This window comes from Paraburkholderia bryophila, assembly GCF_013409255.1.
GTDB lineage: Bacteria > Pseudomonadota > Gammaproteobacteria > Burkholderiales > Burkholderiaceae > Paraburkholderia.
In genome coordinates, this window is the sequence record NZ_JACCAS010000001.1 from 3,624,806 (window position 1) to 3,680,881 (window position 56,076).

Annotated in this window: 54 protein-coding genes and 1 pseudogene (1 of these 55 running past the window's edge); 27 read left to right on the forward strand and 28 right to left on the reverse strand. The window is 61.1% G+C overall.

What is annotated here, in order from left to right:
* From GGD40_RS16230 to GGD40_RS16260, 7 genes and pseudogenes are all read left to right on the forward strand, one after another.
* Positions 1-247, forward strand: the 3' end of a protein-coding gene (locus tag GGD40_RS16230) for an ABC transporter permease (protein WP_179744234.1). It extends 761 nt beyond the left edge of the window; only the last 247 of its 1,008 coding nucleotides appear in the window; the start codon falls outside the window, past its left edge; its stop codon occupies positions 245-247.
* Between the two features lie 38 nt (positions 248-285).
* The gene (locus GGD40_RS16235) at positions 286-1,374 is read left to right on the forward strand and encodes an alcohol dehydrogenase catalytic domain-containing protein (RefSeq protein ID WP_179703200.1); all 1,089 of its coding nucleotides are present in this window, start codon (positions 286-288) and stop codon (positions 1,372-1,374) included.
* Positions 1,375-1,416: 42 nt separating this feature from the next.
* Positions 1,417-2,961: an FGGY-family carbohydrate kinase gene (locus GGD40_RS16240; RefSeq protein WP_179744235.1), complete on the forward strand. Its 1,545-nt coding sequence runs from the start codon at positions 1,417-1,419 to the stop codon at positions 2,959-2,961.
* Positions 2,958-3,695, forward strand: a complete 738-nt coding sequence (locus GGD40_RS16245; protein WP_179703202.1) for an SDR family oxidoreductase — start codon at positions 2,958-2,960, stop codon at positions 3,693-3,695. The genes GGD40_RS16240 and GGD40_RS16245 overlap by 4 nt, the downstream gene beginning before the upstream one ends.
* 812 nt (positions 3,696-4,507) lie before the next feature.
* Positions 4,508-5,107, forward strand: a complete 600-nt coding sequence (locus tag GGD40_RS16250; protein ID WP_257030417.1) for a lytic polysaccharide monooxygenase — start codon at positions 4,508-4,510, stop codon at positions 5,105-5,107.
* Complete coding sequence (locus tag GGD40_RS16255) at positions 5,043-6,317, forward strand: IS256 family transposase (protein WP_373565319.1); 1,275 nt, start codon at positions 5,043-5,045, stop codon at positions 6,315-6,317. Before GGD40_RS16250 ends, GGD40_RS16255 begins: the two co-directional genes overlap by 65 nt.
* A gap of 51 nt (positions 6,318-6,368) precedes the next feature.
* Positions 6,369-6,593: pseudogene (locus tag GGD40_RS16260) on the forward strand (lytic polysaccharide monooxygenase); the annotation flags it as partial.
* Between the two features lie 366 nt (positions 6,594-6,959).
* On the opposite strand, the gene kynA reads toward GGD40_RS16260, so the two are convergent.
* From kynA to kynB, 3 genes are all read right to left on the reverse strand, one after another.
* Entirely contained in the window at positions 6,960-7,892 is a 933-nt protein-coding gene (gene kynA / locus GGD40_RS16265) for a tryptophan 2,3-dioxygenase (protein WP_179744236.1), read from the reverse strand.
* Positions 7,893-7,902: 10 nt separating this feature from the next.
* Positions 7,903-9,153, reverse strand: a complete 1,251-nt coding sequence (gene kynU, locus GGD40_RS16270) for a kynureninase (protein WP_179744237.1) — start codon at positions 9,151-9,153, stop codon at positions 7,903-7,905.
* A gap of 96 nt (positions 9,154-9,249) precedes the next feature.
* A complete protein-coding gene (gene kynB / locus GGD40_RS16275) occupies positions 9,250-9,903 on the reverse strand; it encodes an arylformamidase (protein WP_179744238.1) in 654 nt (217 codons plus the stop codon).
* Between the two features lie 130 nt (positions 9,904-10,033).
* Here kynB and GGD40_RS16280 point away from each other — a divergent pair, with 130 nt between their 5' ends.
* Complete coding sequence (locus GGD40_RS16280) at positions 10,034-10,549, forward strand: Lrp/AsnC family transcriptional regulator (RefSeq protein ID WP_179703206.1); 516 nt, start codon at positions 10,034-10,036, stop codon at positions 10,547-10,549.
* Between the two features lie 58 nt (positions 10,550-10,607).
* Here the strand turns inward: GGD40_RS16280 and GGD40_RS16285 are convergent, their stop codons facing one another.
* Positions 10,608-11,117 (reverse strand): flavin reductase family protein, encoded by a 510-nt coding sequence (locus tag GGD40_RS16285; protein WP_179744239.1) that lies wholly within the window; start codon positions 11,115-11,117, stop codon positions 10,608-10,610.
* 257 nt (positions 11,118-11,374) lie between these two features.
* On the opposite strand from GGD40_RS16285, the gene msrA reads away from it, so the two are divergent.
* Complete coding sequence (msrA, locus tag GGD40_RS16290) at positions 11,375-11,923, forward strand: peptide-methionine (S)-S-oxide reductase MsrA (protein ID WP_179703208.1); 549 nt, start codon at positions 11,375-11,377, stop codon at positions 11,921-11,923.
* Positions 11,924-12,005: 82 nt separating this feature from the next.
* Here the strand turns inward: msrA and GGD40_RS16295 are convergent, their stop codons facing one another.
* The 3 genes from GGD40_RS16295 to pdxH all read right to left on the reverse strand — a co-directional run bounded on the left by GGD40_RS16295 (position 12,006) and on the right by pdxH (position 15,342).
* Complete coding sequence (locus GGD40_RS16295; protein ID WP_179744240.1) at positions 12,006-13,271, reverse strand: DUF72 domain-containing protein; 1,266 nt, start codon at positions 13,269-13,271, stop codon at positions 12,006-12,008.
* Between the two features lie 72 nt (positions 13,272-13,343).
* Positions 13,344-14,558, reverse strand: a complete 1,215-nt coding sequence (locus GGD40_RS16300; protein WP_179703210.1) for an SAM-dependent methyltransferase — start codon at positions 14,556-14,558, stop codon at positions 13,344-13,346.
* 142 nt (positions 14,559-14,700) lie between these two features.
* Positions 14,701-15,342 (reverse strand): pyridoxamine 5'-phosphate oxidase, encoded by a 642-nt coding sequence (pdxH, locus tag GGD40_RS16305; RefSeq protein WP_179703211.1) that lies wholly within the window; start codon positions 15,340-15,342, stop codon positions 14,701-14,703.
* 260 nt (positions 15,343-15,602) lie between these two features.
* Between pdxH and tcdA the strand changes: the two genes are divergently transcribed.
* Positions 15,603-16,454: a tRNA cyclic N6-threonylcarbamoyladenosine(37) synthase TcdA gene (tcdA, locus tag GGD40_RS16310; RefSeq protein WP_179744241.1), complete on the forward strand. Its 852-nt coding sequence runs from the start codon at positions 15,603-15,605 to the stop codon at positions 16,452-16,454.
* A gap of 56 nt (positions 16,455-16,510) precedes the next feature.
* On the opposite strand, the gene trxA is transcribed toward tcdA, so the two are convergent.
* The gene (gene trxA / locus GGD40_RS16315; RefSeq protein ID WP_179744242.1) at positions 16,511-17,359 is read right to left on the reverse strand and encodes a thioredoxin; all 849 of its coding nucleotides are present in this window, start codon (positions 17,357-17,359) and stop codon (positions 16,511-16,513) included.
* A gap of 90 nt (positions 17,360-17,449) precedes the next feature.
* Entirely contained in the window at positions 17,450-18,331 is an 882-nt protein-coding gene (locus GGD40_RS16320) for a pirin family protein (protein WP_179744243.1), read from the reverse strand.
* A gap of 219 nt (positions 18,332-18,550) precedes the next feature.
* On the opposite strand from GGD40_RS16320, the gene GGD40_RS16325 reads away from it, so the two are divergent.
* Positions 18,551-19,432 carry an EamA family transporter gene (locus GGD40_RS16325; RefSeq protein ID WP_179703215.1) on the forward strand — a complete coding sequence of 294 codons (882 nt, stop codon included), beginning with the start codon at positions 18,551-18,553 and terminating at the stop codon, positions 19,430-19,432.
* Positions 19,433-19,603: 171 nt separating this feature from the next.
* On the opposite strand, the gene GGD40_RS16330 is transcribed toward GGD40_RS16325, so the two are convergent.
* Both GGD40_RS16330 and tsaE read right to left on the reverse strand, forming a co-directional pair.
* Entirely contained in the window at positions 19,604-21,181 is a 1,578-nt protein-coding gene (locus tag GGD40_RS16330; protein WP_179703216.1) for an N-acetylmuramoyl-L-alanine amidase, read from the reverse strand.
* Positions 21,163-21,747, reverse strand: coding sequence for a tRNA (adenosine(37)-N6)-threonylcarbamoyltransferase complex ATPase subunit type 1 TsaE (gene tsaE / locus GGD40_RS16335; RefSeq protein ID WP_179744244.1), 585 nt, complete (start codon positions 21,745-21,747; stop codon positions 21,163-21,165). The genes GGD40_RS16330 and tsaE overlap by 19 nt, the downstream gene beginning before the upstream one ends.
* Positions 21,748-21,764: 17 nt before the next feature.
* On the opposite strand from tsaE, the gene queG reads away from it, so the two are divergent.
* The 3 genes from queG to xerD are packed head-to-tail and all read left to right on the forward strand — an operon-like array spanning position 21,765 to position 24,492.
* Positions 21,765-23,030 carry a tRNA epoxyqueuosine(34) reductase QueG gene (gene queG, locus GGD40_RS16340; RefSeq protein WP_179744245.1) on the forward strand — a complete coding sequence of 422 codons (1,266 nt, stop codon included), beginning with the start codon at positions 21,765-21,767 and terminating at the stop codon, positions 23,028-23,030.
* Positions 23,031-23,089: 59 nt separating this feature from the next.
* Positions 23,090-23,560 carry a methylated-DNA--[protein]-cysteine S-methyltransferase gene (locus tag GGD40_RS16345; protein WP_179703219.1) on the forward strand — a complete coding sequence of 157 codons (471 nt, stop codon included), beginning with the start codon at positions 23,090-23,092 and terminating at the stop codon, positions 23,558-23,560.
* Positions 23,557-24,492: a site-specific tyrosine recombinase XerD gene (gene xerD, locus GGD40_RS16350; protein WP_179744246.1), complete on the forward strand. Its 936-nt coding sequence runs from the start codon at positions 23,557-23,559 to the stop codon at positions 24,490-24,492. Before GGD40_RS16345 ends, xerD begins: the two co-directional genes overlap by 4 nt.
* Positions 24,493-24,539: 47 nt before the next feature.
* Here the strand turns inward: xerD and GGD40_RS16355 are convergent, their stop codons facing one another.
* Positions 24,540-26,102 (reverse strand): class I adenylate-forming enzyme family protein, encoded by a 1,563-nt coding sequence (locus tag GGD40_RS16355; protein WP_179744247.1) that lies wholly within the window; start codon positions 26,100-26,102, stop codon positions 24,540-24,542.
* Positions 26,103-26,257: 155 nt separating this feature from the next.
* Between GGD40_RS16355 and ybaK the strand changes: the two genes are divergently transcribed.
* Together ybaK and plsY are read left to right on the forward strand one after the other, a co-directional pair.
* The gene (ybaK, locus tag GGD40_RS16360; protein WP_179703222.1) at positions 26,258-26,749 is read left to right on the forward strand and encodes a Cys-tRNA(Pro) deacylase; all 492 of its coding nucleotides are present in this window, start codon (positions 26,258-26,260) and stop codon (positions 26,747-26,749) included.
* Between the two features lie 171 nt (positions 26,750-26,920).
* Positions 26,921-27,565, forward strand: coding sequence for a glycerol-3-phosphate 1-O-acyltransferase PlsY (gene plsY, locus GGD40_RS16365; protein ID WP_179744248.1), 645 nt, complete (start codon positions 26,921-26,923; stop codon positions 27,563-27,565).
* A gap of 194 nt (positions 27,566-27,759) precedes the next feature.
* Here plsY and GGD40_RS16370 read toward each other — a convergent pair whose 3' ends face one another.
* On the reverse strand, positions 27,760-28,245 hold the full coding sequence (locus GGD40_RS16370; RefSeq protein WP_035548209.1) for a YajQ family cyclic di-GMP-binding protein: 486 nt from the start codon (positions 28,243-28,245) through the stop codon (positions 27,760-27,762).
* A 229-nt stretch (positions 28,246-28,474) separates the two neighbouring features.
* On the opposite strand from GGD40_RS16370, the gene murB reads away from it, so the two are divergent.
* Complete coding sequence (gene murB / locus GGD40_RS16375; protein ID WP_179744249.1) at positions 28,475-29,515, forward strand: UDP-N-acetylmuramate dehydrogenase; 1,041 nt, start codon at positions 28,475-28,477, stop codon at positions 29,513-29,515.
* A 152-nt stretch (positions 29,516-29,667) separates the two neighbouring features.
* Here the strand turns inward: murB and GGD40_RS16380 are convergent, their stop codons facing one another.
* Together GGD40_RS16380 and argF are read right to left on the reverse strand one after the other, a co-directional pair.
* The gene (locus tag GGD40_RS16380) at positions 29,668-30,894 is read right to left on the reverse strand and encodes an argininosuccinate synthase (RefSeq protein ID WP_035548206.1); all 1,227 of its coding nucleotides are present in this window, start codon (positions 30,892-30,894) and stop codon (positions 29,668-29,670) included.
* Between the two features lie 250 nt (positions 30,895-31,144).
* On the reverse strand, positions 31,145-32,074 hold the full coding sequence (gene argF, locus GGD40_RS16385; protein WP_179703224.1) for an ornithine carbamoyltransferase: 930 nt from the start codon (positions 32,072-32,074) through the stop codon (positions 31,145-31,147).
* Between the two features lie 427 nt (positions 32,075-32,501).
* Here argF and GGD40_RS16390 point away from each other — a divergent pair, with 427 nt between their 5' ends.
* On the forward strand, positions 32,502-32,843 hold the full coding sequence (locus GGD40_RS16390; protein ID WP_179703225.1) for a DUF3579 domain-containing protein: 342 nt from the start codon (positions 32,502-32,504) through the stop codon (positions 32,841-32,843).
* 96 nt (positions 32,844-32,939) lie between these two features.
* Here GGD40_RS16390 and GGD40_RS16395 read toward each other — a convergent pair whose 3' ends face one another.
* Positions 32,940-34,442: an IS1182 family transposase gene (locus tag GGD40_RS16395; RefSeq protein WP_179707906.1), complete on the reverse strand. Its 1,503-nt coding sequence runs from the start codon at positions 34,440-34,442 to the stop codon at positions 32,940-32,942.
* A gap of 227 nt (positions 34,443-34,669) precedes the next feature.
* The gene (gene rpsT / locus GGD40_RS16400; protein ID WP_035548198.1) at positions 34,670-34,948 is read right to left on the reverse strand and encodes a 30S ribosomal protein S20; all 279 of its coding nucleotides are present in this window, start codon (positions 34,946-34,948) and stop codon (positions 34,670-34,672) included.
* A 442-nt stretch (positions 34,949-35,390) separates the two neighbouring features.
* Here rpsT and murJ point away from each other — a divergent pair, with 442 nt between their 5' ends.
* Both murJ and GGD40_RS16410 read left to right on the forward strand, forming a co-directional pair.
* On the forward strand, positions 35,391-36,941 hold the full coding sequence (murJ, locus tag GGD40_RS16405; RefSeq protein WP_179744250.1) for a murein biosynthesis integral membrane protein MurJ: 1,551 nt from the start codon (positions 35,391-35,393) through the stop codon (positions 36,939-36,941).
* A gap of 5 nt (positions 36,942-36,946) precedes the next feature.
* Positions 36,947-37,789, forward strand: a complete 843-nt coding sequence (locus GGD40_RS16410; RefSeq protein ID WP_179744251.1) for a SirB1 family protein — start codon at positions 36,947-36,949, stop codon at positions 37,787-37,789.
* A 119-nt stretch (positions 37,790-37,908) separates the two neighbouring features.
* On the opposite strand, the gene GGD40_RS16415 is transcribed toward GGD40_RS16410, so the two are convergent.
* From GGD40_RS16415 to lpxK, 5 genes are all read right to left on the reverse strand, one after another.
* Complete coding sequence (locus GGD40_RS16415) at positions 37,909-38,667, reverse strand: 3-hydroxyacyl-CoA dehydrogenase (RefSeq protein WP_105512054.1); 759 nt, start codon at positions 38,665-38,667, stop codon at positions 37,909-37,911.
* A gap of 264 nt (positions 38,668-38,931) precedes the next feature.
* The gene (gene adk / locus GGD40_RS16420) at positions 38,932-39,597 is read right to left on the reverse strand and encodes an adenylate kinase (protein ID WP_105512055.1); all 666 of its coding nucleotides are present in this window, start codon (positions 39,595-39,597) and stop codon (positions 38,932-38,934) included.
* A gap of 213 nt (positions 39,598-39,810) precedes the next feature.
* Complete coding sequence (gene kdsB, locus GGD40_RS16425) at positions 39,811-40,611, reverse strand: 3-deoxy-manno-octulosonate cytidylyltransferase (RefSeq protein ID WP_179703228.1); 801 nt, start codon at positions 40,609-40,611, stop codon at positions 39,811-39,813.
* A 15-nt stretch (positions 40,612-40,626) separates the two neighbouring features.
* Positions 40,627-40,830, reverse strand: coding sequence for a Trm112 family protein (locus GGD40_RS16430; RefSeq protein ID WP_007180583.1), 204 nt, complete (start codon positions 40,828-40,830; stop codon positions 40,627-40,629).
* Positions 40,811-41,827, reverse strand: a complete 1,017-nt coding sequence (gene lpxK, locus GGD40_RS16435) for a tetraacyldisaccharide 4'-kinase (protein ID WP_179703229.1) — start codon at positions 41,825-41,827, stop codon at positions 40,811-40,813. The genes GGD40_RS16430 and lpxK overlap by 20 nt, the downstream gene beginning before the upstream one ends.
* Positions 41,828-42,442: 615 nt before the next feature.
* On the opposite strand from lpxK, the gene xseA reads away from it, so the two are divergent.
* The 3 genes from xseA (at position 42,443) to GGD40_RS16450 (ending at position 45,712) form a co-directional block, all read left to right on the forward strand.
* Positions 42,443-43,822 carry an exodeoxyribonuclease VII large subunit gene (gene xseA / locus GGD40_RS16440; RefSeq protein WP_179744252.1) on the forward strand — a complete coding sequence of 460 codons (1,380 nt, stop codon included), beginning with the start codon at positions 42,443-42,445 and terminating at the stop codon, positions 43,820-43,822.
* A gap of 219 nt (positions 43,823-44,041) precedes the next feature.
* Positions 44,042-44,620, forward strand: a complete 579-nt coding sequence (sodB, locus tag GGD40_RS16445) for a superoxide dismutase [Fe] (protein ID WP_035548176.1) — start codon at positions 44,042-44,044, stop codon at positions 44,618-44,620.
* Between the two features lie 555 nt (positions 44,621-45,175).
* Entirely contained in the window at positions 45,176-45,712 is a 537-nt protein-coding gene (locus GGD40_RS16450; RefSeq protein ID WP_179744253.1) for a hypothetical protein, read from the forward strand.
* A 580-nt stretch (positions 45,713-46,292) separates the two neighbouring features.
* On the opposite strand, the gene GGD40_RS16455 is transcribed toward GGD40_RS16450, so the two are convergent.
* The 6 genes from GGD40_RS16455 to GGD40_RS16480 all read right to left on the reverse strand — a co-directional run bounded on the left by GGD40_RS16455 (position 46,293) and on the right by GGD40_RS16480 (position 52,305).
* On the reverse strand, positions 46,293-47,651 hold the full coding sequence (locus GGD40_RS16455) for an HNH endonuclease (protein WP_179744254.1): 1,359 nt from the start codon (positions 47,649-47,651) through the stop codon (positions 46,293-46,295).
* 237 nt (positions 47,652-47,888) lie between these two features.
* Positions 47,889-48,416: a DUF6527 family protein gene (locus GGD40_RS16460; protein WP_179744255.1), complete on the reverse strand. Its 528-nt coding sequence runs from the start codon at positions 48,414-48,416 to the stop codon at positions 47,889-47,891.
* Positions 48,409-49,926, reverse strand: coding sequence for a hypothetical protein (locus GGD40_RS37350; RefSeq protein ID WP_179744256.1), 1,518 nt, complete (start codon positions 49,924-49,926; stop codon positions 48,409-48,411). Before GGD40_RS37350 ends, GGD40_RS16460 begins: the two co-directional genes overlap by 8 nt.
* Positions 49,923-51,245: a HesA/MoeB/ThiF family protein gene (locus GGD40_RS16470; protein ID WP_179744257.1), complete on the reverse strand. Its 1,323-nt coding sequence runs from the start codon at positions 51,243-51,245 to the stop codon at positions 49,923-49,925. Before GGD40_RS16470 ends, GGD40_RS37350 begins: the two co-directional genes overlap by 4 nt.
* Positions 51,242-51,628, reverse strand: a complete 387-nt coding sequence (locus GGD40_RS16475) for an E2/UBC family protein (protein ID WP_179744258.1) — start codon at positions 51,626-51,628, stop codon at positions 51,242-51,244. Before GGD40_RS16475 ends, GGD40_RS16470 begins: the two co-directional genes overlap by 4 nt.
* Positions 51,625-52,305, reverse strand: a complete 681-nt coding sequence (locus GGD40_RS16480; protein WP_179744259.1) for a multiubiquitin domain-containing protein — start codon at positions 52,303-52,305, stop codon at positions 51,625-51,627. The genes GGD40_RS16475 and GGD40_RS16480 overlap by 4 nt, the downstream gene beginning before the upstream one ends.
* A 165-nt stretch (positions 52,306-52,470) precedes the next feature.
* Between GGD40_RS16480 and GGD40_RS16485 the strand changes: the two genes are divergently transcribed.
* The 4 genes from GGD40_RS16485 (at position 52,471) to GGD40_RS16500 (ending at position 55,680) form a co-directional block, all read left to right on the forward strand.
* The gene (locus GGD40_RS16485; protein ID WP_179744260.1) at positions 52,471-53,364 is read left to right on the forward strand and encodes a WYL domain-containing protein; all 894 of its coding nucleotides are present in this window, start codon (positions 52,471-52,473) and stop codon (positions 53,362-53,364) included.
* Between the two features lie 237 nt (positions 53,365-53,601).
* The gene (locus tag GGD40_RS16490; protein ID WP_179744261.1) at positions 53,602-53,862 is read left to right on the forward strand and encodes a hypothetical protein; all 261 of its coding nucleotides are present in this window, start codon (positions 53,602-53,604) and stop codon (positions 53,860-53,862) included.
* Positions 53,863-54,105: 243 nt separating this feature from the next.
* The gene (locus tag GGD40_RS16495) at positions 54,106-54,495 is read left to right on the forward strand and encodes a helix-turn-helix domain-containing protein (RefSeq protein WP_257030419.1); all 390 of its coding nucleotides are present in this window, start codon (positions 54,106-54,108) and stop codon (positions 54,493-54,495) included.
* Between the two features lie 684 nt (positions 54,496-55,179).
* Positions 55,180-55,680, forward strand: coding sequence for a hypothetical protein (locus GGD40_RS16500; protein ID WP_306456581.1), 501 nt, complete (start codon positions 55,180-55,182; stop codon positions 55,678-55,680).
* Positions 55,681-56,076: the final 396 nt, after the last annotated feature.

Consider the following 56,076-nt stretch of genomic DNA (forward strand, 5'->3'; position numbering starts at 1 on the left):
CCTGATGAGCGGTCAACCGAACGCGGGCGTCGGCTTCGAACTCGACGCGATTGCCGCCGTGGTGATGGGCGGCACCTCGATCTCGGGCGGCCGCGGCTCGATCATCGGCACGTTGATCGGCGCGTTGCTGCTCGGGGTGCTGAACAACGGCCTGAACATGGTCGGTGTGAATCCATATGTGCAGAACGTGATCAAGGGCGGAATCATTTTGCTGGCGATCTATATCAGCCGCGACCGTAGAAAGTAATTCTCCACTGACTTCCCATTTCAAGCAGGACCACAGCAATGACGACTCAAACCGACAAGCAGAACATGACAGCCATTGTCTGTCATGCACCGAAAGACTATCGCGTCGAACAGGTGTCGAAACCCACGGCGCGTGCGCATGAACTGGTGATTCGCATTGCCGCGTGCGGTATCTGCGCGAGCGATTGCAAATGCCATTCCGGCGCGAAGATGTTCTGGGGCGGCCCGAGCCCGTGGGTGAAAGCACCGGTGATTCCGGGGCACGAGTTCTTCGGTTTCGTCGAAGAAATCGGCGAGGGCGCGGCGGAGCATTTCGGCGTGAAGCTGGGCGACCGGGTGATTGCCGAACAGATCGTGCCCTGCGGCAAATGCCGGTATTGCAAATCCGGCAAGTACTGGATGTGCGAGGTGCACAACATTTTCGGCTTCCAGCGCGAAGTAGCGGACGGCGGCATGGCCGAGTACATGCGCATTCCGCCGACCGCGATCGTGCACAAGATCCCCGATGGCATTTCGCTCGAAGACGCCGCGATCATCGAACCGTTGGCGTGTGCGATTCACACCGTCAATCGCGGTGAACTGCAACTCGACGATGTGGTCGTGATCGCGGGCGCCGGGCCGTTGGGGCTGATGATGACGCAAGTCGCGCATTTGAAAACGCCGAAGAAACTGGTGGTGATCGATCTGGTGGAAGAACGGCTCGCGCTCGCGCGCGAATACGGCGCCGACGTGACGATCAATCCGAAACAGGAAGACGCACTGGCCATCGTTCATTCGCTCACTGACGGCTACGGTTGCGATGTGTATATTGAAACCACCGGCGCACCGATCGGCGTGAATCAGGGCATGGACCTGATTCGCAAGCTCGGGCGTTTTGTCGAGTTCTCCGTGTTCGGCGCGGATACCACGCTTGACTGGTCGGTGATCGGCGACCGCAAGGAACTCGATGTGCGTGGCGCGCATCTCGGACCGTACTGCTATCCGATCGCAATCGATCTGCTGGCGCGCGGACTGGTGACGTCGAAAGGCATCGTGACGCACGGCTTTTCATTGGAAGAATGGGACGAGGCGATCAAGGTCGCGAATTCGCTCGATTCGATCAAGGTGTTGATGAAGCCGCGCGCCTGAGCCTCGTCGGGACGGGTAAGCGGCCTATAAAACGGAGACTGTATGGATTACGTCATCGGCGTCGATATCGGCACGCAGAGCACCAAGGCGTTGCTCGTCGATCGGCACGGCGCGATCGTCGCGCAACATGCGTCGAGCTATCAGCCGGATACGCCCAAGCCGCTGTGGGCCGAACAATGGCCCGCAGTGTGGTTCAAGGCGGTGGTCGAGTGTATCGCCGCGTGCGTCGCGAAGGCGAAGGAGGCGGGCGTCGCGGCGAAGTCGATCAAGGCGGTCTGCGTGAGCAGTCTGTACGGCGGCTCGGGCATTCCGGTGGATAGCGAAATGCGGCCGCTTTATCCGTGTCTGATCTGGATGGATCGCCGCGCGACCGCGCAGGTGGAATGGGTAAGCGCGAACGTCGATCTCGAACGGCTACGCACGATTACCGGTAATGGCGTGGACAGCTATTACGGTTATACGAAGATGCTGTGGCTGCGCGATAACGAGCCGGAAGTGTGGGCGCATACGCGCTATTTTTTGCCGCCGAATGCGTATGTGATCTACATGCTGACCGGCGAGGTGGCGGTCGATCATAGTTCGGCGGGCAATATCGGCGGTATCTACGATATGGCGAAACGCGACTGGTCGGACGAAGCGCTGGACATGCTAGGCATTCCCGCGACCATGATGCCGGAGCGATTGGTTGAATCGTCCGACGTGGTGGGCGGCTTGCTATCGCAATGGACCGAGACGCTTGGACTCGATGCGGGCACGGCGATCGTGGCCGGCGGCGTCGATGCGGCGATGGCGACGTTCGCCGCCGGCGTTACGCGTGCGGGGCAGCATGTGGCGATGATCGGTACCAGCATGTGCTGGGGTTATATCAATCAGAGTGTCGATGCGCGGCATGGCTTGATCAGCATGCCGCACGTGTTCAACGGGCAGCACGATATTTATGTGTTCGGTGGCGCGATTACGGCGGGAGCGTCGGTGACGTGGTATCGCGAGCAGTTCTGTCACGCCGAGATCGAGGCGGCGCGCGCGACGCCGCATGGCGATCCGCACCGGTTGCTCGAGGAGTCGGCGGCGAACGTGCCGGCCGGGTCGGATGGGGTGATGTTCCTGCCGTATCTGATGGGCGAGCGGAGTCCGGTGTGGGATGCGAAGGCGAGCGGCGCGTTTGTCGGACTCAGTCTGTTCCATACGCGTGGGCATCTATATCGCGCGGTGTTGGAGGGCGTGTCTTTTGCGCTGAAGCACAACATCGAAGCGGGACGTCAAGGCGCGTTGTCGCTGGATGACAAATTGATCGTCGTGGGCGGCGCCGCGCATTCGGATTTGTGGATGCAGATTATTGCCGACGTGACCGGTTATCCGGTCTATACGATCGAGCAAAATGTCGAGGCGGCAATGGGCGCGGCGTTGCTCGCGGGTGTGGGTGTCGGGTTGGTGTCGCGGGAAGAGGCGCAGGGCGGTTGGGTGACGCTGGTCGAGCGGGCGCAGCCGGACGCGGTGCGGATGGCGCTATATGAACAGCGGTTCGGCATTTATACGGATTTGTATCCGGCGTTGAAGCCGGTCATGCATCGGTTGCAGACATCATGAATGCTACTTTTGATTTTTCTGAGCGGTCGGTTCTCGTTACGGGCGCTTCTAGTGGGATTGGGCGGGCTATCGTCGAGGCTTTGTGTGCTTCTGGCGCGCATGTTGTTGCGGCGGCGCGGAGTGTGAATGAGTTGGCTCGGTTGGCTGAGGAGACGGGTTGTGAGCCGTTGATGCTCGATGTGAGCGACGAAGGTGCTATCGATGAGGCGTTCGAATCGCTTGGGGTGTTCGATGGGCTCGTTAATTGTGCTGGGATTGCTTTGCTCGAACGGGCTGTGGATACCACGGCGGCTAGCTTCGATCGGGTCATGGCGGTGAATGCCCGGGGGGCTGTGCTCGTTGCCAAGCATGTGGCGCTGGGGATGATCGGCGCTAAGCGCGCGGGCAGTATCGTCAACGTTTCTAGTCAAGCTGCGCTTGTGGCTTTGGATGATCATTTGAGTTACTCGGCTTCTAAGGCTGCGCTTGATGCTGTGACTCGTTCTCTATGCGTTGAGTTGGGGGCGTTTGGGATTCGGGTCAATAGCGTGAATCCTACGGTTACTTTGACGCCTATGGCGGTGCTGGCCTGGAGTGATCCCGCTAAGCGTGAGCCTGCTTTGAAGGCTATTCCTCTTGGGCGCTTTGCTGAATCTCGCGAAGTCGCTGCGCCTGTTCTGTTTTTGCTGAGTGAGGCGGCTTCTATGGTTAGTGGGGTTTGTTTGGCTGTTGATGGAGGTTATACCGCCAGGTAGGTTGGGGATTTTGCCTGCGCGGCGATCGGGTGGTTGGCCTTTCCTTGCCTTGTTAGTGGTCTATTAGCGTTGCCCCTGTGCGGGGCGGCACCTACTTCTCTTTGCCGCGGCAAAGAGAAGTAGGCAAGAGAAAGCCGCTCACACCGCTAATTCTTAAGTGGGGCCCCCGCACAGTCTCGGTAGTGGTGCATCTGGAATCTGGGTTCTCGCACACTCCGCGTTCGTGGCACAGCAGTCATTCTTCCGGCGACGCTGCGCGCGCCGTCGCGGTGTTTCTCTTTGGCGGTCGCCAGTTTTGCATTCCATATTCCGGGTTTTTCTTCCTCGCGTATGAAGAGCGCTCGATGTTCTCACGTGTGACGGTGCGGCGGATTTCACTCGCTCGTGACGCTGATGCTCCTGTTCTTCGTCTTCGTGCTCATGACGTGACTCACGCTTATCGCCGTCGTAAATTCTCGGTCGTCACGTCCGCGGCATAGCAACGCGGGAGGCTCTTGCCGCGAATTTCGCGTGTATGTTGATGACCTGTGCGAGTGAGTTGGCGTGTCCCCGCGCGTCGTCAGAAATTTTGACGTTCCTCGGACTCGCACGTTAGCTACTACGTTGCGTCGACTTTGAGGTCTGTGGGAGGGCAAGCACGTTGTCCTTCTGCATTGGCGAGTACAGGTCGCACCTCGTATCACCGTCGGATCGTCATAAAGATCACGCGTTCGTGCTCCTCTGTCGATGCCGCTCGATCGTCAACCGTTCTCCGTATCGCACTTCGAAGATGGCATAGCGCGATAGGGGTAAGGTGTTTTGGAGAATAGACCATGTACGAGAACATGCATCGCTCACTCACTCGGCGTCATTGGGCCATTGCGTTCACCGCGCTATTCGGCGTCACGCTTGTTCATGCTCACGGGCGATTGACTCAACCGGCTTCTCGTATTGTGTTGTGTGTGGAGCGAAAAAACGTCAATTGCAACGTCGATGCATGGCAGGCGAACGCAATGGAGAATGGCAAATTTTTCCCCGCCACACGGGCGGGCCTCGCGGATGTTTTTGCCCCGCAAGATGTGCGTAACGCAGAGCCGCCGAAGGATGGCGAGATTGCCGGAGCGAGTGTGAACGGGCGCATTGCGGTATTGAATGAACAATCCGCGGACCGATGGACGAAGATTCCGGTGCGGGCCAATTCGATTCAAATTTTCAAGTGGGAATATTCGGCGGTGCACGCGACGCGGCGTTGGAACTACTTCATCACGCGTTCCGGCTGGGATCCTGCGAAGCCGTTGACGCGAGCGCAGTTGGACCTATCCGTGATTTTGTGGGCGAGGCATATCATGAAGGATGAAAATCATGGATATGCCGATCATGAAAAAGAAACGTACCGTCGCCTCCCAGGCAGCGGCCCGAGGGCCGCTGCCTGAGCTGCCTGAAGGTCTGCTTGATGAACTGGTGAAGGGTCCGATGACGCCTGTCCAGGTCCAGGACCTGATGCTGGCGTTCAACAAGGCCATCATCGAGCGCGCGATGGGCGCCGAGATGAACATGCATCTGGGCTACCCGCCGGGCCAGCCCAAGCCCGACGGCCAGGCCAACGAACGCAACGGCGCCAGCGGCAAGACGATCATCACCGAGCGCGGCCCCGTCAGGCTCGATCTGCCGCGCGATCGTGAGGGCAGTTTCGCGCCGATCCTGATTCCCAAACACGAGCGCCGTTTCACGGGCTTCGATGAGCGCATCATCGCCATGTACGCCCGCGGCATGAGCGTGCGCGAGATTCAGGCGTTTCTGGCTGAAAGCTATGGCACCGAGGTCTCACCCGACTTCATCAGCTCAGTCACTGACGAAGTGATGGCTGAAACGCTGGCCTGGCAAAACCGCCCGCTCGAGCCGATGTACCCGGTGGTGTTCTTCGACGCGCTACGCGTGAAGATCCGTGGCGACGGCGTGGTGAGCAACAAGGCCGTCTATCTGGCGCTGGGTATCCAGGCCGACGGCCAGCGCGACGTACTCGGCCTGTGGATTGAACAGACCGAGGGCGCGAAGTTCTGGCTCAAGGTGTTCAATGACCTCAAGACCCGCGGTTGCCAGGACATCCTGATCGCGGTGGTGGACGGTCTGAAAGGACTGGCCGAGGCGATCGGGACGGCGTACCCCCGCACAGCGGTGCAGACCTGCATCGTGCATCTGATCCGAAACAGTCTGGAGTACGCCAGCCACAAGGACCGCAAGGCGGTCGCCACGGCGCTGCGACCGATCTATGCAGCCGCGAGCGAACAGGCTGCACAGCAGGCCTTGCAGGACTTCACTGAAGGACCCTGGGGAACGAAGTATCCGACCATCGTGCAATCCTGGCAGCGTGCCTGGGAACACGTCACGCCGTTCTTCGTGTTTCCCCCGGAGATACGCCGGGTCGTTTACACAACAAACGCCATAGAGAGTCTGAACATGCAACTGCGCAAGATCATCAAGACCCGCGGACACTTCCCCAACGACGAGGCCGCCATCAAGCTGCTGTGGCTGGCGCTACGCAACGTGCTGGCAAAGTCCGTGAGAGCGGCATTCGACTGGAAAGCGGCGATGAACCAGTTTGCTATCCTGTTTGGCGAGCGCTTCACGCTCGCACGTGGCTAGAAATCTTTAAACCGCCTCGCACACAAAAATGCGGACAGGTTCGCGCAGTTTGACGAGAAGCCGTTCTGCACGGTCCAGAACGACGGTCAACCCTATTGGAAATTTAATCTGAAGCCTGCTCAACCGACGATACATCAATGCCAATTACCCGATCGCACCGGCTACCAGGTCATCCTCGCGGTCTGGGAAGTCGCGGATACGCAGATGGGCTTTTACCAGGTCGTCGATACGCACTTTACGGATACAAAGGGCAGTCCGGTAATGAGCCCATTCTAGGAACCGAGTGCGAGAGTACGGAAAGCCATGCAAACGACGATGGTGCCGCAACGCGGCCACATCGACCGCGCGCCGCGAGAACAACCGCGAGGGCGCGCGCAGCGCCGCCGGAAGAATGACTGCTGTACCACTGCCGCAAAATGCGCGAGAACCCAGATTCCAGATGTACCACTACCGCGACTGCGCGGGGGCCCCACTTAAGAATTAGCGGTGTGAGCGGCTTTCTCTTGCCTACTTCTCTTTGCCGCGGCAAAGAGAAGTAGGTGCCGCCCCGCACAGGGGCAACGCTAATAGACCACAAGCAAAGCAAGGAAAGGCCAACACCGCAAGCGCGCAACCAACCCGCCGAGCAGCCCAACCCGCCTCCTAAAGCATAGTCCGAACATGCCAAAGTTCAGGAAACAAAACCACATCAAGCATCTTTCGCAGATAGGTAGCCCCACTAGTCCCACCTGTCCCTTGCTTGAACCCAATAATGCGCTCGACGGTAGTCACATGCCGAAACCGCCACTGCCGAAACGCATCTTCAAGATCAACAAGTTCCTCGGCCATCTCATACAGTTCCCAATACTGGGAAGGATTCCGATAAACCTCAAGCCAGGCGGCTTCGACCGAAGCATCATGGACAGTAGGCTGAGTCCAATCCCGCTCCAACCGGGAGGCTGAAATAGGAAACCCCCGCCGCGCCAGCAACCGAACAACCTCATCGTAGAAGGAGGGCGCCTCAAGCGAAGCCTTAACCTCAGCAAAAACCTCAGCCCGATGCGAATGCGGCTTCAGCATCTGCTCATTCTTATTCCCAAGCAGAAACTCAATCTGCCGATACTGATAAGACTGAAACCCGGAAGAACTCCCAAGAAACGGCCGCATAGCCGTGTATTCAGACGGCGTCATCGTGGCAAGAACACTCCACGCCTGGACGAGCTGCTCCATGATCCGCGAAACACGAGCGAGCATCTTGAACGCCGGCGGCAATTCATCGCGATGCACGGCCTGCAGCGCCGCGCGCAGCTCATACAAGGCGAGCTTCATCCACAGCTCACTCGTCTGATGCTGAATGATGAACAGCATCTCATTGTGATCCGGCGACAAGGGATGCTGTGCATCGAGCACTGACCCGAGCGACAGATAGTCGCCGTAACTCATCGATTCCGAGAAATCGAGCTGCGCGTCATGCCAGCCATCGCCTGAAGAGGCCGCAGAAGCAGCAGCACCGGCCGCCACGCCCCCATGCCCAAACGGACACCCCTGCACAGGCTTCTCTTCCGGCAACCCCGGCGTTTGCATATGATCGTTCATCGCCCGCTCCTCAGGTCACCGCGCCGCGAGCGGCAAATTCAGGCGCTCGCCAGGTCTCATGCACGAGCACGTCGCGCAACGTCTCCACGGCGTCCCACACATCCACAAAGCGCGTATACAAAGGCGTAAAACCAAACCGCAACACACGCGGCTCGCGATAATCGCCGATCACCCCACGCGCGATCAACGCCTGCATCACCTCATACCCATGCGGATGCTCGAAGCTCGCATGCGAACCCCGCTGCGCATGCTCGCGCGGCGTGACGAGTGTCAGCGGAAACTCGCCGCAACGCGCTTCAACCAGTTCGATGAACAGATCGGTCAACGCCAGCGACTTGCGACGAATCGCCTGCATATCGGTTTGCAAAAACACATCGAGTCCGCACTCGACCAGCGACATCGAGATCATCGGCTGCGTGCCGCACAAAAAGCGGCCGATGCCGTCATCCGGCCGATACGCCGGGTCCATCTCGAACGGCGCGCGATGCCCCCACCAGCCGGACAGCGGCTGCGTGAAATCGTTTTGATGACGCTTGGACACCCACGCGAATGCCGGCGAACCCGGCCCGCCATTCAGATACTTGTACGTGCAACCCACCGCATAGTCAGCGCCGACGCCATTCAGATCGACCGGCACGGCGCCCGCCGAATGCGCGAGGTCCCACAAGGCGAGCGCGCCTTTGTCGTGAATCAGCTTCGTCAGCGCGGCCATGTCGTGCATATAGCCGGTGCGGTAGTTCACATGCGTGATCATCGCGATGGCGGTGTCGTCGCCGATCGCGGCAGGCAGTTCGGACGGATCGTCGACGAGGCGCAGTTCATAGCCGCGATCGAGCTGTTCGATCAAACCTTGCGCGATGTACAGATCGGTCGGGAAATTCGAGCACTCGGACACGATCACACGACGCTTCGGGTCGCGCGCATTCGCCATGCGCACCGCCGCGGACAGCAGCTTGAACAGGTTGATCGAAATCGTATCGGTGACGACCACTTCGTCGTCCGCCGCGCCGATCAGCGGCGCGAGCTTGTTGCCGAGGCGGCGCGGCAGCGCGAACCAGCCGGCGCTGTTCCAGCTACGGATCAGGCCTTCGCCCCATTCGGCGGCGATCACGGTTTGCGCGCGCTGCGCGGCAGCGGCTGGCGGCACGCCGAGCGAATTGCCGTCGAGGTAGATGGTGGTCGGCGACAGTGCGAACTGGTCGCGCAGTAAGGCGAGCGGGTCGGCGCTGTCGAGCGCCAGGGCTTCTTCACGGTGGTTCATGATGGTTCCGTCAGTCGGATACAGGATCGAGAGTGGGATGGTGGGAGACTCGGCGGCGTTTAGCGGTCGGCGTTCAGCGTTCGGTGGGCGTCAGCGTCAGGAGTCGGCAGCGGCGTTCGCCGTCGGCAGCGCACGCAGAATCGCGCGCACCGGGCTCGCATCGAGCGTGGTCAGCTTGAGCGGCAGCGCGATCAATTCATAGTCGCCAGGCGCGACGGCATCCAGCACGATGCCTTCGAGAATCGCCATGCGGTGCGCGCGGATTCGGTGGTGCGCATCCATCGTCTTCGACTCTTGCGGATCGAGCGACGGCGTATCGATGCCGATAAGTTGCACGCCACGTGCGGCGAGCAAATCGATCGTCTCCGGCGCGACCGCGCAAAACGCGCTGTCCCACGCGGCTGTTGGCGCGGTTTTGTAAGTGCGTAGTAAGACTCGCGGCGGCAGGTCGTCGAGCGAACCGGTCAGGTGTTGTGGCGTCACAACAGGGGCCGCGCCGATGCAATGAATCACGCGGCATCGGCCGAGGTAGGCGTCGAGCGGCACTTCGCCGATTGCCGCGCCTTGTGCGTCATAGTGCAGCGGCGCGTCGGTGTGCGCGCCGGTGTGCGGCGACAGCGTCAGGCGCGCGACGTTGACGGGCGAGCCCGCCTCCATGCGCCACACGCGTTCTATGCCGACCGGCGTATCGCCCGGCCAGACGGGCGTTGCGGTATCGACGGCGGGGGTGATGTCCCAGATTGTTTGCATGTCTCCATCGGCGGATTGTGTCTATCTCGAAATGATAGGTGGCCTGCCGCGAAATGTGATTGCGAAAAAATCTCCTTCTGCGTCGTGTCTTGGAACATAATTTGGCATAAATGGGAAAGGGAGACCGAATATGAACGCGATCTCGCTCGACGCCACCGATTGCCGTATCTTGACGGTGCTTCAGCAAGAAGGACGGATCAGCAATCTCGACCTGGCGGAGCGCATCTCGCTCTCGCCATCGGCCTGTCTACGACGTCTGCGCCTCCTGGAGGAGCAGGGCGTCATCGAACATTACCGTGCGTGTCTGAACCGCGAAGTGCTGGGTTTCGAACTGGAAGCGTTCGTGCAGGTGTCCATGCGCAACGACCAGGAGAACTGGCACGAGCGCTTTGCCGAAGCGGTGCGGGACTGGCCGGAAGTGGTCGGCGCGTTCGTCGTGACCGGCGAAACCCATTACCTGCTGCGGGTTCTCGCGCACAACCTCAAACACTATTCGGATTTCGTGCTGCAGCGCCTCTACAAGGCGCCCGGCGTGATGGATATTCGTTCGAATATCGTGCTGCAGACGTTGAAGGTAGATTCCGGCGTACCGGTGGCGTTGGTGACCAAAAGCAGCAGCCATGGCACCGCGCATAACGACCGCTGATTGTGAGTAAACGCGCCGCCGGCTCAGGAGCTGCGAGGCGGCTCGGCAGCGGCGCGGTTCAGATCGATTTAAGCCCGTGGAACTGGCCGCTCTGAAACACCAGCGGCGAGGTCTCCGCGGCATTCTCGTGCACGCCGCAGCGCTCCACTTCGCCGACGAAAATCACGTGGTCGCCTTCCTCGTAGCGGCTACGGTTATGGCATTCGAACCACGCTAGCGCGCCGTCGAGCACCGGCATGCCGGAGTCGCCCGCCGCGTGCGACACGCCTTCGAAGCGGTCACCCTTCACGGTGGCGAAGCGTTTGCACAGATCGAGCTGCGACGCGGCCAGCACATTCACTACGTAGTGGCTATTGGACTGGAACACCGGCATCGAGGCCGATCGCGTCGCCAGACTCCACAGCACCAGCGGCGGGTCGAGCGAAACCGAATTAAACGAACTGGCCGTGATGCCGATCAATTGGCCGGACGCCGCACGCGTTGTAATAACGGTGACGCCGGTGGCGAATTGGCCGAGCGCCTGTTTGAAGGCGTTCTGGTCGAAGTTGGGCGGACTGGCGTGCTTCATCGGCAGGATGCCCCTCGTGCAAACAGGACCCACTCCGGACCGAACCCGTCGCACGCGTGGCCGAAAACAAATGATTCGAAAGTCATAGTGAAAATCGTCGATTTATCCCAATTTTAACTGCAATCGCGGCGAATTGGCCGCGACCCCAGCCGACATGTGGTTAAGCGCACTAAGCTGGAAGGTCCCGGTGGTGGCATGAGCGTTGCGGTAAAGCGGAACCGGCATCGGCCGTTTATGCGTATCTAGGAGCGTGCAGCATGAGTCAGACAGGCGAAGTCGCCACTCTCGGTGGCGGGTGTTTCTGGTGCCTCGAAGCGGTGTATCTGGGCGTCGACGGTGTGAATTCGGTGGAGTCGGGCTATGCGGGCGGCCAGACCCAGCATCCGACCTATGAACAGGTGTGTGACGGCGTGACCGGTCACGCTGAAGTCGTGAACGTCGACTTCGATCCGGCGAAGATCAACTATCGCGAGATTCTGGATATTTTCTTTGCGATCCACGATCCGACGCAGTTGAACCGGCAGGGTAACGACGTCGGCACGCAATACCGGTCGGTGATTTTCACGCACTCGGAAGCGCAGCGTGAGACGGCGTTGCAGGCGATCCGCGAGATCGGCGAGCAGCAGATTTACGACGAGCAGATCGTCACCCAGGTGCTGCCGTTGGACGGCAATTACTGGCCGGCCGAGGCCTATCATCAGAACTATTTCGCGCAGCATCCGAATCAGGGCTACTGCTCGTTCGTGGTGGCGCCGAAGGTCGCGAAGTTTCGGCAGAAATTCGCGCATCGGATCAAGGCGGGTTGAGGGGGAGCGGCCAGCGATGGCCGCTTTTTTCCTATCTGCCTGGGTTTATCGCGTTACCGTCTGTCGCTTATCGCCTATCGCGTTACGGTTCACCGCGCTGCGGCGTCTGGTCCTCGCGCTCGGCTTCATGTTCCTCGCGCGCGGCGTCGCGCTCATCCTCATGCTCATGTTCGTGAGCTTGCCGTGCGTACGCTTCGATAATCTCTCTCGCCAACTCGACGCAGCTCAGTGGCGCCGACCCCTCCGCCTTATTGTTGATCGCGATCACCACCGGCTGGCCGGCCAGCGCGTAGCGCGCGGCCAATTCAGCGAGCGCCGCGCGCGTCGCCGGGTCGTGATCGACCAACTGGTTGAACGGTTCGTACTTGGCCTTCGCCTGTTCGTATTTGAAGCCGCCGTGCAGACTCCAGCGCACGATCAGCGGCCCGGCCGGCTCGCCGTCCAGTAGCGCGAGCGCTGCCGCCTGCCGCAACGGATCCGGCATGCGCGCATGAATCCCCACGCAATAGCGCACGCCGGCCGTCTTCAGCGTACGGATGAAGCGCGGCGTCAGCAGACTCGCGTCGCGGATTTCGATCGCGTAGCAGGTGCCGTCGGGCAGCTTGGGTAACGCCATCAAAAACTCGGCCAGACGTTCGATGAACACCGCCGGCTGCGCCAGCATCTGATCCGGCAGCGGCGACAGCTGGAACACCAGCGCGCCGGCCTTCGCGCCGAGTCCTTCGACACACGGCGTGACGAAGTCGTCGATCGCCATTTGCGCGTTCAGAAAACACGGGTTCAGCGCGACCGGCTCGCCGCGTTCGGCGCGCACGGTGGCGTCGGTGATCGTCATCGGCGCTTTGACGATGAAGCGGAAGTGCTCGGGTACCTGCTGCGCGTAGCGCAAGTATTCGGTGACCGTGAGCGCCTGATAGAACGAGCGGTCGATGCTGACCGTCTTCAGCAACGGATGCGCGCCGTAGGCGGTGAGGCCTTCGCGCGAGAGTTTGCTGTTGCTGTATTCGTCGCCATAGACGATGCCGTTCCAGCCCGGGAACGACCAGGTGGACGTGCCGAGATGGATCTGCGGCGGAAGACCCGTGGCGAGCGCGATGAGTTCGGGCGAGGGCGGGGCGGCGATGACGTCGCGGGCGCGGCGTTTTTTCTTCGGCTCCGCTGGAGCGGGCGTGGCCGTGGCCGTGGCCGTGGTGAGACCCGTGTCGGGCGACGTTGCCGAATCACCAGGCGCTGCCGCCGCCACCCGCGCCAGCGGCATCCCGAACAGATCGAACTGCACAGCTCCGCCGTCGGCGTCCACCGCGCCAGTCACTGTCTGCTCAACTTCACTTGTCCCGCTCTGATCCATCGATCGTCGACCTGCTGTTCAAGGGTTGCGCCACGCTGGGCCGCTACTGCACGACGCCGCAGCGCAACCGCGTCACGGCGCTTTGTCGTACATATAACGGCGCGACCACGGCAAGGTTTTCGCGCTACGGCCGGCTTTGCGGCAGACCACCTGGTAGATCGAGACGTCGTCGGTTTCGAACGCATACGCGCAACCGGCCAGGTACACGCGCCAGATGCGGAATTTTTCGTCGTCGACCAGCGTGCGGGCTTCGTCCGCATGCGCTTCGAAATTGTCCGCCCACAGATTCAGCGTGTGCGCATAGTGACGGCGCAGGCTTTCGACGTCAACCGCTTCGAGCCCGCCGCGCTGCATCGCTTCGAGCGCGAGGCCGATGTGCGGCAGCTCGCCGTCCGGGAACACATAACGATCGATAAACTCGCCGCCGCCCAGCGCGGTCTCGCCGCTGTCGGAATCGCTCGACGTAATACCGTGGTTCATCGCCACGCCGTCATCGACCAGCAGATCGTGAATCTTCTCGAAGTAGCCCGGCAGATTCTTGCGGCCCACGTGCTCGAACATGCCGACGCTGGTAATCCGGTCGAACTGTCCTTCGACGTCGCGATAATCCTGCAGACGAATTTCGATCTGGCCTTCCAGGCCCGCGGCTTTCACGCGCGCGGTGGCGAGATCGAACTGGTTCTGCGAGAGCGTCACGCCCACGCATTGCGCGCCGAACTTCTGCGCCGCGCGCAGCACGAGCGCGCCCCAGCCGCAGCCGATGTCGAGCAGACGCTGCCCGGGCTGCAACTGGATTTTGGTGAGAATGTGATCGATCTTCTTGATCTGCGCGGTGGCGAGATCTTCGTCGCCATTCTCGAAGTACGCACACGAGTACACCATGTTCTCATCGAGCCACAGCTGGTAGAACTCGTTCGAGACGTCGTAGTGATACTGGATCGCCTTCTTGTCCGACGCTTTCGAGTGATGAAAATAGCGCCGCACGCGCGCCAGCTTGCTCGCGCTGTTGACGGTATTGCGCGCCAACTGGTAGCTGATATTGATGATGTCCGACAGCTTGCCTTCGATGTCGATCTTGCCCTTCACGTACGCCTCGCCGAGATTGTCGAGGCTCGGTTCGAGCAGATAGGGCAGCGCCGTGGCGCTTTTGACATGAAGGGTGACCTGAGGCGCCGCGAACTGCCCGAAGTCATGTTGCTGACCGTCCCACAGCACGAGGCGTGCGGGCAGGTTAGCTTTGGTTTTTACGTCTTCCACCCACTGCGCCAGCTTTTTCTCCCAGAACATGTGATCTCTCCGTGTCCGTTGAATTAAAGCAAAGCTTGTGTGGATCGCAGCCCAGTGCGGCGCAACTCCCGTGCCGCGAGATGCCATCCGGCCGGCGTGCGCTGCTACGTTGGCAGCGCGCGCGACGGCGTTAAATTCCGAGTCAGGGCGACAGACGGGAGATTTGCCAGTCGCTGTGTTCGCTTGAACGCGTGTAGAGCAGACGGTCGTGCAGACGCGACGGTCGGCCCTGCCAGAATTCGATTGCTTCGGGTACCAAACGATAACCGCCCCAATGCGGCGGACGCGGCGGCTGGTCGCCGTAGAGCAGGGTGATTTCGCGCTCGCGTGTCTCGAGTTGCGAGCGGCTTTCAATTGCCTGACTCTGATTGGATGCCCATGCACCGATGCGTGAACCGAGCGGACGCGAGGCGAAGTACTTGTCGCTTTCTTCCGCGCTGGTTTTGACAATGCTGCCCTCGATACGCACCTGGCGCTCGAGTTCGATCCAGTAAAACAGCAGGCTCGCGTAGGGATTCGCGGCCAGTTCGCAGCCCTTGCGGCTTTCGTAATTGGTGAAGAACACGAAGCCGCGTTCGTCGACGCCTTTGATCAGCACAATGCGCGCCGATGGCCGGCCGCGCGAGTCGACCGTGGCGAGCGTCATGGTATTTGGCTCGGGGAGTTGGGCGTCGACCGCCTGTTCAAACCACGTATCGAATTGACGAAACGGGTTGCGGTCGACATCGGCAACGTCCAAAGAACCGAGTGAATAGTTGTTTCGAAGATCGGCGAGTGAGGTCATGTTCTTATGCGAACGCTACAGTCAGTCCAGTATAGCTAAGGAGAGAAATCTTTGCGCGCGACCAGGTCAAGGCTTCGCGCCATGCACCAGTGTATTGCGCCCTGGTCGCGATCGCTTGCGCTGAGTCACCCTTGCGCCGATAGGGATTGACGCGATCAGGCAAAATACCGGCTGCGAACGCGTCAGCGCCGCAGATTTCCGTTTTACGTGTTTCGCCTGATTTCGCCTGCTTTTGCCTGATTCCAACGAGCCCCGCCACCATGTCCAGCCCCACCGCGCAATCCGATCTTACTACCAGCCTCGACGCGAGCGAAACCGCCGACCGCGCGCGGCGCTTCGGCGGTATCGCCCGTCTGTATGGGGCGCCGGCGCTGGCCGCATTCGAAGCAGCGCATGTCGCGGTGATCGGTATCGGCGGCGTGGGGTCGTGGGTGGCCGAGGCGCTCGCGCGCAGCGCGGTCGGCACGCTGACGCTGATCGATCTCGACAACGTGGCCGAGAGCAACACTAACCGGCAGATCCATGCGCTCGACGGCAACTACGGGAAACCGAAGGTCGAAGCCATGGCCGAACGCATCGCGGCGATCAATCCGTATTGCGATGTGCGGCTGATCGAAGACTTCGTCGAGCCGGATAATTTCGCCGCGACGCTCGGCGGCGGCTTCGATTACGTGATCGATGCGATCGACAGCGTGCGCACCAAGACCGCGTTGATCGCATGGTGCGTCGAGCGGAATCAGCCCTTGATCACGGTGGGCGGCGCGGGTGGGCAACTCGATCCGACGCGCATTCGCATCGACGATCTTGCGCTGACGATCCAGGATCCGTTGCTGTCGAAGGTGCGCGCGCAATTGCGCAAACAGCACGATTTTCCGCGCGGGCCGAAAGCGAAGTTCAAGGTGAGCGCGGTGTATTCCGACGAACCGCTGATCTATCCGGAAGTGGCCGTCGTCGATGTCGACGAGGACGCGGAGCCGGTGAGCACGTCGCCTACGGGCCCGGTCGGTTTGAATTGTGCGGGGTTTGGCTCGAGCGTGTGTGTGACCGCGAGCTTTGGATTTGCCGCCGCCGCGCATGTATTGCGGGCGTTAGGGAAGCAGGCTGCGGCTTGAGGAAACATGCGGTGGCCGCCGAGGCCGCCACCGCATTCGAGCATCGCGCGGTTTGTTTAATACAACGCCGCGCTCAACTTACGCCGCCATTGCGACACCAGTTCCGGCTGATGCGCGGCCAGATCGAACACCGACAGCATCGTCTTGCGGCCGATATCGTCACGGAACGTGCGATCGCGTTGCACGATTGCCAGCAAGTGCTCGAGCGCCCCGTCGTACTTGAGACGGGCAATCAGCGCGCTGGCCAGATCGAAGCGTGCTTCGAGATCGGTCGGGTCGGCAGCGACTTTGGCCTCAAGGGCATCCGTGGGCGGCAGGGCCGCCGCCGCGTCCACCGCGTCGAGCCGCGTCTTGATCGCGTTGAAACGCGCGTCGATGCCTTGCGTGGTTTTCGGCGACAGCAGATCGACTTCGCTGCGGGCTTCGTCGATCAGGTTGTCTTCGAGCAGCATTTCGATGCGGTCCATGCGCGCTTCGTCGAAACCCGGGTCGTAGGCGAGGGCGGCTTGCAGCGCGTCGTACGCGTCGTTGCGGCGGCCTTCGGCCAGCGCGGTTTGCGCGTCGAGACGCGCCGCGTCCGCACCTTGCGGCACCAGCCGCTCGATAAACTCGCGCAGCTGACCTTCAGGCAGCACGCCGACGAACTGATCGACCGGCCGGCCGTCGGCAAACGCCATGACGTGCGGAATGCTGCGCACCTGGAAGTGCGTGGCGAGTTCCTGGTTTTCGTCCACGTTCACCTTCACCAGCTTCCATTTGCCGGCGGCCTCGGCTTCGAGCTTTTCGAGCATCGGGCCGAGTGTCTTGCATGGGCCGCACCAGGGCGCCCAGAAATCGACCAGCACGGGGGCCAGCGTCGACGCCGTGATGACGTCCTGTTCGAAAGTGGCCAGAGTGGTGTCCATTGCGTCCTCGTCGATAAAACGGTTTGTCGTTAAATGGGGCCGGTCGGCGTGGATTCAATACGGCGCGTGCCTACGCGTCTCCTTCGCAGATCAAGCGCCTTTGCGTTCCGGCAGCGGAATCCATTCAGTCTCGCCCGGCACCTTACCCATCTCCTGATTCATCCACGCCAGCTTCGCGGCTTCGATCTTTTCGCGCGAACTGGCGACGAAATTCCACTCGATAAAGCGCTCGCCGTCCAGCTTCTCGCCGCCGAGCAGCATCACGCGCGCGCCGTGCGTGCTGGCGAGCGTGACGGTTTCGTCGAGCGCGAGGACGGCCATCTGACCGACTTCGAGCGGCGTGCCGTCGATCTCCAGATCGCCGTCCACCAGATAGACGCCGCGTTCCTCGTGTTCCGGTTCCAGCGCGAAGGCGCCGCCCGGCGCGAACTCACCGGCCACATACAGCGTGCCGGAGAACGTGACGACCGGCGAGGTCTCGCCGAAAGCGGTGCCCGCGATCACCCGCAGCGTCACGCCGTTACGCTCGACGACCGGCAGCGTGTCGCCGGCATGATGCGAGAACGACGGTTCGATATCTTCGTCGTCCAGCGGCAGCGCGACCCACGTCTGAATGCCGTGCATGGTGAGGCCGGTCGCGCGGTCTTCTTCCGGCGTGCGTTCGGAATGGACGATGCCGCGGCCCGCGGTCATCCAGTTGACGTCGCCGGGGACGATTTTCTGCTCCGAGCCGAGGCTGTCGCGATGCATGACCGAGCCTTCGAACAGATACGTCACGGTCGCAAGGCCGATATGCGGATGCGGACGCACGTCGAGGCCGACGCCGGGTTCGAGCGTGGCCGGCCCCATGTGATCGAAGAAGATGAACGGGCCGATCAGACGCGCGGCCATGGCGGGCAGCACGCGCCGCACGGTCAGACTGCCGACGTCGCGCAGATGCGGTTTGAGGACTGCTTTGATCGAGGAGGACATGGGCAGGCTCGGCTGGAATAGTGAGTGGGGATAGTGCCTAATGGGCTGATTCTACTGCGGAGGGCGTCACGACGACGGTTCGGCGCGCCTTGCCGCACGCCGGCTCACCGTGGCGCAGGGCGGCGCCCCTTGGCGTTCCGGGAATCCGTAACGCGGGCGATCGCCGGCCGCGATGGGCTCCGTTAAACTGCCGGATTGAACAATAAATTGGAGACCGGCATGTCGCCCAGGGATTTGCTGCTCGCACTGGTCGTCGTGGTGGCGTGGGGCGTCAACTTCGTCGTGATCAAGGTGGGTCTGCACGGTGTGCCGCCGATGCTGCTGGGCGCGTTGCGCTTCACGCTCGCCGCGGTGCCGGCGGTGTTCTTCGTCAAGCGGCCGAAGCTGCCGTGGCGCTGGCTGTTCGCGTATGGCGCGACGATTTCGCTCGGGCAGTTCGCCTTCCTGTTTTCCGCCATGTATGTTGGCATGCCCGCGGGGCTCGCTTCGCTAGTGCTGCAAGCGCAGGCATTTTTCACGCTGATCTTCGCGGCTTTCTTTCTGCACGAGCGTTTTCGCTTGCCGAATGTCGTCGGTCTGTTGATCGCGGCTGGCGGCCTCGCCGTGATCGGCTTGCAAGGCGGCCATGCGATGACACTCGCCGGTTTCGTCCTCACGCTGTGCGCCGCGTGTTCGTGGGCGCTCGGCAACATCGTCACGAAGAAGGTCGGCAAGGTCGATCTGGTCGGGCTGGTGGTGTGGGGCAGCCTGATTCCGCCGTTACCGTTCTTCGCGCTGTCGTATGTGTTCGAGGGACCACAGCGGATCGCCGCGGCGCTGACCGGCATCAGCGCCACGTCGATTTTCGCGATCGTCTATCTGGCGTTTATCGCGACGCTGATCGGTTATGGCTTGTGGAGCCGGCTGCTGTCACGGTATCCGGCTAGCCAGGTCGCGCCGTTTTCGTTGCTGGTGCCGATTGTCGGGTTGGCGTCGGCGTCGCTGTTTCTCGACGAGCACCTGTCCGCGGTGCAAGTCGTCGGCGCGTTGCTGGTGATGGCGGGGCTGGCGGTGAACGTGTTCGGCGGTTGGGTCGTGCAGCGGCTGTCGCTGGCGCGTTAGTTTCCGGCTGCGTGCTGACCGTGCATAAGAAAACGACCGCTTCTTTCGAGAACGGCCGTTTCCGATTTTCCGATTGCCTGTCAAGGGCGATGTGATTGAGCAGGCAATCGATCAAGCCTGTGAGCGTCACAATGCGCAACGCGGCGTCAACGCCCACCGACCCGCCCGCCATCACGTCATGCGGTTCTTCGCCAACGGCGGATTCGCCGCGAAATAACGCTTGATGCCGTTCATGATCGCATCCGCCATCTTGTCGCGATACGCGTCGTCGTTCAAACGGCGCTCTTCGTCCGGGTTGCTGATGAAGGCCGTCTCCACCAGGATCGACGGAATGTCCGGCGCCTTCAGCACGGCGAAACCGGCCTGTTCGACCGAGCCCTTGTGCAGCTTGTTGATGCCGCCGATTTCCTTCAGCACGAAGTTGCCGTAGCGCATCGAATCGCGAATCTGCGCGGTGGTCGACATATCGAACAGCGCGCGGTTGACGCTGGCGTCGGCGCTCTTGATGTTGATCCCGCCGATCTGATCCGACGAGTTTTCCTTGTTCGCCATCCAGCGCGCCGCGGCGCTCGACGCGCCATGGTCGGACAGCGCGAACACCGACGAACCCTTTGCCTCGGGCGTGGTGAACGCGTCCGCGTGAATCGACACGAACAGGTCCGCGCCGACGCGCCGCGCCTTCTGCACGCGCACGTTCAGCGGCACGAAGAAGTCGGCGTCGCGCGTCATCATGGAGCGCATGTTCGGTTGCGCATCGATCTTCGCGCGCAGCTTCTTCGCGATGTCGAGTGCGACGTGTTTCTCGTACGTGCCCGAGCTGCCGATCGCACCCGGATCTTCGCCGCCGTGACCCGGGTCGATCGCGACGGTCAGCAGACGCACCGTGTTGCTCTTGCCGGATTTCGGCGCGGTGAACGCGTAGTTGTCGTCGCCGCTGTTGTCGTCGTCGCCCAGCTTGCTTGCGCTGTTGCCGCCTTTATTATTACGAGCGATCGCCGTAGGCGGCGCGACCGGCGCCGTGGGCTTGGCAATGATCGGCGGCATAGGCGTAGGCGCACCATGCACCGGCGGACGCGGCACGCCGTTCGATGACCCACCACCGCCGCCGCCGTTCTGCGCATAGCGTTCGAAGAACGCCTCGCTGTTGTCGGCGGTGGGCGGCGTGGTGCCGGGGCCGCTCAGCGTGGCGGGCGGCGCGCTGTTTTCATTCAGCGTCTGCTGCTTGTGTTCGGTCTGCGCCAGCAGATCCATCAATGGATCGGGCGCGACCGCCGGATACAGGTCGAACACCAGCCGGTACTTGTACGCGCCAACCGGCGGCAGCGTGAACACCTGCGGCTTCACCGAACCCTTCAGGTCGAACACCATGCGCACCACGTGCGGCTGATATTGCCCAACCCGCACCGACGAGATCTGCGGATCGTTCGGCGTGATCTTCGAGACCAGATCCTTCAGCGCCTGATCGAGATCGAGGCCGGTCAGATCGACCACCAGCCGGTCCGGTCCCTGCAGCAGTTGCTGGGCGTTCTGCAACGGTTGATCGGATTCGATCGTTACGCGCGTGTAGTCGCGTGCCGGCCAGACCCGCACGCCGAGCACCGAGCTGGCCCACGCGAGACGCGGCGCGACGAGGCCGAGCATCAGCGTGGACGCGCCCGCGCACAGAATCTGCCGACGCCGCCAGTTATGCGAGGCGGTAGCCGCCGATTCGATCGAGCGGAACGGTTTGATCAACATCTTTCGAGACATGCCTTTCCTGATTCGCTATATGCGCGTGCGACGAGTACGCGGCCTTCGCCCGTGTGATCCAGCTCGAGCGTGAAGACGAGATCCGGCACGCCCAGGAGACGCCCTGCGCGTTGCGGCCATTCGACGAGGCAGACGGCGCCGCTGTCGAAGTACTCCCGAAAGCCCGCATCGGCCCATTCGGCCGGATCGGTGAATCTATACAGATCGAAGTGATAGAGCGTGAGTTCCCCAGCGGGCCGTTCGAGCTCGTAGGGTTCGACGAGAGTGTAGGTGGGACTGCGTACGCGGCCGGTGTGACCGAGGCCGCGTAAAGTTGAGCGTACGAGCGTGGTTTTGCCGGCGCCGAGATCGCCGACGAGCTGCACTTGCAGCCCATGAAATGCCGTGTCGCCGTCAGCGCGCGGCGCGGCTTGCCGTGCTTCGCCCGGCATGCCGCGCAGGCTTTCGATCGCTTGCGCGAAGCGCGCGCCGAAGGCGAGTGTGGCGGCTTCGTCCGCGAACGCGAAGGTGCGTTCGAGCAGGACAGCGGCGGGCGGTTGGATCGCTTGATCGGGATTGACAGGCATTCTCGTAAAATGGCGTGATGAACCGAAGTCCGAAGTCCCCTGTTTCCAGCACGCCAGCGTCTAGCAACGACGCGGGTGCCGAGCGTCCATTCGATGAAGCGGCGCTGAATGCGCTCGCGCTCGACATCAAAAGTTGGGGCCGTGAACTGGGTTTCGGGGCGATCGGGATTAGCGACACCGACCTCTCCGCTGCCGAAGCGCCGCTTGCAGCCTGGCTGGAAGCGGGTTGTCACGGCGAGATGGATTATATGGCGAAACACGGCATGAAACGCGCGCGGCCGGCCGAGCTTGTGGCCGGTACGCGACGTGTGATTACCGCGCGCATCGCCTATTTGCCCGCGCAGACATTGAGCGGAAAGGCGCACGAAAGCGCTTTGCAGGACGGGTCGCTCGCTGTGCCGCTGATTGCGCCGCTCGTGCAGGACTGGCGTGCGGCCGAAACGGCGCGGCTTGCGGATCCGTCGGCGGCGGTGGTGTCGATCTATGCGCGTGGCCGCGATTATCACAAGGTGATGCGTAATCGTCTGCAACAACTTGCCGAGAAAATCGAAGCGAAGATCGGCGCGTTCGGTTACCGCGTATTTACCGATTCGGCGCCTGTGCTCGAGGTAGAACTTGCGCAGAAGGCCGGCATCGGCTGGCGCGGCAAACACACGCTGCTGCTGCAACGCGACGCGGGTTCGCTGTTTTTTCTCGGCGAAATCTATGTCGACTTGCCGTTGCCGACCGACGCCGAGATCGCGCCCGAACTCGCGCCGGAAACGCCCGGCGCGCATTGCGGCAGTTGCACGCGCTGCATCGACGCCTGTCCGACCGGTGCGATCGTGGCGCCGTATAAGGTCGACGCGCGGCTGTGCATCTCTTACCTCACGATCGAATTGAAAGGCAGTATTCCCGTGGATATGCGGCCGCTGATCGGCAATCGCGTGTATGGCTGCGACGATTGCCAGCTCGTGTGTCCATGGAACAAGTTCGCGCAGGCGGCGCCGGTCGCCGATTTCGACGTGCGGCATGGGCTGGATCGTGCGTCGCTCGTCGAGCTGTTTGCATGGAGCGCGGAAGACTTCGACACGCGCATGCAGGGCAGCGCGATTCGCCGCATCGGTTACGAAAGCTGGCTGCGCAATCTCGCGGTGGGAATGGGCAATGCGTTGCGCGCGGCGTCGCCGGAAAGCTTGAGCGAGGAGGCGCGCGAGCGCATTGTTGATTCGCTAAGGCTGCGTGCCGACGACCCGTCCGCGGTGGTGCGCGAGCATGTGGAATGGGCTTTGGAAGCGGCGTAAAGTAGCGGCAGTTCGCGTTCCAAACCCGAAACGCCACGCCAGTCAGGGAGCAGGCAACCATGTTCAACGCAGTGATCGATGCGCCGTTCGGCAAAGTCGGCATCCGCCTCGAAGGCGACGCCGTGCGCGAGATCGTCTATCTGCCGGAGTCGATCCAGAACATCGCGCCAGATACGCCGTTGGCCCGGCAAGCGGTCGAGCAGATCGAACGGTATTTCGACGAGGCGTCCGCCACCTTCGAATTGCCGCTCGCGCCGGTCGGCACCGCGTTCCAGCAGCGCGTCTGGCAGGCGATCAGCGCGATTCCGCCGGGCGTCGTGCTGACTTACGGGCAACTGGCGAAGCAGGTCGGCAGCGTGCCGCGCGCGGTCGGGCAAGCGTGCGGCTCGAACTATTTCCCGATCGTGATTCCGTGTCATCGGGTGGTCGGCTCGGGCGACATCGGCGGCTTCGCGCATCATGCCGGCGACGGCTTCTTTCGCAACGTCAAACGCTGGCTTCTCAAGCATGAAGGCATTCCCTACGCATGAGCGATACCCTGGCTGACGACGCGAGCCTCGCGTCGCCTCTCTTCGCGGCAAGCTCTGCCTCGATCGATGCATTCTGCGACGCGCTATGGCTTGAACACGGCCTGTCGCGCAACACGCTCGACGCGTATCGCCGCGATCTGCGTCTGTTTTGCGAATGGCTGGCGCAGACCCGCAACACGTCGCTCGATATCGCCGGCGAAGCCGATCTCAACGCGTATAGCGCCGCGCGTCAGAAGGATAAATCGACGTCGGCGAACCGCCGGCTTTCGGTGTTTCGCCGCTATTACGCGTGGGCGGTGCGCGAACATCGCGCGAAGGTCGATCCCACGTTGCGGATCCGCTCGGCGAAACAGCCGCCGCGTTTTCCGTCGACGTTGAGCGAGGCGCAAGTCGAGGCGCTGCTCGGCGCGCCCGACGTCGCCACGCCCTTAGGTCTGCGCGACCGCACGATGCTGGAACTGATGTACGCGAGCGGTTTGCGTGTCACGGAACTCGTCACGCTGAAAACGGTGGAAGTCGGCCTGAACGAAGGCGTGGTGCGCGTGATGGGCAAGGGCTCGAAGGAGCGTCTGATTCCGTTCGGCCAGGAGGCGCATGACTGGATCGAACGTTATCTGCGCGAGGCGCGGCCGGCGCTGCTCGGCGCGCGCGCCACGGACGCGCTGTTCGTGACGAGCCGCGCGGAGGGCATGACGCGTCAGCAGTTCTGGAACATCATCAAGCGGCACGCGGTGGCCGCGAATGTGCATGCGCCGTTGTCGCCGCATACGCTGCGGCATGCGTTCGCGACACACCTGCTTAACCATGGCGCCGATCTGCGCGTCGTGCAATTGCTGCTCGGGCATACCGACATTTCGACCACGCAGATTTACACGCATGTGGCGCGTGAGCGGTTGAAGTCGCTGCACGCGGAGCATCATCCGCGTGGGTGACCCGGGCGCTGGCGAGGGCCGTGTTTGCCTTTGCCTCTGCCTTCGCTTCAGAGATACTCGCGCAACCGGTGCTTGAGAATCTTGCCGGTCGACGCAGCCGGTAGCGCTGCAAGCACTTTCACTTCGGCAGGACGCTTATACGGCGCGAGCCGCTCGCCGCACCACGCGATCAGTTCAGCCGCCGTCACCTTCGCGCCCGCGATCAATTCGACGAACGCGACCACTTCCTCGTTACCCTCGACCGCGCGCCCGATCACCGCCGACTGTACGACCTGCGGATGCGCGTTCAACGCATGCTCGACCTCGGCCGGATACACATTGAAGCCCGAACGAATGATCAGCTCCTTGCTACGCCCGACGATATGCAACGCGCCGTCCGCGTCCTGGCGCGCGAGATCGCCGGTCTTGAGCCAGCCGTCTTCGGTCACGGCGACGCGCGTTTGCTCCGGATTGCGGTAATAGCCGAGCATCACGTTCGGACCGCGCACCCACAATTCGCCGATCTCGCCGGACGCGGCATCGACACCGTCGAGTCCGACGAACTTCACCTCGACGCCCGGAATGACCTCGCCGACCGAGCAGTCGCTGCGCGGCCGCTCGAGCATGGTGTGCGAGACGGTCGGGCTGCTTTCGGTCATGCCGTAGCCGTTGTGCAGCGGCAGGCCGTAGACGGCTTCGACCTGCGACTTCAGCGCGGCGTCGAGCGGCGAGCCGCCCGAGTAGGCGAAGCGCAGACGCGGCGCGGACCACGCATGGCCGTGCGTCTGCAGATGTTCGAGCAGCTTGGCGTGCATGGCCGGCACGCCCTGGAAGATCGACACGCGTTCGTCGGCGAGCGCGCGGCGCACGGCTTCCGGCGCGAAGCGCGGCACGAGCCGCAAGGTCGCACCGGCGTGCAGGCTGCCGAGACACACCGACGCGAAACCGTACACGTGCGAGATGGGCAGCACGGCGTAGACGACGTCGTCAGGGCCGACGTTGCGCAGACGGCTCGACACCGACGCGATGAACAGTAAATTGCGATGCGACAGCATCACGCCTTTCGGCGCGCCGGTGGTGCCGGTGGTGTAGATCAGCGCGGCGCATTGGCGGTGGTTGGCGGCTTCGACGGGCTCGGCTTGCACGTTGGCGTCGACCGTGTATGACCACGCACCGATGTCCGGCGTGAACGCCGGTGCTGCGATCGCCTGATGGCGTACTGCATGCTGTTGGGCGTCCTTCGAACTTTCCACCGCATACGCGACCACGCGGGGCTGCGCGTGCGCACGGATCGAGTCGAGTTCCGCGGCGGACAGGCGCGCGTTCGACACCAGCGCCCACGCGTCCAGTTTCGCCGTGGCGAACAGCAGCACGATCTGCGCGATGCTGTTTTCCGCGACGATCATCACGCGGTCGCCGCCACGCACGCCCCATTCGCGCAGCAGCGCGGCGGCGGCTTCGACGGCGGCCAGCAGTTGCGCGCTGGTGAGACGGCGCGCATCTTCGATCAGCGCGACGTGCTGCGGATCGCGGGCGGCGGCGAGCGCCGGAATCTCGGCGATGCGCGCGGGCAGGGCGGCGAGCAAGGCGGGGATATCGATCGTGGAACGGGGGGAGGACTCGAGGCTCAACGCTGTCTCCGTGCAACATGGTTGCAGTTAGCGATTCGGTGCCCAGCGTACGGTGCGCCGGGAGATTTGCGAACGATCGTGCCACAATCGCCGGACCCGCACAATTGGTCATTCGGCAAATAGCCGTTGTGCAAACTCGCCATTACAATGCGCCGATGAGCAAATCCAGACACGTCTCCGAAACGCCGGCCACGCAGTTTCTGCGCCGCCATGGCGTCACGTTCGGCGAACATCCTTACGATTATGTCGAACACGGCGGCACCGGCGAATCGGCGCGCCAGCTCGGCGTGGACGAACATCATGTCGTGAAGACGCTAGTCATGGAAGACGAACACGCCAAGCCGCTGATCGTGCTGATGCACGGCGATCGTACCGTCAGTACCAAGAATCTCGCGCGGCAGATCGGTGCGAAGCGCGTCGAGCCGTGCAAGCCCGAGGTGGCGAACCGGCACTCCGGCTATCTGATCGGCGGCACCTCGCCGTTCGGGACGCGCAAGGCGATGCCCGTGTACGTCGAGTCGAGCATTCTCGAGATGGATACGATCTGGCTGAACGGCGGCCGGCGCGGATTTCTGGTCAGTATCGAGCCGAAGGTGCTGACCGGTCTGCTGGCCGCGCAGGCGGTTCAGTGCGCGAGCGTCGATTGACGTTTGCCTGAATGTTTTCCGGGCGGGCGGGTTGGGTAGAATGTGCGCCGCTTTGTCGTCCGTTGCGTTTGCGGGTGGGTGCGGGTGTTGGCCCGTTGTACGCCTTGTTGTATGCCCTGTTGCGGTTGGGGTATCGAGTTTCAGACCGCCGATCCTTATAAGAGTCCCTTGATGCAAAACCTGATCGTTGCTGTCGTTGCCTACCTGATCGGTTCGCTGTCGTTTGCCGTGATCGTGAGCAAAGCGATGGGCCTCGACGACCCCCGCTCGTATGGCTCGGGCAATCCGGGCGCCACCAACGTGCTGCGCAGCGGCAGCAAGAAGGCCGCGATTCTCACGCTGATCGGCGACGCCTTCAAGGGCTGGTTGCCGGTGTGGGCCGTCGTGCACTTCGGCGCGCGTTTTGGGCTCGACGATACGTCGGTGGCGATCGCGTCGATCGCGGTGTTTCTCGGCCACCTGTATCCGGTTTTCTTCCGCTTCAAGGGCGGCAAGGGCGTGGCCACCGCCGCGGGCGTGCTGCTCGCGATCAATCCGATTCTCGGTATCGCTACGCTGCTCACGTGGCTGATCGTGGCGTTCTTCACGCGCTATTCGTCGCTGGCCGCGTTGGCCGCGGCGGTGTTTGCGCCGCTGTTCGATGGTTTTCTGTTCGGGCCGCACATTATCGCGCTGGCGATCGTGGTGATGAGCACGCTGCTGGTGTGGCGTCATCGCGGCAATATCGCCAAGCTGATGCGCGGTCAGGAAAGCCGGATCGGCGCTAAGAAGAAGGCGGATGCGGCCGCGAGTCCGGCGGCGGGGAATGATCGTTGAGGGTGAAGCCGAGGGGTGTGGCGGCTTGGTTGGGGTGAGGCTCTACGCCTACTCCGGACCGGGGGTGATGCGTGAGCGGCGGCCTGGCTAGTGTTTTGTCGACACCGCCGCGCATACTCCTCGCGCGGTGCCTTCGCAGCCGTGCCTTCAGGCCGGCGCCTGGTTGCCCAGGCGCCCATTCGCGCGACTGACGCTCAGTCGCGGAAGTTGTTGAAGTCGAGCGGCGTGTCGGTCACGTCTTTGCGCAGCATCGCGATCACGCTTTGCAGATCGTCGCGCTTGCCGCCGGTAATGCGCACCGCGTCGCCCTGAATGCTCGCCTGGACCTTGATCTTGCTGTCCTTGACGAGGCGCACGATTTTCTTCGACAGGTCGCCGGACACGCCCTTTTTGATCTTGATGACCTGCTTGACCTTGTCGCCGCCGATCTTCTCGGTCTTGCCGTAGTCGAGGAAGCGCACGTCCACGTTGCGCTTGGCCATTTTGGACAGCAGCACGTCGGTCACCTGGCCGAGTTTGAAGTCATCGTCCGCGTAGGCGGTGATTTCGTTTTCCTTGTGTTCGACGCGCGCGTCCGACCCTTTGAAGTCGAAGCGGGTTGAGATTTCCTTGTTGGACTGCTCGATCGCGTTCTTCACTTCAATCATGTCTGCTTCACAGACGACGTCAAACGATGGCATTACATTCTCCCAATAGTGCTGCGGTGCGTGACGCGGCCGGTCGGCTGCTCACGGGGCACTCGCTATAATCACGGACCGGTCGTCATTTTACCGACGCCGTTCCCTTTTGCCCAAGGCTGCCGTGCATTGTCGCGCGGACCGGGGCGGATGTCGTTTCATTCGACGCTCATTCAACGTTCATTCGACGCTCATTCAGCATATCGTGCGTCGTTTCACTCTTCTCACTCCGATGTCCCAATCCGAATCCCCCGAGTTCATGTCCGGCTACTCGCTGAAGGCGCACAACACCTTCGGCCTCGACGTTCGCGCGCAGTTCGCGTGCCGGATCGAGCGCGAGGAGCAACTGATGGCGGCGGTGCGCGACCCGCGCGCGGCCGGCTTGCCGCGTCTGGTGCTGGGCGGCGGCAGCAACGTGGTGCTGAGCGGCGATTTCGGTGGACTGGTGCTGCTGGTGGCGCTGCGCGGCCGCCGTGTCGTGCGCGAGGACGACGCGGCGTGGTACGTCGAAGCGGCCGGCGGCGAGCCGTGGCATGAGTTCGTGGCGTGGACCTTGGCGCAAGGGCTGCCCGGACTTGAAAACCTCGCGCTGATCCCGGGCACGGTCGGCGCGGCGCCGATTCAGAATATCGGCGCGTACGGGCTGGAGATGTGCGAGCGCTTCGCGTCGCTGCGCGCGGTGGAGCTCGCCACGGGCGAGACGGTCGAGCTCGACGCGCAGGCTTGCCGGTTCGGCTACCGCGACAGTTTTTTCAAGCGGGAAGGGCGCGACCGCTTCGTGATTACGTCGGTGACGTTCCGTCTGCCGAAGGCCTGGCAGCCGCGCGCCGGATATGCCGATCTGGCGCGGGCGTTGGCTGCGAATGGCCATGCGGATGCGTCACCCACCGCGCAGGCCATTTTCGACGCGGTGGTGGCGGTGCGGCGCGCGAAGCTGCCGGATCCGCTGGAGCTCGGCAACGCCGGCAGCTTCTTCAAGAATCCGGTGGTGGAGGCGCAGCAGTTCGAGGCGTTGAAACTCAAGGAGCCGGAGCTCGTGTCGTATCCTCAGGCCGATGGGCGGGTGAAGCTCGCGGCAGGCTGGCTGATCGATCAATGCGGCTGGAAAGGGCGCGCGATGGGCGCGGCGGCGGTGCATGAAAGGCAGGCGCTGGTGCTGGTGAATCGCGGCGGCGCGAGTGGGGCGGAGGTGCTGGCGCTCGCCAAGGCGGTGCAGCGCGATGTGTTCGCGAGATTTGGTGTGGAGCTGGAAGCGGAGCCGGTTTGTTTGTGATTGGCTGACGGGTTGTCGGGTTGTCGCTGGCTCTGAGCGGCTACTGGAAAAGAAAAAAGCGCCAGGAGAAATCTCCCGGCGCTTTTTTTGCGTCCACTTTTCGGCGCTTGACTTCGCTTGCACGAAGTTAGCCTACGCCGACATGCTCACCTTCAGTCACGCTGACGACGCGCGTTTTCCGCGATCCGCATGCGCAGTGCGTTCAGCTTGATGAAGCCGCCGGCGTCAGCCTGGTTGTACGCGCCGCCGTCGTCGTCGAACGTGGCGATGGTCTTGTCGAACAGCGTTTCTTTCGAATCGCGCGCGACAACCGACACGCTGCCCTTGTACAGCTTCACTCGCACCCAGCCGTTGACCTTGTCTTGCGTATGGTCGATCAGCACCTGGATCGCGCGACGCTCCGGGCTCCACCAGTAGCCGTTATAAATCAGCGACGCGTAACGGGCCATCAGATCGTCTTTCAGATGCGCGACTTCACGGTCGAGCGTGATCGACTCGATGCCGCGGTGCGCCTTCAGCATGATCGTGCCGCCCGGCGTTTCATAGCAGCCGCGCGACTTCATGCCGACGTAACGGTTTTCCACCAGATCCAGACGGCCGATGCCGTGCTTGCCGCCCAGACGGTTCAGCTCGGTCAGCATTTCCGCTGCCGACAGACGCTTGCCGTTGATCGCGACCGGATCGCCGTGTTCGTATTCGATATCGAGGAATTCAGCCTGGTCCGGTGCCTGTTCCGGCGACACGGTCCAACGCCACATATCGGCTTCGGCTTCGTTCTTCGGGTCTTCCAGGTGACGGCCTTCGAACGAGATGTGCAGCAGGTTCGCGTCCATCGAATACGGCGCGCCGCCTTGCTTGTGCTTCATTTCGATCGGAATGCCGGCCTTTTCCGCGTAAGCGAGCAGTTTTTCGCGCGACAGCAGATCCCATTCACGCCACGGCGCGATCACCTTGATGCCCGGTTCCAGCGCGTAGTAGCCGAGTTCGAAGCGAACCTGGTCGTTGCCCTTGCCGGTTGCACCGTGCGACACCGCCTGCGCGCCGGTGGCGCGAGCGATCTCGATCTGACGCTTGGCGATCAGCGGACGCGCGATCGACGTGCCCAGCAGGTACTCGCCTTCATAAATCGTGTTGGCGCGGAACATCGGGAACACGTAGTCGCGCACGAATTCTTCGCGCAGGTCTTCGATGAAGATGTTGTCCTGCTTGATGCCGAGTTGCAGGGCTTTCTTGCGCGCCGGTTCCAGCTCTTCGCCCTGGCCGATGTCGGCCGTGAACGTGACGACTTCGGCGTCGTAATTGTCCTGCAACCACTTCAGGATGACGGAGGTGTCGAGGCCGCCCGAATAGGCGAGCACGACTTTCTTGATATCGCTCATGGTGAACTCGTAGCTGGAAAAAGCGGGAAAACAAGGCGCGCCGGCAGTTCCGGAGCGCGGAAAAAGCACTATTTTGACACTAAACCGCCACGCGCCCGCGGTTTTGGGGCTAGGTGGCGGGTCGGCCAGGCTCTTATGAAGCCCTGACATTCGGCCGGATGCGTGGCGCTGACGTGGATGCCTTGCCTCGTATTCAAGGCCCCGTCGCGCTTCACGCAGATGCTGCTGATCGTGCTGGGCAGCGGCTCGCTCAGTGATTCAGCTTGCCGAGCAGCAGGTATTCCATCAACGCCTTTTGCACGTGCAGGCGATTTTCCGCTTCGTCCCACACGACGCTTTGCGGGCCGTCGATCACTTCGGCGCTGACTTCCTCGCCGCGGTGGGCGGGCAGGCAGTGCATGAACAGCGCGTCGGCGTTGGCGCGCGCCATCATGTCGGCGTCGACGCACCAGTCGGCGAAGGCTTTCTTGCGCGCTTCGTTTTCAGCTTCGAAGCCCATGCTGGTCCAGACGTCGGTCGTGACGAGATCGGCGCCCGCGCAGGCTTCGTTCGGGTCGTCGAATTCTTCGTAGAACGGCGCGCTTTCCGCGGCAACCATGGTGTGATCGAGCTTGTAGCCCGGCGGCGTGGACAGGCGCAGATTGAAGCCGAGAATCTGCGCGGCTTCAATCCACGTGTACAGCATGTTGTTGGCGTCGCCGACCCATGCAACCGTCTTGCCGCGAATCGGGCCACGGTGCTCGAAGTACGTGAAAATGTCCGCCAGCACCTGGCACGGGTGATATTCGTTGGTCAACCCGTTGATGACCGGCACGCGCGAATTCTCAGCGAAGCGCTTAAGAATGTCCTGGCCGAATGTGCGGATCATGATGATGTCGACCATGCGCGAGATCACTTGCGCTGCGTCTTCGATCGGTTCGCCGCGGCCGAGCTGGGTGTCGCGCGTGCTCATGAACACCGCGTGCCCGCCGAGCTGGAAGATGCCGGCTTCGAACGACAGGCGCGTGCGTGTCGAATTCTTTTCGAAGATCATGGCCAGCGTGCGATCGTGCAGCGGGTGATAAGTCTCGTAGCTCTTGAATTTGCGCTTCAGAATGCGCGCGCGTTCGAGCACGTACTCGTAGTCGTCCAGCGAGAAATCCTTGAACTGCAGATAGTGGCGAATTTTCTTGGCGGTCATGAAACAAATACGGCGGTCTCACCCGGCAGGATTGCCGGACGGCGCCGCCGTCGTTTGTGGTAACTCAAAGCAGCATAAAGGATTTCGCCCCGTTTGACGAGTCGGCTAAAAGGCCGGGCAAGCTGTCTGAAAGCCGCTCGCAAGTGTCAAACAAGCCTTGTGTGCGCTGCGGAAAAAGGTCCGCTGCGCTATAATCTCGCGGTTATCCCAAAGCCCAGCAAGCCCGTATTTCGCTTGCGGGACACGGCTCGCGCGGCTCAGAAGGCCCTCACGCGGTGCGCCGTCATGACCAGCGCCGAGGCAGTTCGGTCGGCCTCTGGCGGTTTCTGGTGGCGCGACTCGTCGGCATGGCGAGCTCACGCAGTTCATGTCGCCGTGCCGTCCGCTTTGCTGTCATCCCGCTGGGCAGTTACACAGGTATTCCTACATGGCCGAAGAAGCTCCAACCGAATTTTTCATTCAGGGCATCACGTCGAAGGGAAAGCGGTTCCGACCGAGCGACTGGTCGGAGCGGCTTGCGGGCGTGATGGCGTGCTTCGGCCCGGGAAAAAAGGGGCCGAACGCCTACATGCAGTATTCGCCCTACGTCCGGCCGACCATGATCGGCGACCTCAAGTGCGTCATTCTCGATTCGCGTTTGCGGGACATCGAGCCCATGGCCTTCGACTTCGTGCTCAACTTTGCGAAAGACAATGACCTTCTCGTGACCGAGGCGTGTGAACTGCAACTCGAACACGCTACGCCGCAAGAAAAAAGACACGTGATTTAACGCGAGTCAGCCGGATCGGCAAAAACAAAAACCCGCCAGTGGCGGGTTCAGACTGCTGACCAACCCCACGTTTTTCGGAGCGTGGGGTTTTGTTTTTCAGGCAAAGCAAATCTGGCAGTGAAGCACGACGTGGCGGTTGAAACGGGCCAGAAGTGCAGCGATGAGCCACTGCAGGCGATTGCCGGGCCGCTGGCGCACGCATAAACACGCCCGCAGGCGTGCCACCAGCAGCGCGATCTTCTTGATGTTCTGCGCCGCAGCGCCGAGCAGGCACTGCTCGGCCACCTTGCGCAGCCCGCGCATCCTCGCGTAGCGATGCCCATGCAGCTGCTTGGCATCCGCGAAGCTGCGCTCCACCGTTTCCTTGCGCCGTTTGTAGATCGCCTTGCCCCAGTCGGTCAGGCGACGCGCATCGACGCGCTCCTTCGCGCGCTCCCATACGTGCCGGATGACCACCTTCACATGGTTTGCGCTCGTCGTGCATTGGCCGCGCGCCTCACAGGTGCCGCAGCGCGACGGATCGGACCTGAACTCCTGATAGCCCGCGCGGTTTGTCGTGCTGTAGCGCAGTACCTGCCCGCGTGGGCACGTGTATTCCTCGCGATACCGGCTGTATCTGAACTCGCGTTTGTAGAAGAACCCGGGCTTGTGATTCGGCGTGCGGTAGCCCATCACGCCCTCAATGCCGCGATCCTCCAGCCCCTGGCAGATTGCCGGCGTGAAGTAGCCCGCATCCAGCCCCACCGCCTGCACCTGGAAGCCAAAGCGTTCGCGCTGCCGGTCCAGCCGCGCCAGATACGGCTGGCTGTCGTGCACCGAGGCGGGTGTCACATGCGTGTCGGTGACGATTGAATAGCGCGCATCGACCGTGCGGTGATCCAGGTAGAAGAAGCCCGTGGGCTTGTCGTCGCGCACCATGTAGCCGCTGTCCGGGTCGGTGCGGCTGACCTTCGTTTCCTTGCGCTCCGGTGTGGCAGCCGACCTCGAGCCCTCATCGTCGTCGGGGCCTTTGCGTTCGTCGCGCCGCAGCGGCTTCTTATCGTGCGCTGCCCGGTCCGCATCGACCGCAGCGTCCAGCGCCGCCAGATAAGCCGAAGGCGCCTGTTCGAGCTGCACCAGATCAAACTTGCGCTTGTTGGCGTTCGCCTTCAGGTGGGTGCTGTCGGTGTAGAGCACCCGTCCCTCGACCATGCCGCGCCCGATCGCCTGCTGCACGATTGCGTCGAAGATCTCCTGGTAGACCGTCGTGTCGGTGAAGCGCCGTCGCCGGTTCTGCGAGAACGTCGAGGCGTCAGGCACCCGGTCCGTGAGCCGAAAGCGTGCAAACCACCGGTAGGCCACGTTGACCTGCACCTCGCGCATGAGCTGGCGCTCACTGCGTACCCCGAACAGGTAGCCGATGAACAGCAATTTGAACATCACCACCGGATCGAGCGCTGGGCGCCCGTTGTCCGCGCAATACAGGTGCGCCACCTTCTCACGGATGAATTCGAAATCCACCGCCGCGTCGATCTGGCGCAGCAGGTGGTCCTTCGGCACGAGTTCCTCGAGCGTCACCATCTCGAGTTCGTGCTGCATGGGCGTCGGTGTCTTCAGCATGCCCCAATTAAACGACAAAGCCCGACGCAAGGCCAGGCTTTGGGGGTACTTTGTCAGCAGTCTGAACCCGCCAGTGGCGGGTTTTTTTGTGTCTGAAGCGGTGGTGGCTTCAGCGAGTAGGGCGGGCTAAGCGCAAACCGCCGAGCCCCAAGCAAAAAAGCCCACCAAAGCGGGCTTTTTTGTGCAGCGGAAACAGGAGGTAGCCCACCGAAGCGGGCCGACCGAAATTACTGCGCTGCGGGCGCTTGCAGACCCTTGAGGGCTGCGGCGAGACGGCTCTTATTGCGAGCAGCCTTATTCTTGTGAACGATTTTCTTGTCGGCAATGATGTCGATGGTCTTCGACGATGCCTTGAAGATTTCAAGGGCCTTAGCCTTGTCGCCGGCGTCGATCGCCTTGCGGACAGCCTTGATGGCCGTGCGGAACTTCGAGCGCAGTGCCGAGTTGTGCGAGTTTGCCTTGGCGGCCTGGCGGGCGCGCTTACGTGCTTGTGCGGTATTAGCCATGACGGTTCCTTATCCTGTTCCTGTTTCCAGTACCCGACCTTCAAGTGGTGAGGTGCTGCTTTTAATCCGAACTCCTGGAAGCGATTGCCCAAGAGCGCAAAAGTGTCGAAAAAATTCGATCGTACGACGCGAAGGCGGGCCGTGTTTCGGAGTATTCGAGGCTTTGAGCAGGTAGCGTGGTGCCGACCTGAACCCCGTCCGAAAGTTGAGCGAGCTTCGAAACCGGCGATTATAGCAACAAAATCAGGCACGTGGCAACGGGGAATGTGCTGTCCCGTTCGGGCCGGCCGCCAGGAATGCCCGTTAGATTGCGATCGGATCGAACGTCCGCGCGACAAATCTGTCCGATTCGCGGTCTGCGCGATCCAATTGGTCGAATTCGGATCCAATTCGCGCTCCGGCTCGTCGTCCGCTCTTGCGGCACCCGTATAATAAGCGCCCCATGAATCTATTCCGAGCCCTGCTGACGGTCAGCGGCTTCACGCTGCTGTCGCGCGTGACCGGACTGGCCCGCGAAACGCTGATCGCACGCGCGTTCGGTGCCAGTCAATACACTGACGCGTTCTACGTCGCCTTCCGCATTCCGAACCTGCTGCGCCGTATTTCGGCCGAAGGCGCGTTTTCGCAAGCCTTCGTGCCGATCCTCGCCGAGTTCAAGAACAGCCAGGGGCACGACGCCACCAAGGCGCTGGTCGACGCCACGTCTACAGTGCTTGCGTGGGCGCTGGCGGTCATGTCGATTCTCGGCGTGGTGTTCGCGTCCGGCGTGGTGTTCGTCGTCGCGTCGGGTCTGGCGCACGAAGGCCACGCGTACACGCTCGCGGTCACCATGACCCGCATCATGTTCCCGTACATCATCTTCATCTCGCTGACGTCGCTGGCGTCGGGCGTGCTGAATACGTACAAGAACTTCTCGTTGCCCGCGTTCGCGCCGGTGCTGCTGAACGTCGCGTTTATCGCCGCGGCGGTGTTCGTCGCGCCGCGTATGAAAACGCCGGTCTATGCGCTTGCGTGGGCGGTGATCGTCGGCGGGGTGTTGCAGTTCATCGTGCAATTGCCGGGGCTGAAGAAGATCGACATGATCCCGCGCATCGGCCTGAATCCGGTGAAGGCGCTCGCGCATCGCGGCGTGAAACGCGTGCTGTCGAAGATGGTGCCCGCCATGTTCGCCGTGTCGGTCGCGCAGATCAGTCTGATCATCAACACGAACATCGCGTCGCGCATCGGCCCGGGCGCTGTCTCGTGGATCAATTACGCCGATCGGCTGATGGAGTTTCCGACTGCGCTGCTGGGCGTCGCGCTCGGCACGATTTTGCTGCCGAGCCTGTCGAAAGCGCACGTCGACGCCGATCCGCACGAGTATTCGTCGTTGCTCGACTGGGGCCTGCGCGTCACGTTCCTGCTGGCCGCGCCGAGCGCGATCGCGCTGTTTTTCTTCGCCGAGCCGCTGACCGCCGTGCTGTTCCACTACGGCAAGTTCGACGGCAATTCGGTCGTGATGGTGAGCCGCGCGCTGTCCGCGTACGGCGTCGGCCTGATTGGCCTGATTCTGATCAAGATCCTCGCGCCGGGTTTCTACGCGAAGCAGGACATCAAAACACCGGTGAAGATCGGCGTGGTCGTGCTGGTGCTGACGCAGCTCAGCAACTACGTATTCGTGCCGATTTTCGCGCATGCCGGCCTCACGCTGAGCGTCGGGCTCGGCGCGTGCGGCAATGCGCTGCTGCTGTTTCTGGGTCTGCGCAAGCGCGGTATTTATATGCCGTCGAACGGTTGGCTCAAATTTTTCGTGCAATTGCTCGGCGCCTGTCTGGTGCTGGCGGGCGTGATGCACTGGCTGGCCATCAGTTTCGACTGGATCGGCATGCATGACCGGCCGGTCGACCGGATCGCGTTGCTGGCGGCGTGCCTCGTTCTGTTCGCCGCGCTATATTTCGGTATGCTTTGGCTGATGGGCTTCAAGTACGCGTATTTCAAAAGACGAGTGAAGTGATCACGATGACGCGAGTTCTCGACTATTTCAGCACGCTCGTCGCGGAAGACGACAGCCTGCCGCTCACCGAGGCGGCGCTCTCGCTAGCGCAGGACGCTTATCCGGACCTCGATCTGCAAGGCACGCTGGCCGAGATCGATGAGTTGGTGGTGCGCCTGCAGCGCCGCATGCCGGACGACGCCGACATCCGGCAGAAGGTCGGCATTCTGAATCGCTTTTTCTTCCGCGAGCTGGGTTTCGCCAGAAACCTCAACGATTACGAAGACCCCGACAACAGCCATCTGAACGCGGTGCTCAAGCGTCGCCGCGGCATTCCGATTTCGCTCGCGGTGCTGTACCTGGAAATGGCCGAGCAGATCGGGATTCCGGTGCGTGGCGTGTCGTTTCCGGGGCACTTTCTGCTGCGCGTCACCACGCCCGACGGCGACGTGATGCTCGATCCGACCAACGGACATTCGCTGTCCGAGTCGCAGATGGTGGAGATGCTGGAGCCTTATGTGGCGTCGGCCAGCGACTCGGTGAGCCGGGCGTTGCGCATGCTGCTGCAACCGGCCACGCGGCGCGAGATCATCGCGCGAATGCTGCGCAATCTGAAGTCCACGTATCTTCAGACGGAACGTTGGCAGCGCCTGCTGGCGGTGCAGCAGCGTCTGGTGATCCTGCTGCCGAACAGTATCGAAGAGGTGCGGGATCGCGGCTTCGCTTATGCGCGGCTCGATTATTTGCGCCCCGCGCTCGAAGACCTCGAGCGCTATCTCGGCGATTGTCCGGATGCCGAGGACGCGACCGTCGTGGAATCGCAGTTGCATGAGTTGCGGCAACGCACGCAGCACAACGACGGCGATTAACGTCTCCTATTCAAACCAGACGCAATAAAAAAAGCCTGTGCATGATTCATGCACAGGCTTTTTTTGCATTGACGCACGCCGCCGGATCGAACCCAGCGGCGCAGCGCGGCTCAATCAAGTTACTTCGGCTGCATCCGGATCGCGCCGTCCAGACGAATCACTTCGCCATTGAGCATCGGATTGTCGAAGATCTGCTTGGCCAGCATCGCGTATTCGATCGGCTTGCCGAGGCGCGGGGGGAACGGCACCATCGCGCCGAGGGCGTCCTGCACTTCCTGCGGCATGCCGAGCAGCATCGGCGTTTCGAAGATGCCCGGCGCGATCGTCATGACGCGGATCGCGTTGCGCGACAGGTCGCGGGCGATCGGCAGCGTCATGCCGGCCACGCCGGCTTTCGACGCCGCATAAGCCGCCTGGCCGATCTGGCCGTCGAACGCCGCCACCGACGCCGTGTTGACGATCACGCCACGCTCGCCATTCGCGTTCGGCTCGTTCTTCGACATGGCCGCGGCCGCGAGCCGGACCATGTTGAAGGTGCCGATCAGGTTGATCGAGATGGTGCGCGAGAACGACTCGAGCGGATGCGGGCCGTCTTTGCCCACCGTTTTGACGGCCGGCGCGACACCGGCGCAATTGATCAGGCCGCGCAGCGTGCCGAGCTTCGTGGCGGCTTCGACGGCTTGCGTCGCGTCGTCTTCGCGGCTCACGTCGCATTTGACGAACACGCCGCCGAGTTCCTGCGCGAGCGCCTGGCCGGCCGCTTCGTTCAGGTCGGCGAGCACCACCTTGCCGCCGTTCTCGACGAACAGGCGCGCGGTTGCGGCGCCGAGACCCGATGCACCACCGGTGATCAGGAATACGTTGTCACGAATCTCCATGTCTTCTCCTTTGCGACGGTTTGTTCAGTTGTGTCTGGGTCGAATATCTTTTCGATAATCGATTGTAACGGCTATGTTGCAACGCGGAAAGCGCGGCGGCTGCATCGGCAGGCCGGCGGCCTTTCGACCTCAAACCGCTACGGATGGCTAATCAATCCTAATCGCGACGGCTCAAGGTGAACTTGACAAAAGTCACGCCGCAGAACGAAAAAACCCGCCGGCAAGGGCGGGTTTTTCATCGGACAAACTCGGTGCGAGGCGCGCTTACTTCAGCGCTTCGAATGCGCGGCCGCGAATTTCGTCGACGCTGCCGAGGCCCGAAATGCGGCGGTATTGCGGCGCCTTCAGCGAAGTCGATGCGTCGCCGTTATTGGCCCACGTGGTGTAGTACTCGATCAGCGGCTTGGTTTGCGCTTCATACACTTCCAGACGCTTCTTGACCGTTTCTTCCTTGTCGTCGTCGCGCTGGATCAGCGGTTCGCCGGTCACATCGTCCACGCCTTCGACCTTCGGCGGATTGAACTTGACGTGATACGTACGACCCGACGCAGCATGCGAGCGACGGCCGCTCATGCGCACGATGATCTCGTCGAACGGCACGTCGATCTCGAGCACGTAGTCGATCGCGACGCCGGCCTGCTTCATGGCTTCGGCTTGCGGAATGGTGCGCGGAAAACCGTCGAACAGATAGCCGTTCGCGCAGTCGGCTTGCTGCAGACGTTCCTTCACCAGATTGATGATGAGTTCGTCCGTGACCAGCTCGCCCGCGTCCATGAAACGCTTGGCTTCGATGCCGAGCGGCGTGCCGGCCTTGACGGCCGCGCGCAACATGTCGCCGGTGGAAATCTGCGGAATGCCGAATTTTTCCTTGATGAAGGTTGCCTGAGTGCCCTTACCTGCACCGGGCGCACCCAAAAGGATCAAACGCATGTGATATCTCCAGATCTATGTGAATTCTTGGGTGGCGCTGCAGTCATCCCACGATGCGTCGAGGGGGCCGCGTCGACTGCCGAGGTGAATCTTGCGCTGCACGTCGAGACGACGGCGCTGCAAAGACGACCACGGCGCGAGCGGGCAAACCCTGACTCTCGCTTGTCACGGGAGGCGCGCACAACCGTCCGATTATGCCATGGGTTTTTCTGCTCAAGACCCGAATAAAGCCTGCACGCGTGCGAGATCGGCGGGTGTGTCGACGCCGGGCAGCGGCGCGTTGTCGGTGACGCGCACCGCGATGCGCTCGCCATGCCACATGGCGCGCAATTGTTCGAGCGCTTCGACCTGTTCGATTGGCGAGATCGCGAGCGTGGGGTAGGTGCGCAGGAATTGCGCGCGATACGCATACAGCCCGATATGCCGGTAGACGACCGCGGGGGCCGGCGGCGTGGGCATCGACGCGACATTCGGCCAATGCGGCTGGTAAGCGTCGCGCGACCAGGGAATCGGCGCACGCGAAAAGTACAGCGCCACGCCGCGCGCGTCGAGCACGACCTTGACGACGTTCGGGTTGAAGATTTCAGCCGGGTCGGTGATCGGATGCGCGGCGGTGGCGATCGCGCAGCCGTGGCTCGCCGCGAGGTGCGACGCAACGCCGCACACCAGCGCCGGATCGATCAGCGGTTCGTCGCCCTGCACGTTGACGACGATCGTGTCGTCGCTCCAGCCGAACTGCGCGGCGACTTCCGCGAGACGGTCCGTGCCCGACGGATGATCGGCGCGCGTGAGCACGGCTTCGAAGCCGTGGTCGCGAGCCGCGTCGAGCACCGCTTGCGCGTCTGAGGCGATCAGCACCTGCTGGGCGCCCGATTCGCGTGCACGTTCGGCGACCCGCACCACCATCGGCTTGCCGCCGATGTCGGCGAGCGGCTTGTTCGGCAGACGCGTCGAAGCGAGCCGGGCCGGCACGACGGCGATGAACGGGGGAGTGGTGGCGTTGGCTTGGGTCATCGGAAGATTGACGCGTTACGCCACCGAACCCGGATTCAGATCGACCGGTGTGCCTTCCACGGTCTGCCGTGCTTCGTCGACCAGCATGACGGGAATGCCGTCGCGGATCGGATAAGCCAACTTGTCCGCGTTGCAGATCAGTTCCTGCGCGGCGCGGTCGTAGCTGAGCGGGCCCTTGCAGATCGGGCAGACGAGAATTTCAAGCAGGCGAGCGTCCACGGACTTTCTCCACAACTAATGCAATGAGGCGATGATCGAGCGCGGCTTCGACCGGGACAACCCAGATGCGCGCGTCGTGCCAGGACCCTAATTTTACCGCATCCTTTTCCGTTATCAGGATCGTGTCGGCGTCCACGTCGGTAAATGGATTGCGCTCGAACGCGTAGTGATCGGGCAGCGCGCGGGTGGCCGGCGCGAGACCGGCGGCGCGCAACGTCGCGAAAAAGCGCTCGGGCGCGCCGATGCCGGCCGCGGCCAGCACGCGCTCGCCGCTGAATTGCGCGAGCGGACGACGCAGCGCGGGATTGTCCAGGTGCCAGGCGTCGGCGGGGGCGAGTGGCAACGCGAAGGTGTTCGGCCACGCGGGCAAGGTGCGCGCATACGGATCGTTGACGAGCGTCGCATCGCGACGGCGCGACAGCGGCTCGCGCAGCGGACCGGCCGGCAGCAGAAAGCCGTTGCCGCCGAGCCGGTGGTCGAACACCACGAGTTCTGCGTCGCGCTTCAGGCGGTAATGCTGCAAGCCGTCGTCGCTGACAATCACGTCGACTTCGCGATGCGCGGCGCACAGCGCCTGCGCGGCGGCCACGCGGTCCGGACAGACCCACACCGGCGCACCGGTGCGACGCGCGATCAGCAACGGTTCGTCGCCGCCGACGTTCGCCGCCGAAGCCGGCGTGACCGGCGTCGGCGCTTTCACGCGCGCGCCGTAGCCGCGCGACACCACGCCGGGGGTGAAGCCCGCGGCGCGCAAGGCTTCCACCAGCGCGATCACGGTCGGCGTCTTGCCGGTGCCGCCGACGGTCACATTGCCGACCACCACGACCGGCACGCCGACGCGCACGGATTTGAGCCAGCCGAGGGAAAACGCGGCGCGGCGCGCGGCGGCGATCACGCCGAACACGCAGGCGAAGGGCGTCAGCGCCCATGCGAGCGGGCCGCGCTGCTGCCATTCGCGCGCGAGGCGTGCTTCGAGGCGGTCGTTGAAGTCGCTCATGGGCAAGTCGTGTGGACGAACAGCGCGCTGTCCGCCGAAGCGGGCCGGCGCGGCGGCATCAAGGCGTCGGCCGCAAGACGGGACGTCAGGCCGGACATACTACGCGGGGTCAGCATCAACGCGGTTCTCCGGACGATCAAAAAGTGAGGCGGAAACACTCCAGCAGCAGCGGGTGACAACCGGTGACGACCAGCGGCAGAGCCTCGCTCATCCACGCAGTGCACCGCGCTTCGCTGGGCTTACGGTTTGCCGTCAGAACCCACCACTCTAGCGCGCGAGCGTCCAGCCCGGCAAGTCGCCCGACTTGACAAAGACGCGAATTCAGCCCTTCTCACGCGCTTCGCAGCCTGTGGATAACTTTGTGGAGAACCTGCCGCCCAACCGGCCGAGAAGGCCGTTCCGAGCGCTCCGCATCGGCAATGATTCTCTTTAACGAGATATAAATGCTATATAAATCAACGGGATGATTCGAGTTTCCGCGCTCTGGCGGGCGCTCTGGCGGGATTCGTCAGGCGTTTCCCGCCATGTGGACACTTTTAACAATTCACCCGCCGCGCTGGACGCGGATGGCCGCTCGGTCTATCGTCTGTCCGGCCAGTCACAGACATTCCTCGCATGAATCCCGAAAGCCCTTTTTCTTCGTCCGCTGCGCCCGGCGGTGAGGTCGTCGTGCCCGTTTCCGCGCTCAATCGCGCGATCGGCACGATGCTCGAACGCTCTTTTCCGCTCGTCTGGGTGGCGGGCGAAGTGTCGAACTTCACGCGCGCCGCGAGCGGCCACTGGTACTTCTCGATCAAGGACGCGCAAGCGCAGATGCGTTGCGTGATGTTCCGCGGCCGAGCGCAATACGCCGAGTTCACGCCGCGCGAAGGCGACCGCATCGAAGTGCGCGCACTCGTGACGATGTACGAGCCGCGCGGCGAGTTGCAACTGAATGTGGAAGCGGTGCGCCGCACCGGACAAGGGCGGCTTTACGAAGCGTTCTTGCGTCTGAAAGCGCAGCTCGAAGCGGAAGGGCTCTTCGCCGCCGAACGCAAACGCGCGCTGCCATCGCATCCGCGATCGATCGGCATCGTCACGTCGCTACAGGCCGCCGCGTTGCGCGACGTGCTGACCACGCTGTCGCGCCGTGCGCCGCATATTCCGGTGATCGTCTATCCGGCGCCGGTGCAGGGCGTGGGTGTCAGCGCCAAACTCGCGGCGATGGTCGACGCCGCCAATGCGCGCCGCGAAGTCGACGTGCTGATCGTGTGCCGCGGCGGCGGTTCGATCGAAGATCTGTGGGCCTTCAACGAAGAAGTGCTGGCGCGCGCGATCGCCGAAAGCGCGATCCCGGTGGTGAGCGGCGTCGGTCACGAAACCGATTTCACGATCGCCGATTTCGCCGCCGACGTGCGCGCGCCGACCCCAACCGGCGCCGCCGAACTCGTCAGCCCGCAACGCGTGCTCTTGCTGCGCGAACTCGATCAGCGGCATGCCACGCTCGCGCGCGACTTTGGCCGCATGATGGAGCGGCGTGCCCAGCAACTCGACTGGCTCGCGCGCCGGCTGGTGTCGCCGGCCGAGCGTCTGACGCGGCAACGCACGCATTTGCAGCAGTTGAGCGTGCGGCTTGCGTCGGCGGGCGCGCGCCCCGTGCGCGACGCGCGAGCGCGGTTTTCGCTGTTGCAGATGCGCTGGCAGCGCTGGCGTCCCGATCTCGCCGCGCATCAGGCGAAGCTGGGCAATCTCACGCAACGTCTGGACGCGGCATTGTTACGCCAGCATGAACGTCAGAGCGCGAAGATCGGCACGCTTGCCGCGCGGCTCGAAGTGCTGAGCCCGCAGCGCACGCTGGAGCGCGGCTATGCGGCGGTGCTCGATGCGCAGAACGGTCGCGCGGTGCGCGCGCCGTCGTCGTTGAAGCCGGGGCGGCGTCTCACCGTGCATCTCGCGGAAGGGTCCGCGGATATCGCAATCGCCGACGTGCAAGCCCGCCTCACCGACGGTTTCTGAGCCATCGCCGAAGGTCCTCGAACGCTGCATTTTCGACCGCCGAGAAGGGCGGGCACATCGCGTGCGACAGCACTAATTACGCGCTATGTGCGGCATGTTCGCCGATGCCGGGCATAAAGTCCGTTGGTTTGCGGGGTTATTCCAACTCGCCTACAATCGAGTGCTCAAAAGTGTAGTCCGCAGACTCCCCCACAACAGATACAGACAAAGGAAAGCACCATGGAACATACGCTCCCGCCGCTGCCGTTCGCGAAAAACGCACTCGTCCCGCATATGTCGGAAGAGACGCTCGAGTTCCACTACGGCAAGCATCACCAGACCTATGTGACTAACCTGAACAATCTGATCAAGGGCACGGAGTTCGAGAACCTGTCGCTTGAAGAGATCGTCAAGAAGGCAACGGGTGGCCTGTTCAACAACGCCGCTCAAGTGTGGAACCACACGTTCTTCTGGAACAGCCTGTCGCCGCAAGGTGGCGGTGCACCGACCGGCGCACTGGCCGACGCGATCAACGCCAAGTGGGGTTCGTTCGACAAGTTCAAGGAAGAGTTCGCTAAAACCGCTGTCGGCACGTTCGGCTCGGGTTGGGCATGGCTGGTGAAGAAGGCTGACGGTTCGCTCGACCTCGTGTCGACCAGCAACGCCGCTACGCCGCTGACCACCGACGCGAAGGCACTGCTGACGATCGACGTGTGGGAACACGCGTACTACATCGACTACCGCAATGCGCGTCCGAAGTTCGTCGAAGCGTTCTGGAACATCGCCAACTGGGAATTCGCGTCGAAGAACTTCGCGTGAGATTGCCGGTTGTATGTTCGGTCGTAATAAAGCCTTGAAAAAAACAATAAAGTTGTGATAGCACGAGGGCTCGGGCAACAATAAAGTTGTGACAGGTCCTTCAGCAGATGGCCCCGGTTTGTCAAAACCGGGGCCTTTGTGTTTGGGGTGCGAGGACCGATGCCGTGTCTAGACTCATGCGCCGTGAAGCGTTTGCAGCGAGGGATCATGCTCGCAAGTCTGCTCCATCGCTGATGGTTCGCCCCACTAATGCTCAGTATTCGATGTACATCCCAAGTCCAGGGACGGGGATGCAGCGATGAAACTCAATCGGCTTCCGTCGGGCTCTTGCCTTTGTGAGGTCGACTTTAGAACCTTCTTGACGCTTTACGCTACCCGGCAAGAAAATTGTTCGTCAGGGTTGCTTGATTCGCGAGGCGAACCGGTTTTGGCTGATGCCTGAAGTTGATCTTCGCAAAATGCTGCCAGCAATACCCTATTGTAGATTCGCTCGGATGGGCAGTCAGAGACACGTTCAGCAGCTGCTCGCTGCGTCCGAAACGTAAAGGACTCAATATGCTCCTATTTCTGGATACTGAGTACACCGGGCTTGGTCAGCGGTCGCCGCAGCTTATCAGTCTAGGAATCGTCGCCGAGGACGCAAGCCGTGAGTTCTATATCGAGCTTGCGGATATGTGGCGAACTGAGGATTGCTCTGACTTTGTGAGGGGCAGGGTTTTGCCGCTACTAGAGGGCATGTCTCTTCCGTTCCTGCAAGCCCGAGCTCGGCTGCGTGATTGGTTTTTGAACGCCCCACGTGCAGTGCAAATAGCGTGTGACTCGGGCACAGATTTTCGGTTTTTGCTTGAACTGCTGGGCAGCCCCCTTCCAGCGAATTTGGCGGCCACGTACTTTGACTTGCGGCCCTTGATTGATACAGGCGTCTACGACCGGACGGTGTCGAACTGCTATCAACATGACAATCGGATACATCACGCCCTAGTCGATGCACGAGCGTATCGCAAAGGTTGGCTCGCATGGATGGACGAGCGAAAAGCCGCTCGCAATTTGGGTGGCCGAGGCGGTGACGCACCGCTGATCGTTGGACCTTGAAATTTAAAACGGCGGCATACCTGCAAGTGCTACACGGAAAGCAAACCGATAGGCGCGGGAAACGAAAATTGCTGGACTATGGAATCTAAACGGATTCGTGAACCCAAAAATGTTGCAGGGAAACGAAATTAGCGAGACTGGGCCGCTAATTGATGAGAGTGTAAAACGGAAATCGTGGGAGTACGTGGACTCGGGTGGAAGCAAAGGTCGGGTTGACGATAAGGGCCACCGCCCCAGACCGCTGTTACTGCAAGGCGTCCGACCGAGGTCGCACCCTGCTCATGTCTGCCATTTAGGCCGGCGCCCTCGTAACGGTCGGTTCCGTGGTTCAGCGGGCGTTCATCCCGTCTAAGTGGTTGTAAGTTATTGACCATTCCCATCATTCGAATATGGGTTTTGGTGAGGCGGCTACCGCTTGCGTTCCCGACGCTCGCCGACGTGGTGAGTGGCAGGTCTCATGGACGCCGAACTCCTACTTTCGACCTTCAGCGTGAAGGGGCGAACGCGTGAAATCGGCCATATAGGTCTCTTGCCCTTCGCCCAATAATGACTGATTCACGCGCGATACCAGATGCATCAATCAGGCTGACTGCTTTTCTGTCGCCCTTGTTCTCCGTCGAGTCTGCCGCGTAGAAGATTCAAGACGAACCTCCTCTACGGTCTTACCGTCCAGCTTTGGCAACCTCGGCATCCATCGACGGTAAAACGACCGTTCGTCACCGACGAGCACCAATCGCGATCCGATGGTCTGACGCACCGCCAAGTCTGCAATTGAGAATGCGCGCGCGAGCCATGGTCGAAGCTTGGACTTGAGCATCAACGCGCCGTCTCCCCACGACGAATCTGTTGCGACTGCACGGCACATGCGCCTTACTTCGTCCGAAACCGAGATATCGTCTTCTCCGAAGCACAACTTGTTTTGTCTCATCCCGAAATGGGCAACGACGTTGGGAATTGTTAAGCGTCGCCCGACTTTTCCGATGCCAGCTTCAATTACGCTGAGCTTGTCGAAGCACTCACAAATGGCATGCCATTCACGTTCATCCAACGCGAGGTATTGCTTGTGTCCGCTCCGCTCAAGTTTTCGCTGCGCCCAAACTATCGTGACGAATATATCTCGGAACCACCGTTGAACCTCCGTCCGAAGTGGAAACAACAAACCACCACGCTTACTCAGCTCATCTGGATCCAAGTAAACGCCATCAATCAGTCCGGCAGCTTTCACCCTCTCTGGAATAGGCCGAAATTCACCTTCCCGGTATAGCTGCCCCTTTGCCGTATTCAACCAAGGCAGGCTGCCATCAGAATCAATCGAGTAGCTACTACCGTTCCTTATCTCCATATGGTTTCGAAAGAATCCGATAGCCTCCTCGACAGCTTGGTAGGTAATCCAGTCGTCGCCATCGCTCCCGAGCGTATTCCTCACCGCTTCAGCAACGCGTGCATCAAGTTCAGATCTTGGGACGACCACCGCTCCTTGCCAGTCGGCCGCCAAGGTCCGAATCTCGCCAGCATCGATATATAGTACGTCGGTGCAAATCCTCGGATCCGCACCGTTCATCTCAATCCGCTTTACGATCGCCTGCAATTTCTCCAGCACAGACTCAAGCCGCGATGAAATGACTCTAGCTGAGGAATTGAAAGCGCCTTGCAGCATGAGCGCGTCTACAACAAAATTACTCTCTTTGCTGTTGCAACGAGGGCACGACAACTTTAGATTGAGCAGATTATCGACATCCAGATAGGAAAAGTACTTTTCCATCAACGTTGGATGGCTTCGCGCGATTATGTGCGCGACGTGGAAATTACCTCGTTCAATCTGCCGGTGGCAAGTGGCGCACTCTCCCCCGTACAGATGAAATACTACCGATCGACAGTGCGGCTTGCCATAAAATCCGTTGTACTGAACGAAATCTTCTTGACGAAGAACACGGCTCATTCAAATCTCCTGAAAGCTCCATCCGACGAAGACGTCCATCGACAGAAGTCCCAGCATCCTCCGAAACACGCCTATGTCGCTCCTGAGACCGACTGGGCTCACCGGCGTTGATGCGAAGACGATTGAGTTAGACAAAACTCTGCGGTTGCGCGCGCCTGTCGGAGACGCAAAGCAGCGAACAATGTAGCTCGCTAAAGTTATATTGTCCCCGCGACGTGCGCGGGGACGATCAGAGCTTCACTCCTTCGCGGTAAGCCTGAAAAAGCCGCGTTGTTTCCGTTCCCCTTCATTGAGGAAACCCCTTCGCGCGAGCTGGGTACAGGCTCGATTCACATCCCATGGCACTTCTTCCAACGCCTCGGCTAGCGTTGTGAAGTGCTGCCACTCATTCGTGCACAAGGGCAGCACACGTTGGCACAATTCGATTTCATCCTCGACCACAACTTCTTCGCCGTCATCCGAGCCGTCGCACCAAAGGATGGTGTGATGCCAGATGATGAAGTGGCTCTGGCAACCCGTGTCCCGCCAAACCGACGGGAACACCGACAACTGATTGCGTTTTCGGTAGTAGCGCCACGCTTTATCCGTACGCGGATCAAGATTGATCGTGAGCGTTTCGCTACAACCATCGGGGCATGCCAGCACCAGTGACCGAGGCACTCCCCGGTTCACAAGAACAAAATCCCCCGGCCTTTCCAGTAACGCGTCTGCCGCATGTCGGTGTGTGACGGTCCCCCGGTCGCGAACTCGCAGTGCCTTAGCCACGATTCCTCTTCCTGATAATTTCTTCGATAAGCTTCGCGCCAAGTTCCAACGCGACGACGCGACGGCCCCTGTCTGCTTCGGATGTCGCCGGAAATTTGCACCAGCGCCACATCGCGACAACGAGTGCAATCGGATACTCCAAACTATCGCTCTGCTCATAAATGCCGAACGCCCTAATGCGCTGAAGACACCCAAAAAGCCAAGAGTCTGGCTTCGGCTCCAGTTCTGCACGAGGGCTGCTCAGTATCGCATCCAGAGTGTAGTACGGAGCTATTTCACTCCTCCATTCTGGCTGGTCAAAGACGTCCGGTCCGTCCTCGAGTCCTCGATAAGTGAAGACAAGTGCAACCTCAAGCATCGCTACGTCGAAGCACAGCGGTGCGCCCATCCCCACTTCGGTATCCCCCTTGACCGCACCGAGGTCAATCAGGATTGCGTCATCCCCTCGCACCCGAACATTCTCGCCATGCAGGTCGCCATGTATTGTCGCGACACGATGCGGAAATTTAACATCCTGCAAGAGTTGCCAGAGCGCCACCGGGTTGATCTGCTCCCGTTGGATTGGTTCTGAGTCGAGATACTCCTGCTGAATTTCTTGAGGGGAGATCATCTGCAACCGCTCAGCCGCAGTAACGAGCGGCTCCTCCGACATGATGGTCTGTCTTGCCCGGTCCCGCCATCGATGCAGTGTCCGGTTGAAGAGGTTCGAGATGGCAGGCTCGGCGCGCCCAGCGCGTGCAGCATCAAGCATGGACTCTGATTTGTCCACGAAATCGGCAACATACACGGCCTTATGGAACCCCTCAACGAATCTTTCAAGGTTCGGCCGCAACTCAAACGGAACAAACGGAGAGACCACTTCCATCGCGCGGACCTCTCTCGCCAACGGCTCGCGCTTATTGATTTTCACGAGCCGAGGCTGCGTCAAGTGGGCAACCGAGCTCTCGGCCTCCAGGCGCTTCTCGTACGCCATGAACACCTTCGAACCGGAGAAACCAGGAGCGATCTTGCGCAAGTGTATTTCCTGCGCCTTCGGGAAGGCCCGGTCGACAAGGCGTCGCTCGTCCTCTGTCAGTTTTTCCTCCGGGCCAATTTCCTTAATGTGGCAACCCTTCCACTTCGGCCCATGTTCGAACCGAATGATATGGTCAAAATGTATCCCTTTTAGATTGGGCGCGAAGCGAACCTCTCTGTCCCACGGATAGCTGGGGCTCACCTGCACGAGAGCCTGCTCGCGAATCCGCAGTCGTTCCGCCCGGTCCTCCGCCAGGAACACAATGCGGATGCCGTGTTCGATGAACCTCGGAATCAGCTTGCAGACTGCTGCAATCTCATTCGAGTCTGCTGACAGTTGGTTGACGACAACGACCGATGTCGTGCCCAGCAACGGGTCATTCACGGAGTCGGACGCTGGGTTCTCCATGATCTGGAATCCGCGAATTTCGAGCTTCTCCCGCGTGCCAGGCAGTGGTGCAACGCCATACCAGATAATGTTGGTTGCGACGCTCACAGGCCCTCCGCAGGAAGAAAGGTCAGGCGGCGCGAGTCACCCGCACCAACAACGCCATCTGCGCCGCATACGCCGCAATCCTGCTGCGGTGAGGTCCTGAGCAGTCGGACGGTGCCGGCTACACCGTCGTATGACTGCCAACGCGCACGGGCTGGAATTGCGGTGAATGCGCCGAGAAGCATCGTCACAGCCAATGACACTATCGCGCTGTTGAGCGAAATAACCGCAGGCTGTTTCACGCCGCCTTCGTTGAAATACGGGTCAGCGGCGCGCTGAGCTTCCGTCATCAACTCCTCGCGAATACGCCGCGGGTCAAGAGCGTTGCTGCACACGAGGCAAGGCAACCCGGGCGCGAGCATTTGTGTGCGCCCCGTCATTGCGTGGACCTCGCCGTCGCGCGTGTTGATGCCAACGCCGACGTCGATCGCAGGCACGAGGTATTGATAGGCAAACTCGGAAACAAACGCCCGGCTCGAATGGGAATCGGTGCAAATGAAGATGCAGTCGGCGTTTCGCAGCAGCGCCGACGCCCCATCGGAGATCACTGAGCCGATATAGCAGCTGACGCGCACTTTAGGGTTGATGAGTTCAAGCATCTGCGCTGCCACGTTCACCTTCTTTTGGCCTACGGACTTCTCCACCGTTCCGACCACGCGATTCAGATTGGTTTTCTCGATCACGTCGGAATCGATGAGCACGAACGAACCCACGCCCAGATGCGCCAGTTGCTGCGCAGCAACAGACCCGGTTCCGCCTAGGCCGACAATTGCGACCGTCATCGAGCTGAGAATCGCCTGACCTTCCTCGCCGAATGCCCGCATCTGGCGGTCATAGCGCTCGTCCTGCTGGATTTCACCCGCACGGCCAGGGAGCAGCACCTCTGCACCGACCACGCGTACATCGACGCGCTCGGTGGCGGCAAACTTCCGCGCGATGAGTTGGCCGTTGCAAAGCACGACTGAAAAGCAGTCATGCTCCGGGTTACGGTCGCGCATGAACCCCAGCAGACCAGCTTCGGTCTCGTCATCGACGGGGGAAAAGTCGCTGTAGCCCGAGGGGTGGGTATGCAGAACCGCGAGCGAAAATCCGTCCTCACGCGCGCGCCTCGTTACGCGCGTGAGGAATTGCGGCGCAAATGTGATCTCGATAGCCGAGGCGCGCAGACAGTCTTCGGGCTGAGCGAGCTCGACCTTTCTGACCAGGTAGCGGTCCCCGACAAGGTCTCGCGTCAGGTAGAGGACGGCTCCGCGCTCAACATCAGCGCCCAGAGACTCAGTGAGATAATAAAGCGTCGGTGCACTGATGACGAGCTCGCTCATTGCACCGCCTTAAAACGATTGAGGATAACGTTCACGTACGTCGTCAGGGTGCACTTCGACGCGTTCCACGACTGATTAACGTGCCACGAAAACCACAACGTGTTCGTGTCCAGTTGGCCCGGCATCGTTTGCCCGACCCCCGTGTTCTGCGGCATCCCACCGTTTTTCAGGCGAAGCGAGCTATCGGCCCAGAAGCAGTCCGGTGCTGAATATGGGTAGCCATTCGGAACGATGAAGCGCACTTCGGTGGATGGCTGCGACCAGCCGTCGGGCAAAGGCACCTGCGGAATCCGTATCAGGAACATGCCCCCGCCTACCGACGTCAGCGTTGCCCCAGGGTACATCCGCTGCACGTCGGAGAATTGTTCCTCGACGCTCTTCATACGCCACCAAACGTTGCCGGAGGGACGATCGTGAAGTGCGCCGGCGCTACGCGCCCTTTGAACTCAACCACGGTCGCAGGATGAATCACCTCGTCCGGCTCGGAACCCTCGCCCTCAAGCACGAGCGAATTCGCCGGATCCCAGCCCGGAATCATGGCGGTGATCTGCGCACCGGTCAGATGCTCGTATTCGGTCTTGTACTCGACGCCGTCGACGTAGAAGACGTAGAGCGGAGGCGGAGGAGGCCGCTTGTGCGTGCGCAGATGTTCGATACCTTGCTTGCCCAGCTCGAAGACGCCGCCCGACTTCAAGACTGCGTTGTTGGCATCGTCGCGAATCCACACTAGGTCATTGTCTTCCGACACGTTGGCGAGATGGCGGATCTGTTCGACGGGAATCGTGTGTTCGCCCCAGAAAACCGAATGCTCGTTCACCGTGAATTCGAATGCCTCGCCGCCTTCGAACGCGAAAAATTCGGCGTGCCCGTCGCCGACGTTCAGAATGTCGTCCGACGCCACAACGCGCGAACCGAACTTGCTGCGCTGGATCAGCAGGTAGTCATCGGCCGGCTCATACCCGGCGTCCGCCAGAATCTGCGCGCTAGTCGGCGTCGGGTCGTCCGAGCTCGCCGGCTTCCCGTTAATCAGATACTTAAAATCTTGGTTTGCTTCAGCCATGTTGGTCACCTCGGATATTGAATGGCTATGCCCCCCGTCTACCCCGTGCCACGCATGCTGCACTGCAACGCAGGTTTTAACCTACGGCGGACTTCGACGAGTACAATTTCATGATACAACAAACAAACGCGATGGATCAAGTTTCTTTACGTATCGAGGACTAGCATGAACGAATTATCTCCAAAGAAGCGCTGGGGTATAGAGCAACGTCTTGAATTTATTGACTTTACAGTGTATTGGCAGGGGGCGATCAATCGGTCCCACATCATCGACCACTTCGGTGTCTCCGCCCAGCAGGCATCGAATGATCTGACCGAGTACCAGAAAGTCGCACCCGAGAACCTCCGTTACGACCTCAGTTCGAAACGCTACCTCGCCACCGAAGGCTTTCATTGCGCCTTCATAAAGCCAGACGCTGAACGCTACCTCGCCCAGTTGGGGGCGTTGACTGCGAACACCGTCAACAAGGAGGAGACGTGGCTAGGCGACGCCCCTATTACAGCCACGCTGCCCATACCGACCCGGCGCGTTAATGCGCCTTTGCTGCGTGCCGTGCTAAAAGCGATCCGGTCGAATCAGTCTCTCGAGATTGAATATCAGTCGCTCAGCAGCGCCGGTCCCACCGCCGTTTGGCGTCGCATTACGCCGCACGCATTCGCATCGGACGGATTCAGGTGGCACATGCGAGCTTTTTGCCACCGCGACAGTCAATTCAAGGATTTTCTTCTGTCTAGATGCCGCGATGCGCGCGATGAGCAAGCCCCAGGTGCGAACGCCGCCGATGACAAGTTATGGCACACAAACTTTGCTGTGGAGCTCGTGCCAAACCCTCACTTATCTGAGTGGGAGCAGAAGGCAATCGAGCTTGACTACGGCATGTTCAACGGACGCGTGGTTCTGCAGGTACGCATGGCGATGCTCTATTACTTCGACAAACGAATGCGAAACGAATTTGCGCTACGAGGACCAATCACGCTGACTGACGACCCTAAGCAAACGCCTGTTGTCATTGCAAATTTAGAAGAATATGAAAAGGCGAAGGCTTCAGTCGGTGCATAGCTGGCATCGAGCAAGGCTCACTTTTTCAATTCAGAACTCACGTGCTTTTCGCTCGTCAACTACACAGACTGCCCATCGGAAAGCAGCGCCTAGCGACACTGGCGGTAAAGCAGCGTGGATTGCTTTGCTGGATGATCTCTACGACAGGGGAGCGTTTCCGAAAGTTGCGATTGCTGTTTTGCGAACGTATCGAAAGATCGGGAAAATCTGCGTCGTTATGGCAAATCAGAAGTAGCTATGCCTACTGCATTCATTGCTGGCGCGATCACTATCAACTATCTGCCGCCGGTGCGCATGCCGCGAATCGACAACATCACCGGTTTGGGATTTGAGGTCATCGTTGGTGATGCGAATGGCGTTGATAGATTGTTCCAGAAATTTGATGGGTCACGCGGTCAAGAATGTGACGATGCTATTTCCGTGAGGCTGAGTGCAGCTAACATCGACCGATGGACCACGACATCGGAAAGCAGCCGTTCAACGCTGCATTTGGCCTAGGAGGCGTTCCACGCGGCACCACCGGGGGCGTGGGACGCCATCACAGCAAGAACACTGGCAGTGACTTCTCTCGCCGCATGGAAGAAGTTGCGGCGGACAATTTTTCCCGTTAGAGATTCGCTTATTAAAATGATTTTTTTAAATCATTATTAAGGTTTCCTGATGAAAAATAAAAGTCTTCTCGACAGTGAACATTAGAGAGCGTATGTTTCTACGAAACCTTAATCGGTTCCTCTGGTGCCTATGTCGACACACGCCACTCCCAGTGAATTCGGGAACTGCTTGATTCTTCTCCGTCGAAGCCGGGGGATGAATCAAATGGACGTTGCACACCGACTTGGATGCAGCAGAGCTTTCGTCAGCCAGCTCGAACGCGGGCTAAAGGCTCCGGGACCAAAACTGCTCGATCGCCTTTCAATAGCACTCGGCCTTCCCGTTCGGGAAAGCGTACAACTGTCGGAGATGGCGGCACTTTCACGTGGATCGATTCCGATTCCATCGAGCATGCCCCTATCTGTTCGCCGAAAGATTTTCCATCTGTGTCGGGTCGATCGCGCGCCGTCAACTGAAGACTGGACCAAGCTCGAAGACTGCTTGGCCGCGCTGCTCACCGATTCCAACGATGCGGCCTAGTTCAGGGAGGAACTTCTAACGTCAGAAACGCAAAAGCCAACCAAACCCTTTGCAGGCCTGATCGGCTTCTTTGTGGTGACAGAGCGTACTGCCGCCTTGGACATCGTCAGTATCGTTCTCTCATTCCTAGGAGTCAAGCCCTTTGCGTCCCCGCAGTTCCTGATCCCTAATGGCGTCGGGAGCGATGCCGCCTGTCCGCAATTATGGGTTACGTCAGTGCCTTTCGAGCGATCGCGGCGCGTCCAGCGCACGGTCGCGATCCAGATACATTGGAAGAGGCGAACGATGCATCGATGCGAAATGGTGATAAAGCAGTACATCGTCGACGGACGTGGCACCGGACACGGCGTGAATTATCAGCCCTGGCTTCAGATATCCCGACGAGGTGTTCCGTCCAACGGAAATCTCGTATTCCGGCCATTGCCCGTCGGACGACACGGGCATTTCCTATCACGCAATGAATGGCACATGGCGATGTGGTTACTCTGGCTTGGGGCAGATGATTTACGGGAGCAGTTTCCCCTTTGGCCGTTTGCACATCCACACCCGCTTCACGGCCGACCAGAATTGGCACAAAATCGATTGCCGTTCAGTTCGGGGACGCTGGCTATAGCGCGTCGGTTGGGTATAAGTCACGGCTATTTCTGCGGAACGCGGATACCCTACATCGGCACGACTGATCTGATGCTAACGACTTTCAGACAGGGGCGGTGCAGCGCTGTCGCGATCGCGTTGAAGCCCAAAGATATGCTAAGCCGTAGCGTCGAAATGCCCCAGCGAGTCCGGGAGCGCCTTGCGTTAGAGATGGCCTATTCGGCTGAACTCTCGATCCCGTGGACACTGTTGTCAGATGGGGAAATTTCAAGGCCGTTGCGGGAGGGACTCGAGCTGGCTGTCCGCGCGGTAGGACCGCAAATTGAGCCAAAAAAACAAGATGAATACGGCGTTGCACTTACAGAGTTACTTGAGGAAGGGTTAAGTGTTGAGGATGCTATCGGCAAGGCCCAACGCATTTTCAAAGTCGACAGGGCATCTGCCGTTGCCGCTTTTCACCACGGCATCTGGCACAGAACGATCCCAATTGATATTCGCGAACCTATCGTAATGAGTGAGCCTGCGAAATTGACAGATTTCGCATGGGCGTACCAGGCGGCTGCGAAGATCTTGGGAGGCAATGGTGAGTGAGCTGACACCAAATCAAGTTTTTCGAATGTCCTCTGGCGCCGTCGATGCCGAAGGACTGTATCGGATCCTCTGGGTTGACCACAGGTGCGGCGAAATTCTGATCATCCCGTTAGATCAACATCGAAGAAACGGTCCGAAGCGGGTCCCGTTAGAGCGGGTGACCACCGCGATTCAGAACGGCACGGCCGAACCGGCGACCGTGAAGGCAGATCCTCGAGCCCTAATGAGCGACGAGCAACTGGCGCTAGCATACCCGAGCAAGCGACTTGGGCAGCCGTCTTTTCCGGTGAAGTACCGTGCGGAATGGTGGTCCATTATCGAGCCTATAGTCGCGCAGGCTCATCGATATTTTGCGCGGCAGTGTTCACTAAACGACCTTGTCGAGCCGCGAGCAAC

Excerpts from the sequence above, each read along its gene's own strand:
- GGD40_RS16235 (WP_179703200.1), top strand. The coding sequence starts at position 286 with ATGACGACTCAAACCGACAAGCAGAACATGACAGCCATTGTCTGTCAT.
- GGD40_RS16240 (WP_179744235.1), top strand. The coding sequence starts at position 1,417 with ATGGATTACGTCATCGGCGTCGATATCGGCACGCAGAGCACCAAGGCG.
- GGD40_RS16245 (WP_179703202.1), top strand. The coding sequence starts at position 2,958 with ATGAATGCTACTTTTGATTTTTCTGAGCGGTCGGTTCTCGTTACGGGC.
- GGD40_RS16250 (WP_257030417.1), top strand. The coding sequence starts at position 4,508 with ATGTACGAGAACATGCATCGCTCACTCACTCGGCGTCATTGGGCCATT.
- GGD40_RS16255 (WP_373565319.1), top strand. The coding sequence starts at position 5,043 with ATGCCGATCATGAAAAAGAAACGTACCGTCGCCTCCCAGGCAGCGGCC.
- kynA (WP_179744236.1), bottom strand. The coding sequence starts at position 7,892 with ATGAACGATCATATGCAAACGCCGGGGTTGCCGGAAGAGAAGCCTGTG.
- kynU (WP_179744237.1), bottom strand. The coding sequence starts at position 9,153 with ATGAACCACCGTGAAGAAGCCCTGGCGCTCGACAGCGCCGACCCGCTC.
- kynB (WP_179744238.1), bottom strand. The coding sequence starts at position 9,903 with ATGCAAACAATCTGGGACATCACCCCCGCCGTCGATACCGCAACGCCC.
- GGD40_RS16280 (WP_179703206.1), top strand. The coding sequence starts at position 10,034 with ATGAACGCGATCTCGCTCGACGCCACCGATTGCCGTATCTTGACGGTG.
- GGD40_RS16285 (WP_179744239.1), bottom strand. The coding sequence starts at position 11,117 with ATGAAGCACGCCAGTCCGCCCAACTTCGACCAGAACGCCTTCAAACAG.
- msrA (WP_179703208.1), top strand. The coding sequence starts at position 11,375 with ATGAGTCAGACAGGCGAAGTCGCCACTCTCGGTGGCGGGTGTTTCTGG.
- GGD40_RS16295 (WP_179744240.1), bottom strand. The coding sequence starts at position 13,271 with ATGGATCAGAGCGGGACAAGTGAAGTTGAGCAGACAGTGACTGGCGCG.
- GGD40_RS16300 (WP_179703210.1), bottom strand. The coding sequence starts at position 14,558 with ATGTTCTGGGAGAAAAAGCTGGCGCAGTGGGTGGAAGACGTAAAAACC.
- pdxH (WP_179703211.1), bottom strand. The coding sequence starts at position 15,342 with ATGACCTCACTCGCCGATCTTCGAAACAACTATTCACTCGGTTCTTTG.
- tcdA (WP_179744241.1), top strand. The coding sequence starts at position 15,603 with ATGTCCAGCCCCACCGCGCAATCCGATCTTACTACCAGCCTCGACGCG.
- trxA (WP_179744242.1), bottom strand. The coding sequence starts at position 17,359 with ATGGACACCACTCTGGCCACTTTCGAACAGGACGTCATCACGGCGTCG.
- GGD40_RS16320 (WP_179744243.1), bottom strand. The coding sequence starts at position 18,331 with ATGTCCTCCTCGATCAAAGCAGTCCTCAAACCGCATCTGCGCGACGTC.
- GGD40_RS16325 (WP_179703215.1), top strand. The coding sequence starts at position 18,551 with ATGTCGCCCAGGGATTTGCTGCTCGCACTGGTCGTCGTGGTGGCGTGG.
- GGD40_RS16330 (WP_179703216.1), bottom strand. The coding sequence starts at position 21,181 with ATGTCTCGAAAGATGTTGATCAAACCGTTCCGCTCGATCGAATCGGCG.
- tsaE (WP_179744244.1), bottom strand. The coding sequence starts at position 21,747 with ATGCCTGTCAATCCCGATCAAGCGATCCAACCGCCCGCCGCTGTCCTG.
- queG (WP_179744245.1), top strand. The coding sequence starts at position 21,765 with ATGAACCGAAGTCCGAAGTCCCCTGTTTCCAGCACGCCAGCGTCTAGC.
- GGD40_RS16345 (WP_179703219.1), top strand. The coding sequence starts at position 23,090 with ATGTTCAACGCAGTGATCGATGCGCCGTTCGGCAAAGTCGGCATCCGC.
- xerD (WP_179744246.1), top strand. The coding sequence starts at position 23,557 with ATGAGCGATACCCTGGCTGACGACGCGAGCCTCGCGTCGCCTCTCTTC.
- ybaK (WP_179703222.1), top strand. The coding sequence starts at position 26,258 with ATGAGCAAATCCAGACACGTCTCCGAAACGCCGGCCACGCAGTTTCTG.
- plsY (WP_179744248.1), top strand. The coding sequence starts at position 26,921 with ATGCAAAACCTGATCGTTGCTGTCGTTGCCTACCTGATCGGTTCGCTG.
- GGD40_RS16370 (WP_035548209.1), bottom strand. The coding sequence starts at position 28,245 with ATGCCATCGTTTGACGTCGTCTGTGAAGCAGACATGATTGAAGTGAAG.
- murB (WP_179744249.1), top strand. The coding sequence starts at position 28,475 with ATGTCCCAATCCGAATCCCCCGAGTTCATGTCCGGCTACTCGCTGAAG.
- GGD40_RS16380 (WP_035548206.1), bottom strand. The coding sequence starts at position 30,894 with ATGAGCGATATCAAGAAAGTCGTGCTCGCCTATTCGGGCGGCCTCGAC.
- argF (WP_179703224.1), bottom strand. The coding sequence starts at position 32,074 with ATGACCGCCAAGAAAATTCGCCACTATCTGCAGTTCAAGGATTTCTCG.
- GGD40_RS16390 (WP_179703225.1), top strand. The coding sequence starts at position 32,502 with ATGGCCGAAGAAGCTCCAACCGAATTTTTCATTCAGGGCATCACGTCG.
- GGD40_RS16395 (WP_179707906.1), bottom strand. The coding sequence starts at position 34,442 with ATGCTGAAGACACCGACGCCCATGCAGCACGAACTCGAGATGGTGACG.
- rpsT (WP_035548198.1), bottom strand. The coding sequence starts at position 34,948 with ATGGCTAATACCGCACAAGCACGTAAGCGCGCCCGCCAGGCCGCCAAG.
- murJ (WP_179744250.1), top strand. The coding sequence starts at position 35,391 with ATGAATCTATTCCGAGCCCTGCTGACGGTCAGCGGCTTCACGCTGCTG.
- GGD40_RS16410 (WP_179744251.1), top strand. The coding sequence starts at position 36,947 with ATGACGCGAGTTCTCGACTATTTCAGCACGCTCGTCGCGGAAGACGAC.
- GGD40_RS16415 (WP_105512054.1), bottom strand. The coding sequence starts at position 38,667 with ATGGAGATTCGTGACAACGTATTCCTGATCACCGGTGGTGCATCGGGT.
- adk (WP_105512055.1), bottom strand. The coding sequence starts at position 39,597 with ATGCGTTTGATCCTTTTGGGTGCGCCCGGTGCAGGTAAGGGCACTCAG.
- kdsB (WP_179703228.1), bottom strand. The coding sequence starts at position 40,611 with ATGACCCAAGCCAACGCCACCACTCCCCCGTTCATCGCCGTCGTGCCG.
- lpxK (WP_179703229.1), bottom strand. The coding sequence starts at position 41,827 with ATGAGCGACTTCAACGACCGCCTCGAAGCACGCCTCGCGCGCGAATGG.
- xseA (WP_179744252.1), top strand. The coding sequence starts at position 42,443 with ATGAATCCCGAAAGCCCTTTTTCTTCGTCCGCTGCGCCCGGCGGTGAG.
- sodB (WP_035548176.1), top strand. The coding sequence starts at position 44,042 with ATGGAACATACGCTCCCGCCGCTGCCGTTCGCGAAAAACGCACTCGTC.
- GGD40_RS16450 (WP_179744253.1), top strand. The coding sequence starts at position 45,176 with ATGCTCCTATTTCTGGATACTGAGTACACCGGGCTTGGTCAGCGGTCG.
- GGD40_RS16455 (WP_179744254.1), bottom strand. The coding sequence starts at position 47,651 with ATGAGCCGTGTTCTTCGTCAAGAAGATTTCGTTCAGTACAACGGATTT.
- GGD40_RS16470 (WP_179744257.1), bottom strand. The coding sequence starts at position 51,245 with ATGAGCGAGCTCGTCATCAGTGCACCGACGCTTTATTATCTCACTGAG.
- GGD40_RS16475 (WP_179744258.1), bottom strand. The coding sequence starts at position 51,628 with ATGAAGAGCGTCGAGGAACAATTCTCCGACGTGCAGCGGATGTACCCT.
- GGD40_RS16480 (WP_179744259.1), bottom strand. The coding sequence starts at position 52,305 with ATGGCTGAAGCAAACCAAGATTTTAAGTATCTGATTAACGGGAAGCCG.
- GGD40_RS16485 (WP_179744260.1), top strand. The coding sequence starts at position 52,471 with ATGAACGAATTATCTCCAAAGAAGCGCTGGGGTATAGAGCAACGTCTT.
- GGD40_RS16490 (WP_179744261.1), top strand. The coding sequence starts at position 53,602 with ATGCCTACTGCATTCATTGCTGGCGCGATCACTATCAACTATCTGCCG.
- GGD40_RS16495 (WP_257030419.1), top strand. The coding sequence starts at position 54,106 with ATGTCGACACACGCCACTCCCAGTGAATTCGGGAACTGCTTGATTCTT.
- GGD40_RS16500 (WP_306456581.1), top strand. The coding sequence starts at position 55,180 with ATGCTAACGACTTTCAGACAGGGGCGGTGCAGCGCTGTCGCGATCGCG.